Annotated in this window: 53 protein-coding genes and 1 pseudogene (1 of these 54 cut by a window edge); 12 read left to right on the top strand and 42 right to left on the bottom strand. The window is 54.9% G+C overall.

Translation table 11 applies throughout. The features are described 5' to 3' along the window. Positions 1 to 338: 338 nt before the first annotated feature. The 7 genes from ACG98I_RS07180 to ACG98I_RS07150 form a co-directional block, all read right to left on the bottom strand. Positions 339 to 1,751, bottom strand: coding sequence for a hypothetical protein (locus ACG98I_RS07180; protein ID WP_394719294.1), 1,413 nt, complete (start codon positions 1,749 to 1,751; stop codon positions 339 to 341). 691 nt (positions 1,752 to 2,442) lie between these two features. Beyond that, complete coding sequence (gene gatB / locus ACG98I_RS07175; RefSeq protein ID WP_394719466.1) at positions 2,443 to 3,948, bottom strand: Asp-tRNA(Asn)/Glu-tRNA(Gln) amidotransferase subunit GatB; 1,506 nt, start codon at positions 3,946 to 3,948, stop codon at positions 2,443 to 2,445. Between the two features lie 105 nt (positions 3,949 to 4,053). Further along, positions 4,054 to 5,142, bottom strand: a complete 1,089-nt coding sequence (locus tag ACG98I_RS07170; protein ID WP_394719295.1) for a bile acid:sodium symporter family protein — start codon at positions 5,140 to 5,142, stop codon at positions 4,054 to 4,056. Between the two features lie 130 nt (positions 5,143 to 5,272). Further along, the gene (locus tag ACG98I_RS07165; protein ID WP_394719296.1) at positions 5,273 to 5,485 is read right to left on the bottom strand and encodes an excisionase family DNA-binding protein; all 213 of its coding nucleotides are present in this window, start codon (positions 5,483 to 5,485) and stop codon (positions 5,273 to 5,275) included. Between the two features lie 735 nt (positions 5,486 to 6,220). Beyond that, positions 6,221 to 7,252 carry a 6-phosphofructokinase gene (locus ACG98I_RS07160; RefSeq protein ID WP_394719298.1) on the bottom strand — a complete coding sequence of 344 codons (1,032 nt, stop codon included), beginning with the start codon at positions 7,250 to 7,252 and terminating at the stop codon, positions 6,221 to 6,223. A 76-nt stretch (positions 7,253 to 7,328) separates the two neighbouring features. After that, positions 7,329 to 8,756: a DHA2 family efflux MFS transporter permease subunit gene (locus tag ACG98I_RS07155; protein WP_394719300.1), complete on the bottom strand. Its 1,428-nt coding sequence runs from the start codon at positions 8,754 to 8,756 to the stop codon at positions 7,329 to 7,331. Between the two features lie 56 nt (positions 8,757 to 8,812). Further along, positions 8,813 to 10,078, bottom strand: a complete 1,266-nt coding sequence (locus ACG98I_RS07150; RefSeq protein ID WP_394719302.1) for an MFS transporter — start codon at positions 10,076 to 10,078, stop codon at positions 8,813 to 8,815. 39 nt (positions 10,079 to 10,117) lie between these two features. Between ACG98I_RS07150 and ACG98I_RS07145 the strand changes: the two genes are divergently transcribed. After that, positions 10,118 to 10,441: a hypothetical protein gene (locus ACG98I_RS07145; protein WP_394719304.1), complete on the top strand. Its 324-nt coding sequence runs from the start codon at positions 10,118 to 10,120 to the stop codon at positions 10,439 to 10,441. Positions 10,442 to 10,508: 67 nt separating this feature from the next. On the opposite strand, the gene ACG98I_RS07140 is transcribed toward ACG98I_RS07145, so the two are convergent. The 3 genes from ACG98I_RS07140 to gatC all read right to left on the bottom strand — a co-directional run bounded on the left by ACG98I_RS07140 (position 10,509) and on the right by gatC (position 13,354). After that, a complete protein-coding gene (locus ACG98I_RS07140) occupies positions 10,509 to 11,366 on the bottom strand; it encodes a siderophore-interacting protein (RefSeq protein WP_394719306.1) in 858 nt (285 codons plus the stop codon). 203 nt (positions 11,367 to 11,569) lie between these two features. Further along, a complete protein-coding gene (gene gatA, locus ACG98I_RS07135) occupies positions 11,570 to 13,057 on the bottom strand; it encodes an Asp-tRNA(Asn)/Glu-tRNA(Gln) amidotransferase subunit GatA (protein WP_394719307.1) in 1,488 nt (495 codons plus the stop codon). Further along, positions 13,058 to 13,354, bottom strand: a complete 297-nt coding sequence (gene gatC, locus ACG98I_RS07130; protein ID WP_394719309.1) for an Asp-tRNA(Asn)/Glu-tRNA(Gln) amidotransferase subunit GatC — start codon at positions 13,352 to 13,354, stop codon at positions 13,058 to 13,060. Positions 13,355 to 13,556: 202 nt separating this feature from the next. On the opposite strand from gatC, the gene ACG98I_RS07125 reads away from it, so the two are divergent. From ACG98I_RS07125 to ACG98I_RS07110, 4 genes and pseudogenes are all read left to right on the top strand, one after another. Further along, entirely contained in the window at positions 13,557 to 14,225 is a 669-nt protein-coding gene (locus tag ACG98I_RS07125) for an amino acid-binding ACT domain protein (RefSeq protein ID WP_394719311.1), read from the top strand. A 237-nt stretch (positions 14,226 to 14,462) separates the two neighbouring features. Beyond that, positions 14,463 to 15,830, top strand: a complete 1,368-nt coding sequence (locus tag ACG98I_RS07120; RefSeq protein ID WP_394719467.1) for a DHA2 family efflux MFS transporter permease subunit — start codon at positions 14,463 to 14,465, stop codon at positions 15,828 to 15,830. A 219-nt stretch (positions 15,831 to 16,049) separates the two neighbouring features. Next, positions 16,050 to 16,721, top strand: a complete 672-nt coding sequence (locus tag ACG98I_RS07115; protein ID WP_394719313.1) for a hypothetical protein — start codon at positions 16,050 to 16,052, stop codon at positions 16,719 to 16,721. A 12-nt stretch (positions 16,722 to 16,733) separates the two neighbouring features. Next, a pseudogene (locus ACG98I_RS07110) lies at positions 16,734 to 17,387 on the top strand (lipase family protein); the annotation flags it as partial. A 37-nt stretch (positions 17,388 to 17,424) separates the two neighbouring features. On the opposite strand, the gene ligA reads toward ACG98I_RS07110, so the two are convergent. Continuing rightward, positions 17,425 to 19,506, bottom strand: coding sequence for an NAD-dependent DNA ligase LigA (ligA, locus tag ACG98I_RS07105; RefSeq protein WP_394719315.1), 2,082 nt, complete (start codon positions 19,504 to 19,506; stop codon positions 17,425 to 17,427). A gap of 88 nt (positions 19,507 to 19,594) precedes the next feature. Here ligA and ACG98I_RS07100 point away from each other — a divergent pair, with 88 nt between their 5' ends. From ACG98I_RS07100 to ACG98I_RS07085, 4 genes are all read left to right on the top strand, one after another. After that, a complete protein-coding gene (locus ACG98I_RS07100; RefSeq protein WP_394719317.1) occupies positions 19,595 to 20,266 on the top strand; it encodes a 3'-5' exonuclease in 672 nt (223 codons plus the stop codon). Between the two features lie 115 nt (positions 20,267 to 20,381). Then, entirely contained in the window at positions 20,382 to 20,924 is a 543-nt protein-coding gene (locus tag ACG98I_RS07095; protein ID WP_394719319.1) for an ArsR/SmtB family transcription factor, read from the top strand. A 23-nt stretch (positions 20,925 to 20,947) separates the two neighbouring features. After that, positions 20,948 to 21,940, top strand: a complete 993-nt coding sequence (locus ACG98I_RS07090) for a serine hydrolase domain-containing protein (protein ID WP_394719320.1) — start codon at positions 20,948 to 20,950, stop codon at positions 21,938 to 21,940. After that, positions 21,937 to 22,230, top strand: a complete 294-nt coding sequence (locus tag ACG98I_RS07085) for a hypothetical protein (RefSeq protein ID WP_394719322.1) — start codon at positions 21,937 to 21,939, stop codon at positions 22,228 to 22,230. Before ACG98I_RS07090 ends, ACG98I_RS07085 begins: the two co-directional genes overlap by 4 nt. A 7-nt stretch (positions 22,231 to 22,237) precedes the next feature. On the opposite strand, the gene ACG98I_RS07080 is transcribed toward ACG98I_RS07085, so the two are convergent. Together ACG98I_RS07080 and mnmA are read right to left on the bottom strand one after the other, a co-directional pair. After that, positions 22,238 to 23,188, bottom strand: coding sequence for a methionine synthase (locus ACG98I_RS07080; protein WP_394719324.1), 951 nt, complete (start codon positions 23,186 to 23,188; stop codon positions 22,238 to 22,240). A gap of 8 nt (positions 23,189 to 23,196) precedes the next feature. Then, positions 23,197 to 24,282 (bottom strand): tRNA 2-thiouridine(34) synthase MnmA, encoded by a 1,086-nt coding sequence (gene mnmA, locus ACG98I_RS07075; RefSeq protein ID WP_394719326.1) that lies wholly within the window; start codon positions 24,280 to 24,282, stop codon positions 23,197 to 23,199. Between the two features lie 27 nt (positions 24,283 to 24,309). Between mnmA and ACG98I_RS07070 the strand changes: the two genes are divergently transcribed. Then, entirely contained in the window at positions 24,310 to 25,170 is an 861-nt protein-coding gene (locus ACG98I_RS07070) for a spermidine synthase (protein WP_394719328.1), read from the top strand. Positions 25,171 to 25,183: 13 nt separating this feature from the next. Here the strand turns inward: ACG98I_RS07070 and ACG98I_RS07065 are convergent, their stop codons facing one another. The 10 genes from ACG98I_RS07065 to ACG98I_RS07020 form a co-directional block, all read right to left on the bottom strand. Beyond that, positions 25,184 to 26,329, bottom strand: coding sequence for a glycoside hydrolase family 25 protein (locus ACG98I_RS07065; protein WP_394719330.1), 1,146 nt, complete (start codon positions 26,327 to 26,329; stop codon positions 25,184 to 25,186). 129 nt (positions 26,330 to 26,458) lie between these two features. Then, on the bottom strand, positions 26,459 to 28,195 hold the full coding sequence (locus ACG98I_RS07060; RefSeq protein ID WP_394719331.1) for a hypothetical protein: 1,737 nt from the start codon (positions 28,193 to 28,195) through the stop codon (positions 26,459 to 26,461). Continuing rightward, on the bottom strand, positions 28,176 to 28,868 hold the full coding sequence (locus tag ACG98I_RS07055) for a hypothetical protein (protein WP_394719333.1): 693 nt from the start codon (positions 28,866 to 28,868) through the stop codon (positions 28,176 to 28,178). The genes ACG98I_RS07060 and ACG98I_RS07055 overlap by 20 nt, the downstream gene beginning before the upstream one ends. Before the next feature lie 43 nt (positions 28,869 to 28,911). After that, a complete protein-coding gene (locus tag ACG98I_RS07050; RefSeq protein ID WP_394719334.1) occupies positions 28,912 to 29,655 on the bottom strand; it encodes a hypothetical protein in 744 nt (247 codons plus the stop codon). Between the two features lie 212 nt (positions 29,656 to 29,867). Beyond that, positions 29,868 to 30,995, bottom strand: a complete 1,128-nt coding sequence (locus ACG98I_RS07045; RefSeq protein ID WP_394719336.1) for a cysteine desulfurase family protein — start codon at positions 30,993 to 30,995, stop codon at positions 29,868 to 29,870. After that, a complete protein-coding gene (locus ACG98I_RS07040; protein WP_394719338.1) occupies positions 30,996 to 31,937 on the bottom strand; it encodes an electron transfer flavoprotein subunit alpha/FixB family protein in 942 nt (313 codons plus the stop codon). Between the two features lie 9 nt (positions 31,938 to 31,946). Further along, complete coding sequence (locus tag ACG98I_RS07035; protein WP_394719340.1) at positions 31,947 to 32,750, bottom strand: electron transfer flavoprotein subunit beta/FixA family protein; 804 nt, start codon at positions 32,748 to 32,750, stop codon at positions 31,947 to 31,949. Positions 32,751 to 32,861: 111 nt separating this feature from the next. Next, positions 32,862 to 34,049 (bottom strand): SAM-dependent methyltransferase, encoded by a 1,188-nt coding sequence (locus ACG98I_RS07030; RefSeq protein WP_394719342.1) that lies wholly within the window; start codon positions 34,047 to 34,049, stop codon positions 32,862 to 32,864. After that, entirely contained in the window at positions 34,034 to 34,906 is an 873-nt protein-coding gene (locus ACG98I_RS07025) for an NUDIX hydrolase (RefSeq protein WP_394719344.1), read from the bottom strand. Before ACG98I_RS07025 ends, ACG98I_RS07030 begins: the two co-directional genes overlap by 16 nt. Before the next feature lie 98 nt (positions 34,907 to 35,004). Beyond that, positions 35,005 to 35,841, bottom strand: coding sequence for an ABC transporter ATP-binding protein (locus ACG98I_RS07020; protein ID WP_394719469.1), 837 nt, complete (start codon positions 35,839 to 35,841; stop codon positions 35,005 to 35,007). A gap of 163 nt (positions 35,842 to 36,004) precedes the next feature. Here ACG98I_RS07020 and ACG98I_RS07015 point away from each other — a divergent pair, with 163 nt between their 5' ends. Beyond that, positions 36,005 to 38,017, top strand: coding sequence for a maltotransferase domain-containing protein (locus ACG98I_RS07015; protein ID WP_394719346.1), 2,013 nt, complete (start codon positions 36,005 to 36,007; stop codon positions 38,015 to 38,017). Between the two features lie 59 nt (positions 38,018 to 38,076). Then, positions 38,077 to 40,197, top strand: coding sequence for a 1,4-alpha-glucan branching protein GlgB (glgB, locus tag ACG98I_RS07010; RefSeq protein ID WP_394719348.1), 2,121 nt, complete (start codon positions 38,077 to 38,079; stop codon positions 40,195 to 40,197). 132 nt (positions 40,198 to 40,329) lie between these two features. Here the strand turns inward: glgB and ACG98I_RS07005 are convergent, their stop codons facing one another. The 19 genes from ACG98I_RS07005 to rho form a co-directional block, all read right to left on the bottom strand. Then, the gene (locus ACG98I_RS07005; RefSeq protein ID WP_394719349.1) at positions 40,330 to 41,265 is read right to left on the bottom strand and encodes a co-chaperone YbbN; all 936 of its coding nucleotides are present in this window, start codon (positions 41,263 to 41,265) and stop codon (positions 40,330 to 40,332) included. Between the two features lie 77 nt (positions 41,266 to 41,342). After that, a complete protein-coding gene (locus ACG98I_RS07000) occupies positions 41,343 to 41,666 on the bottom strand; it encodes an MTH1187 family thiamine-binding protein (protein ID WP_394719350.1) in 324 nt (107 codons plus the stop codon). Between the two features lie 43 nt (positions 41,667 to 41,709). After that, positions 41,710 to 41,994 carry a hypothetical protein gene (locus ACG98I_RS06995; RefSeq protein ID WP_394719352.1) on the bottom strand — a complete coding sequence of 95 codons (285 nt, stop codon included), beginning with the start codon at positions 41,992 to 41,994 and terminating at the stop codon, positions 41,710 to 41,712. A gap of 26 nt (positions 41,995 to 42,020) precedes the next feature. After that, entirely contained in the window at positions 42,021 to 42,713 is a 693-nt protein-coding gene (gene nucS / locus ACG98I_RS06990; RefSeq protein ID WP_394719353.1) for an endonuclease NucS, read from the bottom strand. 62 nt (positions 42,714 to 42,775) lie between these two features. After that, entirely contained in the window at positions 42,776 to 43,291 is a 516-nt protein-coding gene (locus tag ACG98I_RS06985; RefSeq protein WP_394719354.1) for a DUF2550 domain-containing protein, read from the bottom strand. A 338-nt stretch (positions 43,292 to 43,629) separates the two neighbouring features. Further along, on the bottom strand, positions 43,630 to 44,001 hold the full coding sequence (locus tag ACG98I_RS06980) for a F0F1 ATP synthase subunit epsilon (protein WP_394719355.1): 372 nt from the start codon (positions 43,999 to 44,001) through the stop codon (positions 43,630 to 43,632). Positions 44,002 to 44,011: 10 nt separating this feature from the next. Beyond that, positions 44,012 to 45,457, bottom strand: a complete 1,446-nt coding sequence (gene atpD / locus ACG98I_RS06975) for a F0F1 ATP synthase subunit beta (RefSeq protein ID WP_394719356.1) — start codon at positions 45,455 to 45,457, stop codon at positions 44,012 to 44,014. 3 nt (positions 45,458 to 45,460) lie between these two features. After that, a complete protein-coding gene (locus ACG98I_RS06970; RefSeq protein ID WP_394719358.1) occupies positions 45,461 to 46,447 on the bottom strand; it encodes a F0F1 ATP synthase subunit gamma in 987 nt (328 codons plus the stop codon). Positions 46,448 to 46,508: 61 nt separating this feature from the next. Continuing rightward, positions 46,509 to 48,149 carry a F0F1 ATP synthase subunit alpha gene (gene atpA / locus ACG98I_RS06965; protein WP_394719360.1) on the bottom strand — a complete coding sequence of 547 codons (1,641 nt, stop codon included), beginning with the start codon at positions 48,147 to 48,149 and terminating at the stop codon, positions 46,509 to 46,511. 64 nt (positions 48,150 to 48,213) lie between these two features. Beyond that, entirely contained in the window at positions 48,214 to 49,029 is an 816-nt protein-coding gene (locus ACG98I_RS06960; RefSeq protein WP_394719362.1) for a F0F1 ATP synthase subunit delta, read from the bottom strand. A gap of 6 nt (positions 49,030 to 49,035) precedes the next feature. After that, entirely contained in the window at positions 49,036 to 49,608 is a 573-nt protein-coding gene (locus tag ACG98I_RS06955; protein ID WP_394719363.1) for a F0F1 ATP synthase subunit B, read from the bottom strand. A 46-nt stretch (positions 49,609 to 49,654) separates the two neighbouring features. After that, on the bottom strand, positions 49,655 to 49,894 hold the full coding sequence (locus ACG98I_RS06950; protein ID WP_394719365.1) for an ATP synthase F0 subunit C: 240 nt from the start codon (positions 49,892 to 49,894) through the stop codon (positions 49,655 to 49,657). 105 nt (positions 49,895 to 49,999) lie between these two features. Further along, entirely contained in the window at positions 50,000 to 50,797 is a 798-nt protein-coding gene (gene atpB, locus ACG98I_RS06945; RefSeq protein WP_394719367.1) for a F0F1 ATP synthase subunit A, read from the bottom strand. Positions 50,798 to 51,519: 722 nt separating this feature from the next. Continuing rightward, complete coding sequence (locus tag ACG98I_RS06940) at positions 51,520 to 51,990, bottom strand: hypothetical protein (RefSeq protein WP_394719369.1); 471 nt, start codon at positions 51,988 to 51,990, stop codon at positions 51,520 to 51,522. Between the two features lie 64 nt (positions 51,991 to 52,054). Further along, positions 52,055 to 53,230 carry an MraY family glycosyltransferase gene (locus tag ACG98I_RS06935; protein WP_394719371.1) on the bottom strand — a complete coding sequence of 392 codons (1,176 nt, stop codon included), beginning with the start codon at positions 53,228 to 53,230 and terminating at the stop codon, positions 52,055 to 52,057. A gap of 3 nt (positions 53,231 to 53,233) precedes the next feature. Further along, positions 53,234 to 54,001: an L-threonylcarbamoyladenylate synthase gene (locus ACG98I_RS06930; RefSeq protein ID WP_394719373.1), complete on the bottom strand. Its 768-nt coding sequence runs from the start codon at positions 53,999 to 54,001 to the stop codon at positions 53,234 to 53,236. Between the two features lie 161 nt (positions 54,002 to 54,162). Beyond that, complete coding sequence (prmC, locus tag ACG98I_RS06925) at positions 54,163 to 55,020, bottom strand: peptide chain release factor N(5)-glutamine methyltransferase (protein ID WP_394719375.1); 858 nt, start codon at positions 55,018 to 55,020, stop codon at positions 54,163 to 54,165. A gap of 9 nt (positions 55,021 to 55,029) precedes the next feature. Continuing rightward, positions 55,030 to 56,106 (bottom strand): peptide chain release factor 1, encoded by a 1,077-nt coding sequence (gene prfA, locus ACG98I_RS06920; RefSeq protein ID WP_394719377.1) that lies wholly within the window; start codon positions 56,104 to 56,106, stop codon positions 55,030 to 55,032. Then, positions 56,106 to 57,671 carry the 3' portion of a transcription termination factor Rho gene (rho, locus tag ACG98I_RS06915; protein WP_394719470.1) on the bottom strand. 597 nt of this gene lie beyond the right edge of the window, so the window shows 1,566 of its 2,163 coding nt (coding positions 598–2,163); the start codon falls outside the window, past its right edge; its stop codon occupies positions 56,106 to 56,108. Before rho ends, prfA begins: the two co-directional genes overlap by 1 nt.

Here is a 57,671-nt window from a genome sequence, read left to right as displayed (position 1 = left end):
ACTCACCCGGGCGTTACTGGATACTCACCACGGTGTTACTAAATCCGTGGTCCTAACAGTTTGATGTTGTACGTATTGCACGTGTGTGCAATTGTGCCCTTAATCACCAGGGTTTGCAGCTTCCCTCCCCCAAACCTTTAAGGCCATGAGGTGCACTTTTAGCCAAAACCCCCATTTTCCCACGCCAACCCCCACGGGATCGTGTTCACTTTCCGCACGTTCGTACCCCCGTCGAACGAGAAAACTCCCCAGTCCGGGAAGTTCTGGAAGCATATCTTCCAGCCCTCGGACAAGGGAGTTGTCATTAGCGGATATTAATTGTGGCCTATTAGCCCCAATTAATCCGCGGTGCTTGGCGCTTTATTGCCGTGGCCTTTGCCATCACTTGAATCAGTGTCACTTCCAGACTCCAGGTTAGACTCATTTTCTGGGTCTGGAACACCGTCGCGTTCGATATAGTACTGAACGTCATCGATATCATCTTGAGCTTGTTCAGCGATGAATTCGACTTCCTCATCAGAATCCAGTTCCTCGGTCACTCCACCGAGGACTTCGTCATAAAGAATTTCATGGTCCAGGTTTGATTCCACAAGTTCACGACCGATGACGTCATCATGACGTTCATCGTATTCCTCATCTGGGTGCAGCTTCAGACGCAGCATCGCTTTGATGCGATCGCGACGGGTGGATTCATCGCGAATCTTGGACAAGCTGCTAAACCATGCAAAGACCAAGACGGCAATCATGAACATGCCCAAGTAGCCCAGGATTGGGTAAACATAGTTCATCAAAGTCTTGAATCCGACAAAAGACATGGCAAAGCCTGCCAAGGTACCTGCTGCGAAAATTGGGTAAGTCTTCTTCTCATGACCCGCAGACAGGCGCTTACCCAGCGCGTAGAACATGCCGATAGCGGTGTTGTAGATCATCAGGAAGATGACAATCGCCATGAGGAAGCCAGCGACTGGTCCCATCTCATTGACCAATACGAGCATTGGAATATCGGAGCCCTGGACCTTATCCGCGCCCATCAGCAACGCAAAGCCCGCGATGAACAGCATGATGGAATAAGTCAGACCACCAACAATGCCGCCCCAGCCAGCTTCGCGCGGACTAATGTTGTCGCCGCCGATAACCAGCGACATAGATACCGCAAGGATCAAAGCCAAGCCGTTGTAATTAACTGCAGATAGCAGCCAATTCGAAATTGGCGCTTCTTGGGAAGCGGAAATCTCAGCTACTGCCCCGATATCAGCAGGGATATTCATCAAGGTATAGATGAACACTGCAATCACTGCGATGATGATGGTTGGAGTTAGCATGCCAATAACATTGGACACCTTGTCCACGTCCAAGAGGCCAGTAACTAGGACGATGGCCGTCATCAGAGTGGAGCCGAGCCACTCTGGCCAACCGAACTGCTGCGCCATATTCGAGCCAGCACCAGCCAACATCACAAAGCCCACAGCAAAGAGCGTAAAGATAACCGCAACATCTAAGAACTTCGAGATCAGAGGGTGCGAGACTTTGCGGAACACGGAGTTGTGTTCCTGCGCATGAAAGTAGGAACCCAGCTGCAAAAAGACGGTTCCGGCCAACGTCATGATGACCCCGGCGATGACAATTCCCCAGATGCCGTTAAACCCAAATGAGGTGAAGTATTGAACGACCTCTTGGCCGGTGGCAAAACCTGCACCGACCAACAGACCAACAAAGGCTAGAGCTATTCCGACTATGTTTCGGTAAGACACGATTTCCTTGGATTGTTCGACAATAAAATAGGCGTGAAGCAATACTTCACGCGGACAATAATCCAGGTTAATGGCTGACCTGCACCGATGCTAGACAAAAGCCATCCCCAACCGACACCAGAACACGCAAAAATTGCACCTAGGCTGGGTTTATATAGTTTTGATTACCATGAGGCAACTCACACGTCTTGTCAGCGTGAGATCTATGTACTGCTGCGCGCTGCTCGGCACCGTTTAAAAGAGTCCACACTGGGTTCATCTATACCCCTACCAGCCATTTTCTTGCCGAGGTGCAACTCATCCTATCGATAGTTGAGAAGTTGAAATAGATGTCGGCACAACGACCACACCAATGTTTCGGTTACGGTGGACCCCTGTGTTCAACATTCAATTTGTCGTCCTAGCAATTATCGCCAGTTGTATAGCAGCAGCTTTTGGGTTTCCATTCTTATTCCCGGTTACAGCTTTCGCTGCTTTTTACTCATACCGTCAAGGTCGCAGAGAAGGCACTGATCTAAAGACACGTTGCATGATTCTCTTTGTGGTTTCCGCGATCACCACCATCGTCTTAATCGCGGATACCCTTTTACTGTTCCCCGTAGGATAAAGAAATCCCGGCTCGAGCACACGCTCTGCCGGGATTTCCCATATGTGTTGTTCCTAAGCCCAGGAAGAACACCCAATTGAAGAACTAGCTCAGCTTCTTCGCAATCAGCTGGTTGACCTGACCAGGGTCTGCTTTGCCCTGGGTGGCTTTCATGACGGCACCGACAATGGCGCCGGTGACCTTCTTATTTCCAGCGCGGTACTTCTCCACGATATCTGGGTTGGCAGCCAAGGCATCATCGACAGCCTTTTCAATTGCTGCGTCATCGCGAACAACTTCCAGACCGCGAGCCTTCACGACCTCGTCGACATCGCCTTCGCCAGCCAAAACGCCATCGACCGCCTGACGTGCCAGCTTGGTGGTCAGCTTGCCTTCCTTGACCAGAACAATCACGCGAGCCACCTGTGCCGGAGTAATCTCCAGCGCAGCGAGGTCTACGCCCTGCTCATTAGCCTTAGCAGACAGATAAGAAACCCACCAGGAACGAGCCTCATCGGCGGTTGCGCCCTCTTCGGTGGTGGCGATGATCAAATCCAATGCACCAGCGTTGACCAAGTCGCGCATCTCAGCGTCCTTCAGGCCCCACTCTTCCTGGATGCGTGCACGGCGAATCCATGGCATCTCTGGCAAGGTCTGGCGGATTTCCTCAACCCACTCACGTGGTGCGAGTACTGGTGGCAGGTCTGGGTCATTGAAGTAGCGGTAATCATCCGCGGTTTCCTTTGGACGACCCTTTGAGGTCGAACCGTCGGTCTCCTGGTAGTGGCGGGTTTCCTGCTCGATTGTGCCGCCATCGTCAAGCACCTGCGCCTGACGCATCATCTCAAAACGCACTGCCTGCTCTACAGAACGCAAAGAGTTAATATTCTTGGTCTCGGTACGGGTGCCAAACTCGGTAGTGCCGACTGGACGCAGCGACAGGTTGGAGTCCACGCGCATGGAACCCTGGTCCATACGAGCATCAGAGACACCCAAAGCTGCGACGAGCTCACGCAGTGCAGTCACGTATGCGCGTGCGACCTCTGGTGCGCGCTCCCCTGCGCCTTCAATAGGCTTGGTAACAATCTCAATCAAAGGAATGCCCGCACGGTTGCAGTCAACCAAAGACGCGGTTGCGCCATGGATACGGCCCGAGGTGCCACCCAGGTGGGTGAGCTTGCCGGTGTCTTCCTCCATGTGCGCGCGCTCAATCTCCACGCGCCACTCGGTGCCATCATCCAGGACAACATCCAGGTAGCCGTCGTATGCGATTGGCTCATCATACTGGGAGATCTGGTAGTTCTTTGGCTGATCCGGGTAGAAGTAATTCTTGCGGGCAAAGCGCGATGATTCCGCGATGGAGCAATTCAATGCCAAACCGATCTTGATGGCCCACTCCACGCCCTTGGCATTAACCACCGGCAATGCACCTGGCAGGCCCAAAGATACTGGGTCTACGTTGGAGTTTGCCGGGGCATCAAAGTTGGTTGCCGAGGCGGAAAACATCTTGGTTTCCGTGGCTAATTCGACGTGGACTTCCATACCCATTACTGGGTCATACTTTTCTAGGACTTCATCAAAATCCATCAGGTCATACATCGCAGCAGTCATGCGTGCCATCTTAATACTTCTGCCCTTAACAGTCAGTCACCACCCAGCATCTGCACGCAATCGCAGAAGGGGTGGTGAGAAAAAGAGCTTATGCTTGCCGATGCCCTACTTCGCAGCCTGTACTTCCAGCTCGGCCTTCTTCTTGGCGCGACCATCAATAGAGCGGCAGATGGCTGCCAAGATAGCGCCGGAGAGGTTATGCCAGACGGAGAATACTGCACCCGGCAGTGCGGACATCGGGCTGAAGTAGGTCGCAGCCAGGGTGGTGGCCATGCCGGAGTTTTGCATGCCGACCTCAACGGCCATGGTGCGTGAGACCGGCTCGGTCTGGCGGGTGAGCTTACCGGTGAGGTAGCCCAGCAGGTAGCCCAGACCATTGTGGATGATGACGGCAACCAAGACGATGCCGCCGGCGGTGATGATGTTGTCGCGGTTGCCGCCGACCACGATGCAGACAATCGCCGAGATGGCAAACACAGAAATCCATGGCAACGCCGGAGTGATGGCCGCAACCACCTTGGGCAGGAATACGCGAACAATGAGACCTGCGACGACTGGAATGAGGACGACCTTGACGATGTCCCATGCCATCGCACCCGCATCCAGCGGCATGTACTGACCAGCCAGCCACAGGGTGAGCATTGGGGTGAAGATTGGCGCCAGCAGTGTGGATACAGAAGTCATGGTGACGGACAGGGCCACGTCACCGCGTGCCAGATAGCTGACCACGTTGGAGGAGGTACCACCTGGTGCACAGCCGACCAGGATGACGCCAACAGCGATTTCTGGCGGCAGTTGCAAGATCCAGACCGTGGCCACCGCGATCAGCGGCATGATGACATACTGCGCGACAACGCCAATGAGCACGGGCAGCGGACGACGCGCCACCAGCGCGAAGTCAATCGGGCGCAGGGTGAGGCCCATGCCGAACATGATGATGCCCAATAGTGGCGTCACCTGACCGGCAAAGCCAGACGCGGTATCCGGGAAGAAGAATCCCAGCAGGCCGCCAATAATAACCAGGACAGGGAATCCTAGTGCCGCAATGAGCGCGGCGCGGTCTGCTTTCGCTTCTGCTGCTTTAGCTTCATCATTCTTGCTCTCGGTCACTGATGCACTCGCGTCAGTGACCGGCGAAGCATGCTTATTCTCAGCCTCTTCGGGCGGGTTTTGAGGGGTATGGGAATCGGTCATACACCTACCCTAGTCCACCTACTGGAATTCTCATACCACCAGTTGGGAAAATGGGACGCCGGCCAACCACCGTGGGGCGAAGTTCCGCGGTAATAGGCCGACCGAAAGTAGTTGCTGGAGCTTTGGCTACCTAACGTTGGCGTGCGATAGCCTCTTCCAGCTGAAGCCGGTAGGCATTACGGTGTTGTTCAAAGGAAATGAGGTCACAGGCAGCGATGCGTCGCTCTCTGCCGGCCCGGTAAGACGGAATCTGGCCGTATTCCAATAGCTTGAGCAAGTGTGAACGCCTTATTCCGATTACTTCGGCGGCCTCAGATGGGCTATATGTATTCGAAGTATTCACAGTTCTCACCATATCTTCGTTTTGCACCAGAAACAAGAGGCGTTTGTCACCATTTACCACCGCTGACCACTGCAAACAATGGAATCGTTTGCAATTCTCTCCCGGCTACCAAAGCGCTGATTTAACTAAGGTTTTGTCCGAGTTAAGAGCGTAACCGCTCACCTATTGACTCGAGCTCAACAATACGTAGAATCTCTACTAACACGACATGCCTGCCTCTACGTAGAGTAGACGCAGGCATTGTTCTTTTCGGGACAAGCTGAGCAATCGGCACGGTTGCTACTCGCAGTAATTAGTTCCTTTGCCAGAGCCGGTCTTTTTGCGTGCAAACATCACCAGAAGGGATCCGATCTTGGGCCTTGGCGGAGCTTTATTCAAATCTGAAGACGATGGAAAGCCGTGGATCCCACCATGGTGGTTTTCCTTTGTGGTGCTCCCACTGATGGTTATCGCGAGCTTCTATATCAGCCAGGTAACTGGCTGGCGCGGGGTCGCTTCGTCCAATGCCGCGGGTGTTCCATGGAGCGAGGTTCGCTCCATGGCATTGTCTCCTATGCGTTGCCCTATCTCGGGTTCTATTTCGTGATGGTCTTACCGTTCTTTCTGATTCGCCGATATCTGTGGCAGAAGAATCAGAAGGAAAATTTCGCTTAAAGAAGCATCGAAATTATGGTGCAGGTGAGTATGACATTGACGGCCTCCTCTACTACTGAGGAAGCCGTCTTTTCTTATTCTCTAGCCAAACAACGCTTGCGCATTTTCGTAGCGGTGGGTTGGTACCGTCTTTAATTCGCCGACGGCATCAGCCAGGTCTACGAGCTTGATGTCTTCGCCGCGCAGCGCCACGCACTTATTGGACAGGCCTTCGTGGGCAGCCCGTGCTGCTTGCACGCCATAGCGGGTCGCCAGCACGCGGTCATATGCGGTTGGGGTGCCACCACGCTGGATGTGGCCTAGCACTGTGGTGCGCACGTCATAGCCGGTGCGTTCTTTAATCTCATCACCGATGACTTGGCCAATGCCATTGAAGGTCTGGTGGCCAAATTCATCCTCATCACCAGCACCAAAGTCCATGGTGCCTTCCTTTGGCAACGCGCCCTCAGCCACGCAAATGATGCCGTACTTCTCCCCCATCTGAAAACGGCGTTCCATGGCTTTGCAAATATGCGCGATATCGAAAGGAACTTCTGGAATCACCGTGTAGTGGGCACCGCCGGCCATACCCGCATGTAGCGCAATCCATCCGACGTGGCGGCCCATGACCTCCACGATCAGGATGCGGTTATGGGACTCGGCGGTGGTGTGGAGGCGATCGATGGCATCGGTAGCCACGGACACCGCGGTATCAAAACCGAAGGTGTAATCGGTGGCGTTGACGTCATTGTCAATGGTCTTAGGAACACCAATGACCGGAATGCCATTATCAGCCAGCCACTTTGCGCCCTTGAGTGTGCCCTCACCACCGATGGCAATCAGTGCATCAACCCCGGCGTCAGCAATATTGGCTTTGATGGTCTCAAGTCCTGCTTTGAACTTATCCGGGTGCAAACGGCCGGTACCTAGAATGGTGCCGCCGCGGAGCAGAATCCGGTCGATGGACGCATCATCATAAAGGTCACGGCGGCGGTCTTCCATGAGACCCACCCAGCCGTCCTCATATCCCACAACGGTGTCACCGAACTCATTCGACGCGGTGCGCACAATTGCGCGGATCACTGCATTAAGGCCGGGGCAATCGCCGCCGGAAGTTAAGGTGGCTAAACGCATAACCACCACACTAGTAAGGAATTGAAAAAGGTGCTTGGCAAATTCTCTTTACTCATCAAACCCTGCACCGCAGCGGCTATTTCTGTGGGTTCAGCGAATTTTCAAAGCAAGCCACAGCGATAAGACCAGCGACCAATACAACTGCAGGGAAAAGCAGCGCCAGCGCCAGTCCCCCGTTGAGTCCAAGGCTTGCGGTTCCCACCTGCATGGCTGCGCCGACAGCCGCTGCACCGACCACTGCACCCACCTGACGGGTGGTGTTGTATACGCCGGATGCCGCACCCATGTGTTTGATGTCAACGGTGCGCATGGTGGTCACGGAATTCGGTGCCCACACCAGCGCATTGCCAATGCCCAGGAATGCTAATGCACCGACCATCCAATAAAGCTGCGCGTCGGTGTACATGATTCCAGCAATCCAGATGAGCGATAGCGCTGTCGCGCCAAAACCGGCAACTGAGAGAATGCGTGGTTTCACGCGGTCGGCCAAAGGCCCCACCAGAGGTGAGCCAAGACCTGCCACCACAGCCATTGGCACCATCATCAAACCTGCTTCAGCACTGGTGAGGCCACGGCCGGTTTGCAGCCACATCATAATCGGCAGCATCTGCGATGCCACTGCAAAGCCCATGGTCGAAATGGAAAAAGCACCAAGGGAGTAGTTCCGGTTCTTAAAGAGCACCAGCGGGACCAGGGGCTCCGTTCCGCGCACTGCGGCAGTCGCCTGCAGGCGAATAAACCAGCCAATCAGCGCTAGACCTGCGACGAGCAGCACGATGGTCCACCACGGCCAGCTCAGGCCGGGGCCTTGTTGAATGGAGATAATCGTTGCGGTCATACCCAATAGAGTGACTGCGACGCTGAGCTTATCGATGCTGCGGGCATACGTCGGCAGCTTCGGCACCCACACCGCAGAAAGAATGAGCGCTGCAATACCCAGCGGCAGGTGCATCACAAAGATGCCTCGCCAGCCAAAGGAACTGATGATAAACCCACCCAGGACTGGCCCCACCAGGGATGCGACGGAACCTACTGCTCCCCATACGCCGAGCGCAGGGCCGCGGGCATCTTGCGGAAAAACGCGATTGATCACGGCCATGGTCTGCGGCGTAAGAATCGCCGCACCCAGTCCCTGAACAGCACGGGCTATGAGCAAGACAGTCAGATTTGGCGCCAAGGACGCAGCCAGTGCCGCGAGCACGAAGACCGTGATGCCCAACTGGAACATCCGCCCCTGCCCGAAGCGATCACCCAAACGCCCCGTAAAAAGCAAAGGCACCACCATGCACAGCAAATAGATGGAGGTCACCCAAACAACTTGGTCAAACTCTGTATCGAAGTTGGCCATGATGTCCGGTGTTGCCACCGCCACGATGGTTTGGTCCATCAAAACCATGAAAAAGCCCAGACACAGCGCGGCTAATGCGCGCCATGCTTCAGGCTTGGTTAATTCCGGCATCGCAGCCGCCGAGTGAGGAGCACCAGATGAATTTTCATGAGACACCCGATCAATCCTAAACAATCCCACTAGGAAGCGATATCCCCTATCGCACTTCCTTTTTAGTCTTGTTTACCGTCAGACTCAGCAGGTATCACTTCCGCCACCTTGGTGGTAGCTTCACTGGCAACATAGGTCGGCAGGATTTGGATTCCTCGATAGATGGCCCACAATGCGACAAGCGCATAGGCTGCCACCAAGGCCACCGCGAGCTGATAAATAGACATCACCGTCAGCAGCGCAGAAGCAATCACCAGTCCAATTGGGCCAGCAAATTGCATGATTGCGGTAAATAGGGAGAATGCTCGACCGCGCATGTACTCCGGAGTATCTTCTGTCACGAATACCATCTGCAAAGGCGACATGAGACCGCCAGCGATACCAGCGATGCCGCAGCCAATAACCACCAGCCAAGACACACCGAGGGCGGCCATCATAATAAAGCCGATGACCTCAATGGAGGTGGCAACCACCCACACCAATCGGCGTCGGGAAGTGCCCACTTTGGCAATGAAGCCGCCGGCGAGCATCATTCCGATGGCATAGAAAGAAAAGGACAATCCGAGCAAGAATGGCTGATCCACACTTTGGAAATGCGCGGGCATAAGCACGCCCAAAAATGGGCTGACCAAGGCGGCACCAACGAAAATTAAGATAGCGAGCATCTGAATTGTTGGAGGGCGAACAATCTGAGCCCAGCCCTTTAGCGCCTGCAGATTCAACGCATTAGCTTCTGCAGCCGCGGCTATCTCTTCATCAGTCATCACCGTCTTGCCCAAGCGCAAGAAGGTAGTCAGAATCGCTGCGAGAAAAGAACAGCATGCGGTAATGACCAGCACCCAGCTGGATTCCAAGGAAGCCAAGAGCACACCGGCTAATGCAGGACCAACGAGGAAAGACACTCCCATGATCGCTTGGTTAAGCCCCGCGATGTAGTCAACGGTCTTTCCTGAGGACTTAGCAATATCGCCCACCAGCGCTGAACGCGCAGCCATGCCCGGGATATCGCCCACACCACCGATGATGCCCAGTGCAATAAACCATGCAATGCTCAGGCCCAGTGTTTGATCAACAAGGACCACACCAGCAACTGAGAGACCGGAGATGATGTCAGAGATAATCGACATCGGCTTGCGTCCGACGGTGTCAATTAAGTAGCCGCCAAGAAGAGCAAAAATGATCGATGGCACAGCGACGGCAGCCGCGACCAAACCCGCAGCGGCCGGGTCGCCGGTGCGTTCCAAAACAATCCACGGCCAGACGATGCCTGCAACCGAGTTGCCCAGCGCAGACATGCCCGCTGAGCTGAGATAAACCCATACATTCACCGGAGAGACAGTACTGCAAAAAGGTCTATGATGGGAATCATGTCTGCAATCGATATTAAGTCACCAAAGAAAGTCAGCACCGCTACCGTCGTAGGCGCAGGCCTACTCGGCGGCTGGCTCACCGCCCGCGAGACCGGGATCCGCCCACTCGGCGGCGTCATTTTGGCCGCTGCAGGCGGCTGGGCAGCACGTTCATGGCTCGCTAAGACTGATGTACCAACCACTGTGGGCTTGAGCGCGCTCTATGTTGGTGCCTTTGGCGCATCACATCCACTTGCGAAGAAGATCGGCTCCTGGCCAGCGGTGATTTCAGTCACCGGTGTCGCAGCAGGCGCCGCTTATGTTCTTTCTGACAGCAAGTAAGAGTTAGAAAAATCTAAGAAAACCTGCGTTCCACATACTGGGAACGCAGGCTTTCTATTGCCCTACTTTACTTTGCCGCTTGGCTTTCTTCGGTTTCCAATTCAGCAACGAAGTCACGCTTGCTGGCTTGCCACTGGTCTTCGGTCATACCGATGCGCCAGTAGCCGGAGATAGACACATCATCCTTGGCGATTTCAGATTCGACAAAGAGGAAGCGGCGCATTTCCTTAATCATTTCGGCAACGCCGTGAATGAACCAGCTAGTCTTCTTTGCTGGAACACCAGCTTCACGGACTGCTCGGGACAGCTCGGTGCCGTGGGTTGCACCATGGCGGTATACCCATTTCACCTCGGCAGTCTCAGGGGTCGCGATGTCGAAAACGCTGTCCTCAGATTCCACCTCAATGTATGCGGTGGCGGTGGCGCCTTCTGGCAAATTCGCGATACCAGCGGAGATTGCTGGTGCTGCTGACTCATCACCAGCCAGGACAAAGTGCTCATAGGTCTCTTCCGGACGCCATGCGCCACCAGGACCTGCGAAGCCAAAGACCTCACCTACCTGCGCATCACGCGCCCAAGGGCCGGCCAAGCCGGAATCACCGTGGGTCACGAAGTCAACGTCAAAGTTGCCGGTCTCTTTCTCAAAGTTGATCAGCGTGTACGTGCGCAGCTGTGGCTGCTTAGCGCGAGGCTGGTTTTCACGAACCTCAGCCAAATCAAATGGCCATGCATAATCGGCATCTTCCGGCACGAAAAGAATCTTGATGTAGTGATCGGTAAATTCCAGATCCCTGCCGGCCAATTCCGGAGCGCTCATGCTCAGGCGAACCAAGTCTGGGGAAATCTGCTGGCGCGCGGTGACAGTCGCTTCTGTCGCCTTACGGCCCTTCTTCTTTTTGTCCCCACCCTGTGCTGGTTCAGCCATGTGTATCACTGTCCTTTATTTTTATTAGTTTTCAATGTGCGTATCAACGCTCGAAACACCATCGACGTACGCTTAGGCAAGCCTAACACAATATAAATGCCGGGGGTAGGATTCAGCAGAATCGCAAAGACCCCGCACGTAGATAGGCATTTCTATCTTCGTGCGGGGCCAGAGCAACGCTTCATGCTTGAAGCATTTAATCTTTAAGCCTTGTTGCGGCCTGCTTCGTAAGCAGCGCCCACCTTGTACAGGCGGTCATCCTGGAAAGCAGGGGCCATAATTTGAAGGCCGGTTGGTAAGCCAGAATCAGATGCCATTCCGGAAGGAACAGACATACCGCACAGACCAGCCAAGTTCAGTGGCAAAGTGCACAGGTCGAAGTTGTACATCTCCATTGGATCTTCGGTCTTCTCCCCCAGCTTGAACGCAGTGGTTGGGGTGGTTGGAGAAACCAGAACATCTACCTGCTCGAATGCACGAGCAAAGTCCTGCGCAATCAGCGTACGAACGCGCTGCGCCTGCAGGTAGTACGCGTCATAGTAACCAACGGACAGAGCATAAGTACCCAGCATGATGCGTCGCTTAACCTCAGGGCCTAAGCCCTCCGCACGCGTGATGCTCATGACGTCATCAGCAGAGTGCGAACCATCATCACCTGCACGGGAGCCATAACGCATGCCATCGAAACGAGCGAGGTTAGAAGAAACCTCAGAAGGCATGATCAAGTAGTACGCAGCCAGTGCATCATCAAAGTGCGGGCAATCTACCTCAACAGTCTCAGCGCCCTGAGCAACCAACTGGTCAACGGCAGCGCGGTACGCTTCCATGACACCTGGCTGCCAGCCATCGCGCTCGAATTGCTTAATCAGACCAACCTTGACGCCAGTCAGGTCGCCATTAGCACCCTCGCGAGCAGCCTCAACAACTGGCGCGACCGGACGGTTTACCGAAGTTGCATCAAACTCGTCGAAACCTGCAATGACCTCGTGCAGCAGTGCCGTATCCAGCACGGTGCGTGCGGAAGGACCAGCCTGATCCAATGAGGAAGCCGCGGCAACAAGGCCATAGCGTGACACGGTGCCATAGGTTGGCTTCACGCCCACAGTGTTGGTCAACGCTGCTGGCTGACGGATGGATCCGCCGGTATCTGTACCAATGCCCAGCGGCGCCTGACCGGAAGCTAGTGCCGCGGAGGTACCGCCACCGGAACCACCTGGGGTGCGGTCCAGATCATGTGGGTTGTGCACTGGACCGAAAGCGGAGTTCTCATTTGAAGAACCCATGGCAAACTCATCCAGGTTGGTCTTACCCAGGATTGGAATACCTGCCTCGCGCAGCTTCTTGGTCACCGTTGCGTCATAAGGTGATACCCAGCCCTCCAACATCTTGGATGCTGCAGTCGTTGGGGCATCGGTAGTAGTCAGCAAGTCCTTCAATGCCAGTGGAACACCGGCCAAGGCGGAGGCTGGCTTCTCACCGGCATCGAGCGCCGCATCGACGGCATCGGCAGCAGCCAATGCCTCTTCTGCACCCACGTGCAAGAAGGAATTCAACGCATCATTGGTCTCAGCGATGCGATCCAGGTGTGCCTGCACAACCTCGCGGGATGTGACCTCGCGGGAGTGAATCTTTTCTGCCAGCTCAGCAGCAGACAGTGAAGTCAAGCCCTCAGATGGGACAGCGTAGCTCATTTATTCGCCTCCCAGAATCTGTGGAACAACAAAGCGATCATCTTCAACGGCTGGAGCCTGGTCCAAAGCCTGCTCCGCATTCAGCGTGCGAACAATGACATCCTCACGCATAGTGGTGGTGATGGAGTGCGGGTGGCTCATGGGCTCAACACCCTCAGTATTGACCTTGCCAACTGCGGACACGGAGTCCACAATCTCGTCGATCTGGCTAGCAAATTGGCTTAGTTCTTCTTCGCTCAAAGCCAAACGTGACAGCTTAGCTAGGTGGCTGACTTCTTCCCGCGAAATCTCAGACACGCGTTATCCATCCTTTTCCACGACGTTAATTAATTTCCTGCCCACTCATGTTACTGCAATGCAGTTGGTGAGTGATTATCTACCCGCATCGTAGATATTGGCAGGTAAGTTTGATGCGAACCATGCAAACGAAGTTGTAGCATGGAACACAATAGTATTGCCTTACTTAGTTAATTATTTAGAGAAAGTTCACCGACCAACCATGTCTTTTTTGATCCGCGTCCAATTACCCGATACTCCCGGCAGCTTAGGCGAGCTTGCTGAAGCCATCGGCGCAGTCGACGGCAATATCCAATCCGTGGATATCGTCGAAAATACTCCAGATGGAACGGTGACTGACGATATCGTTGTCGAGCTTCCCGTGGAGACGCTGGCCGATGCGCTTATTACTGCTTGCGGCACGGTCAAGGGCGTGGAAGTTGATTCCATTAGGCCGTTTTCTGGCCGCGTTGATAGGCGCGGACAGATCCAGTTACTGGCGTCGATCGCGCGAAAGGCACACAATGTCACCGCTGCAATGGAGCAGCTTGTGCAAGCCATGCCGCAGGCTTTGACCTCCGGCTGGGCAATCGTTGCTGATACGAAGGGCGATATCAAGCGCGTAGCAGGTTCGAGCGCTGCGCCAGAAGACGATGGCACTGTGCCGGCCGATTTGCAGGTATCCGCTGCACGTCAGCTCAACCCTGAAACCGAAGACTGGATTCCAGCGTCGTGGGCGCTTTTGGACTCTTCCATCGCGGCTACTCCTCTGGGCTCCACCGGTTTAGTACTCATCATCGGCCGCGTCGGTGGCCCCGATTACCTGGCATCTGAGGTTGATCACCTGGGTAACCTCGGCACCATTTTGGGCGCGCTCCTGCACAACAAATAAGGACGACAAACGACATCTAGTTTCCTTCGGGAATTAATTTCGCACCCGATGTGTTGAATCTCATCGGTTCGCTCATACTAAGCCACAGCCTTCGCTGTGGCTTAAACTTTTGCGGCGGACAATAACCATTTGCAAAGCGTAGAAAAGGTGGCTGTGTCCTCTTCCTCATCCAACCCCGCTCAGACAGCAGGGGCAACCGGTGCTGCTGCACCAGAGATCTCGAAGCGCCAAGCATGGATGGCTCTTTGTGCGTTATGCACCGGGCTCTTTGTCACCATGATGGACCAGACCCTGGTGGCTGTGGCTATCCCGCGTATCCGCGAGAACCTAGACGCCAGCATCAACCAAGCAGTGTGGGTCTCCTCCATCTACCTGCTGACATTCGCGGTGCCGCTATTGATTGCAGGCCGTCTCGGCGACCGCTTCGGGCAGCGCAACGTATACCTGGTGGGCATTTTCATTTTCACCACCGGTGCAGTGTTGTGCTCCATTGCGCCAACAATTGAAGTACTCATCGCTCTACGCGCGATGCAAGGTCTTGGTGCGTCGCTAGCCAATCCTCAGCCGATGGCCGTGATTAATAGGATCTTCCCGCGCAGTCGACGCGGTGCTGCCATGGGCACATGGGGTGCCGTCGGTGGTTCAGCAGGACTCTTCGGCCCCGTCGCAGGCGGAATCATGGTTGGTCTTGTCGACTGGCGCTGGACCTTCTTCCTCTACTTACCGCTGGGCATTTTGTGCATGGTGTTGGTTTTCCTGTGGGTTCCAAAGCTGCCAACCGCCACCAGCCGCATCGACTTCCTAAGCGCCGCTATCTCACTCGTCGCTGTTCTCGCAGTGGTCTTTTCCGTGCAGCAGGGTCCAGATATGGGCTGGCCGCTCTGGCTGTGGCTCACGCTTATCGCTGGCATCATCGCATTCTATGTCTTCATCCGTTTACAGAAATCGGCGTCCTCACGCGGCACGGTCGCACTCGTTCCCCTGGAGCTCTTTACCTACCGCAACTTCTCCCTGGGTGTCTTCGCTGTGGCCACTCTGGGTTTCACTGTCTATTCAGTCAACCTTCCGATCATGTTGTATCTCCAGGACGGCGCCGGTTTAAGCTCTCAAGCTGCAGGCTTATTGCTGATTCCGATGGCGGTAGTGTCCATGGTGCTCGCACCTTTAGTGGGGCGTATTGCTGACCGTGTCGCCCCAGGGCGTATCTCCATCATCGGCTTTACTGCTCTTGCCACATCCATGGCGCTGTTTGGGATCTTCATGTTCATAGAAGCGCCAGCAGCTTGGATGCTCATTCCCATCACGCTGCTGGGTATCGCTAATGGCATGTGTTGGTCACCGAACTCAACTATCTCCATGCGCGATCTTCCTCCGCACTTGGTGGGTGCGGCTTCCGGGGTCTACAACACCTCCCGCCAAGTTGGCGCAGTGCTGGGTGCTGCTTCTTTGGGCGCGGTCATGCAGATCGCTGGTCAGCTCACCGATTTCAACAACGCTATGGGCTCGGCGTTGCTATTTCCGATCATCTTCTTGAGCCTGGGTCTCATTGCCGTTTCTAACTTCCGCGATGAACCTGCGGTGACCACGGTGGAAAGCAAATCCTAATTCAGCATATGAATCCAATTGACGCCGAAAGGGTGCCGATTGGCCAGTTGTAGCCAGAGAATACTGCGCTTCCGTTACGCTGATTGCCATGCTTAATTCAGCCAGAAAACAATTCACGCGATCGAATCCGTATCCAAGATCCACGCGTAATGTCCGCACTTTAACCTCAATAATGGTGTCAATAAGTGTCGGCTAGGCATTGGAACTGCGCCTCAAGCCGTGGCTGAACCTTTGAGTATTCCGCAGCTCGATGGCACGACCGCCAACCCTTTGGCGGACTCTCCTAGTGCCACGGAACTGCTCACCCCCGAGCAGCGCTCAGCGGGAATCGAGGCGCTGGACAAGCTACCTGAAACCTTCGACGATGACGATCCCTTCTATGTCCCTCCGGCGGATATCCCACAAGAAGCTGGATCGCTCATACGTCAGGCTGAGACGCAGGATCTATTGGGCGAGGCCACTGGTGACTGGCCGGCTACAGCGCAACGGATCTTGTTCACCTCAACCACCAGTAATGGAGACAAGGTAGCAACGTCTGGTCTGGTCATGGAACCAAAGTCGGCGTGGATTGGTGAGGGTGAGCGTCCTACCGTTGTGATTGCGCCTGGTACTCGTGGAGCTGCCGATGCCTGTGCTCCCTCGCGTGGTCTCATGCTGGCTGGCGGGATGAACGCGGAGACGATGGCACTGGGCGTCAACTATGAATTGCCGATAGCATATCTCGCGGCTGCTTCTGGCGCACGCGTCATTCTTTCTGATTACATCGGGCTAGGCACGCCTGGTCCGCATACTTATGTCAATCATGAGGAGGAAGGCAATGCGGTATTAGATGCTGCCCGAGCAGGGCTGGCAGCAGCTGGCGTACCTAGCGATTCCCCCATCGGCTTATAGGGTTATTCCCAAGGCGGCGGAGCGACCGCAGCAGCTGCCGAACGTTCCACGGAGTATGCCCCGGAACTTAATATCCGCGGAGTTTACTCTGGAGCTCCACCGGCTGATCTCATGGAAGTCATGGATGCGGTAGATGGAAACGCTATCGTTGGTGTGCTGGGCATGGCGTTGGGCGGTCTGTCCGCCAGGTTCCCCGAGATTCAAACGGACGTAATCGATCCCTATCTCAACGAAGAGGGTAAGCGATTTGTCCGCGAAACCTCTGAAATGTGCATTCCCGATGCAATAGCAGCGTGGGGTGCACGGTCAACGCGGAATCTCACCACAACCGGTGAATCTTTATCCGAGGTGGCACAGCGCGTTCCCGCTGCGCGCGATTATCTCAATTCCCAGAAGCTCGGCCAGCGGCCGCTGCCAGCTCCCATGTTGGTGCAATCAGGCATCAACGATGACACGGTTCCGTACCCACAAGCCCACCAGATGGCCTTGGACTATTGCCAGCAGGGAGAAAACATCACCTTCTGGACGGATCCATATCCCGAGACAGTCCCGGGAACGGTGGTAAACCACGCCGTGACACTTTTTGGTGGGATGCCGCAGAGCCTCAAATTCCTCTACGATCGTTTTAACGATGCGCCAGCCAGTGGCAACTGCGGCCAGTTCTAGGAAGAACTGGCCCTAATCAAACCTCAGAAACTACCGCCTAGGCTTCTGAGGGTGGTGCTGCTTCAGCAGCACCGGTATCCAGAAGCGTCTGGAATCCTTCTTCATTCAGCACAGTGACGCCCAAATCACGGGCCTTAGTTTCCTTGGAGCCAGCATTCTCACCGGCAACAACGTAGTCAGTCTTCTTGGATACCGAACCTGAAGCCTTGCCACCACGGGAGATAATGGCTTCCTTGGCGCTATCGCGGGAGAAATTCTCTAGCGTGCCAGTGACCACGATTGTGAGCCCCTCAAGAGTTTGTTCTGGTTTATCGGACTCATCCACCGCCATCGTCACTCCCGCAGCAGACCACTTATCCACGATGTTGCGGTGCCAATCCACTTCAAACCATTCCTTGAAGCTTTCAGCGATGATCTGCCCAACGCCATCGGTCTCAGCGATATCAGCCACGTCTGCCGCGCGCGCATTATCGAGGGAGCCATAGCGCGTAGCGATTGCTCGCGCCGCGGTTGGTCCGACGTGACGAATAGACAATGCGACCAGCACGCGCCATAGGTCAGTTTGGCGTGCTGTCTCAAGATTGGACAGCAACTTCTTACCCGAAGCGTTTACCTTGCCAGCTTTGGTGGTGTAAACGTCGGACTTTTCCAAAAGCTCCTCGGTGAGATCGAAGAGATCCGACTCATCTTCTAGAACGCCACGAGTAATCAGGTCGATTGCGCCCTTCTCACCCAACGCCTCAATATCGAAAGCACCACGACCAGCCAGGTATTCCAGGCGCGCAGACAACTGCGCGGGGCAGGTACGGGTATTTGGGCAACGCCAATCGGCGTCACCTTCCTTTTGTGGCGCAAGCTTCTCACCACATGAAGGACAGTTTTCCGGGAAGACCCATTCAACTTCCGTGCCATCGCGCTTTTCCAACACTGGGCCCAGCACCTCAGGGATGATCTCACCGGCTTTGCGAATGATGACCGTATCCCCGATCAACACGCCTTTACGCTTGACCTCGGACTGATTGTGCAGCGTTGCCATGGACACGGTGGAACCGGAAACAAAGACAGGATCCATCACCGCATAAGGAGTAACGCGTCCGGTACGACCCACGCCAACTTCAATATTGACAAGCTTCGTGGTGACTTCTTCCGGTGGATACTTATACGCAATCGCCCAACGCGGCGCGCGAGAGGTCGCGCCCAGGCTGCGCTGCGAGCCCAAGTCATCGACCTTGATGACCACACCATCCATCTCAAATTCTGCATCGTGGCGGTGGTCGGCCCAGTACTTCACTTTGTCCTGAACAGCCTTCGAGGACGTGACCTTTTCTGTATATGGCGAAACTGGCAAGCCCCATTCGGCGATAGCTTCATAAGCTGCGTGCTGGCTCGTCGGCGTGAAGCCCTCGCGAGCACCAATACCGTGCGCGACCAGGCGCAGACGACGCCTTTTCACATCATCTGGATTCTTCATGCGCAGACCACCCGCCGCGGAGTTACGCGGATTGGCAAAAGCCTGCTTGCCCTCGGCAGCACGCTCTTCGTTCAGCGTCTCGAAGTCTTCAGGACGCATGTAAATCTCGCCACGGATTTCTACCAAAGACGGCACTGGGTACTTTTCAGATGCTTTGAGCTCATGCGGGATTGATTCAATGACCTTGGCATTAGCGGTGATGTCTTCGCCCACGCGGCCATCACCACGAGTCGCTGCGGTCACAAGCTTGCCATCGCGATAAACCAAGTCGATAGAGGCACCATCAATTTTCAGCTCCGACAGATAAGCCTCAGCAGGGGTTCTATCCAACCAGTCTTGCAGCTCATCTGCGTTGAACACGTTGTCCAAGCTCATCAGACGCTCGAGGTGCTCAATATCTGCGAATGCGGAATCAACTGCCGGCGCCGAGCCAACTTCCTGAGTTGGTGACTCAGGAACCACTAATTGTGGGTGCGCGGATTCAAGTGCAATCAGTTGCTGAAAAAGCGCGTCAAAATCAGCGTCCGGAATGGCAGGCTGTTCGTTGTAATAAAGCTCGCGATGGCGGCGGACTTCCTGGGCTAGTTCAGCCCACCGCTTCTGTGCTTCTTCCGGGGTTAGCTGGTCAAAAGATTCAGTATTCGTCACGGTTGCCAATTCTAGTTGTGTTAGCTGTTCGATGGTCGCTATCCCCCGCCGACGCAGAATGTCTGAGGCTAGATATAGAGTAAAAGGCATGAACTTCGATGCGTCCAAGATGTTGTCTTTCGACTTAGAAACCACCTCCGTCAATACTCGCGAAGCCCGTATTGTCACTTCCGCCGTTATCCGTATCGCCGGCCGCGATGTGGTCAAGAAAGAAACCTTGGCCGACCCAGGTGTAGAAATCCCTGAGGCAGCAGCAAATATTCACGGCATCACTACTGAAAAGGCACGCGCCGAGGGCCGTCCTCATGATGAGGTGCTGCGCGAAACTGTCGACGCCATCAAGTCAGCATGGGATGAGGGTTATACCCTCATTGTTTATAACGCCCCTTATGACCTCTCCGTACTGCGCAACCTCACCGGTGACTTCACCGTGACCGGCCCTGTCTTTGACCCTTATCTCATTGACCGCGTCAAAGACCGCTACCGCAAGGGCAAGCGCACGCTCGGTGACCTGTGCAATGAGTACAAGGTCGAATTGGGCAATGCCCACGAAGCTACGGCCGATGCGCTGGCAGCCGCCCGCATCGCCTGGAAGCAGGTCAACCAACGCTGGCCAGAGTTCAAAGAGATGGACTCTGCTGAGCTCATGGAATTCCAAGCCGTCAACTTCTACGATCTGGCCGTATCCCAAAAGAAGTACTTCGAAGGCATCGGACGCGACGTCTCCGATTTCAACATGTCTTGGCCCCTTCAGGGCTAAACTTCACCCCTTTCTATCTTTTTCTGCCTTTCTTAGAAGTTTTATATTTCATAAAATTTCTACCCGTTTTTACAAATCTCTTGTAAATGTTCCATAAATTATGGAAGATGGGTTTATGTCATCGACCCCAGATTCTGAAGCACACAACTCCGCTTCCAATACTCCGATGAGCGTCGAGGAACGCTTGGCTGCATTGGAAGCTCGTGTTGAAGTTTTAGAAAGTGCCGCGCCCGCCTCTGGTGAGCAAAGTACATTCTGGGTTATAGAGACGCTCCAGCAGCAGAATGAGGAGAATACTTCCGGCTCTGTCATCTTTGGCGGGGATGTGGATGTAGCGGGTGGCCACTTTGCTTACCAATGGCACCGGCCCACCGAAGTTTTAACCTCCGATGAGATCTGGACCGCTGGCTTTGAACGCCTGTCTGCTCTGGCGCATCCAATTCGCGGAGTTATTCTTCGCCGGCTCATGCAATCTCCTGCACAAGTAGCTGACTTTATTGAAGAAGAACTTATTACCTCTCAATCGACGACATATCACCATCTATCTGCCCTTACTTCAGCCGGCTGGATTCAAAAATCTGGTGGCGGCACCTATGAAATTACGCCTCAGCGGGTTGTACCGCTGTTGACCATCATTGCAGCTAGTGAGAACCACTAGCAGGAACCAAGAGGAGAAAAGCCGTGAAAACTCCAATAATTTCCGGCGTCATTGTCTTTATCATCATCTCATCTGCCCTACTGATCCTTGGCCCGCAACGTATTGCTTTGGCGAATACTGAACATGGCGATGAATACCTCAACCAAGTACTCGAAGAGTCATCACAAAGCGGCCATAACGAACTTTCCGCTTTCACCCTCATCGGTGATGACCTCACATTTGCTGGCATCGGAGCTGATGAAAACACAGAGTTTGAAATCGGTTCAGTGACCAAGACCTTCACCACGGAGATTCTTCGCCAGCAGGTGGAATCTGGTGACATTGCATTAGACACGACTGTCGGCGAGATTATCGATGCCGAGGGCACTGATGTCGCCGATGTGACCATGCTGGAACTGGCAGAACACACTTCCGGTCTCCCACGCTTGGACAGCGACAATCTCGGCATCATGAAAGCCCTTTTCCAAAAGAATCCTTATGCTGGCATCTCCCAAGAAGATGTCTTTGATGCTGCGCGCAATGCCAGCACTGACGGCCGCGGTGAGGAAGAGTATTCCAACTTCGGCGCAGCACTCCTTGGTCAATTACTCGCCGTCAATGTAAATAGCGACTATGCCACGCTCATTGAGGGCAACATCCTGGCTCCCGCTGGAATGAGCGACACCTACGTTGCCACTCTGGGCTCCGTGGATGAGAACGCACCACGAGGCCTGGCTGCCAACGGACGGCAGACATCTGAGTGGGAGATGGGTGGATATGCCCCAGCTGGTGCTATCCGATCCACAGCAGCTGATATGGCTAAGTACGCGCAATTCATCATGGATAACAGCCAGTTTGAATATGGCTGGGAGCCAGAAGAATCGGGTGGAATCTGGCATAACGGCGGCACCGGTGGCTACTCCACCATGTTGATTGTGGATCCCGAAACTGATGAATCCTACTTCGTTAACGGCAACACCCCGCAAGGCGTGGAAGACATCGCACGTTCCCTACGCTCGGCAGGAGCAAACTCATGATTGCATCAATTATCTTTTACGTTGTCTTGGCAGTACTTGCTGTTGAGGCACTTGGTACTGCATGGAAGCTGTATCGCAATAAGCAAGAGCCTGTGAAGCCCGCCAAAGTTCTAGGCTCTCTCATCTTCCACATCGTGCTCGTCGCCTTCTTCGGCGTGATGGCGCCGTGGGGTATTTCAGTCTCGATCATCATGTGGTGGATACTGGTGCTCACCACCGGCATCTACGCAGGCGTCGTCACTTGGCGGCTAATGCTGAACAAGGAAACCCAGGCCCTACAGCCGGCCTAAGCTACGCCTAAAGGTCGCCGGCGTCGCGCTCTAAGATGCCGGCGATTTCGGCTACAAAGGCATAAGCCTGCGCCATTTCCTTCAGGCTGTCGCCGGTATTGGCCGGCACGATATCAATATCGGTAGTGAGCTTAATGCGTGAATGCCCGATACGGTCCCACGCTTTGGCGATATTGATTGAGACCTGCCGTGCATCTTTCACCGTCCCATCTTCTGCAAAGGGATTCAGCGCGAAAGCCAGGCGGTAGCCCTCTTCGATGTGTTCACCGATGCCATCCTGATCAGTGGCCAACCGCTCCGCATCAATGATGGTGGTCTTAGCAGCTCGTGCAGCTTCCCAATTGGGCTGCTGCCCCGTGAGATTGAGCAAGTCAGCATTGAAAGCAGTGAGACTATCGACTGCGACTTCAGAAGGTACAGGGCGAACAGGATCGAAAGAGGTTGTGCCGCGAAGTCCTGCAAGCACGCCCTTATAGACTGGCTCGTCCAGCTGCAAAGTGACATCACAGTGAAAGCGACTTTTCAGATCAGCAACGTGGGCCTCAACTCCTGCGTGCAGCGCCGCAGTGAGATCCCTCAGAGCACCGGAATCCGTAATTGCGCGGTGGCCATTCGCCAGCTCCAAAGACGCGGCCAGACTCCATGGCCCAACAACCTGAATTTTGAGCCTATCCAGATCATCGCCCCAGAGTTCCTGCAGGATGTCGAGGTCACGATCCATACGATCCCACATTGCACGAGTGGCCAACTGCGGGCGGTCAGTCAGGCGCCAACTACGTGGACCGCGGTCGACGGTGACGGCGTCCAGCAAACTAGCAGTGCGGCCGATAGCATCCGAGCCAAGTCCACGCGCAGGAAGTTGCGGAAGGTGCAGGCTATCGCCGGTCTCCCCCGCGATAATTTCGGCGGCAAGCGCAATGTCCGTGCCGGGGACCGGACCTAATCCGAAAGCGGTCATGAATCGATTTATGCGGTAGTAGTGATGGTGCCGGAGCCGATCACGATGTCACCAAGCTCATCGGGCGATGGGAAGTACAGAACTGCGGCCTGCCCCGGGGCGACACCAGAAAGTGGCTCATTGAGAGTCAAAATCATCATGTCTGAATTGCGATCAACACGTGCGTGGCACGACACCACCGATCCATGGGCACGGACCTGTACGTCACAGTCGAATTCGCCATCCATTGCTGGGTGGAGGTACTTCAAACGATCAGCGGTAATCTCAGTGACCTTGAGGTCCTCACGGGAGCCAACGGTCACGGTGCCGGTCTGAGCATCGATACCCGTAACGTAACGCGGCCGGCCATCGGCAGCCGGTGCCTTAATGTCCAAGCCCTTGCGCTGGCCGATGGTGTAATTCCACGCGCCATCATGCTCACGCAGCTCAGTACCATCCTGGTCCACGATCATGCCTGGACGCATACCGATACGCGCGCCCAAGAATGCCTGGGTATTGCCATCTGGAATGAAGCAGATGTCATAAGAGTCAGGCTTAGACGCCGTGGAGAACCCATGGCGCTTTGCTTCTTCACGAATCTGTGGCTTTGGCGTATCACCAATTGGGAAGTAGCAGTAGTTGAGCTCTTCCGCGGTGATCACGCCGAGAACATAGGACTGGTCCTTATTCTCATCCAGAGAACGGCGCATGTAGCCATCCTTGTCCAAGGTGGCGTAGTGACCGGTGGCAACAGCATCAAAGCCGAGTGCCATGCCCTTGCGCAACAGTGCTGCGAACTTAATCTTCTCATTGCAGCGCAGGCACGGGTTGGGAGTTTCGCCGCGCTCATAGGAGTCGACGAAGTCAGTGATGACGGCTTCTTTGAATTCTTCAGAGAAGTCCCACACATAAAATGGGATCCCGAGTTTATCGCAGATGCGCCGAGCATCAGCGGAATCTTCCAGGGAGCAGCAGCCGCGAGCCTTCTCGCGGGTCTGTTGGGCATCTTTGTGTAGGGCAAGGTGGACGCCGACCACCTCGTGTCCTGCTTCGACCGCACGGGCCGCAGCAACGGATGAGTCGACGCCTCCTGACATGGCAACCAAAACTCGCATGTTAAGGCAGTGTACTCTCTTAGCGCTATGGGTAGAAAGCGCAGCCAAAGGGGTCACAATTCCGCAGTCTCAGGCACTGCGGCACAGAGCAATCCAGTGGGTACGTATGACATCTCCACGGGTACTGCTGAAATTGAAGCGGACCCATTCCGCGATGGTGCGTTTATCCTGCACGTCAATGGTGTTCCCAGCTCCCATATCGTGCCGGGCGAACCGCGTGAGCTGGAATTTGAGTACATGCGTTGGATTGCTGCCGGCGTAGAAGTATTCGCGTCAGGCCACCGCATTACGCATCTTGGTGGCGGCGCTTGTTCCCTAGCCCGCTACTTTGCGGACCTCTGGGATGACTCGAAGAACACCGTGGTGGAATTCGACGCCAAACTTGGTGAACTCGTGCGCGAGAAATTCGATATTCCACGCGCGCCCAAGGTCAAGATTCGCGCGGGTGAAGCACGCGAGGAAACGGAGAAGTTTCTACCCGCTAGTCGCGACATCATCATCCGTGACGTCTTCGCTGGGGCGGTCACACCAACGCCGTTGACCACCGTCGAATTTTTCCAAGCGGCCCATCGCTCATTGATTGCAGGCGGGCTCTATGCAGCAAATTGTGGTGACCACTCTGATCTGCGCGGTGCCAAAGCAGAAATCGCGGGTCTCTTAGAGGTCTTTAACAATGTCGCGGTGATCGCAGATCCCCCGATGCTTAGAGGCCGCCGCTACGGAAATATCATTCTCATCGCTTCTGATGACGAGCTTCCCGCAGCCAACCAAGCGCTTAACTCGCGGCTACTGAGTGGCGCAGTACCTGCTCAATACAAGGGACCAGCCTGGACTGAGAAGTTTGCTTCCGGTGCCCAGCCCAATCGCGATCCTGCTTCGGAAAACTAGAACCAAAGACTCTTTAGCGGCCAGCGACTCCGTTGAGTGCGCCCATCACAGCCTGGTACTCAGCAGTGTTATTGGTGCCCGTTGCCTCAGCAACATGGTTAGCGTTATCCAGCAATATGACCAAGTCACCAAGGGTGTAGTTGCCATCTTGCATGGTCTGCAGCTGATCAGTTGGAAGGCTATTAGTTGCGATGAGGTTATTGACTACATCTGGCAGTCCATCCAAGTTGGCTTGTTGGGCTGCATCCGCCAATGCAGGAGCTGCAATCAATCCTGCTGCCAACGCGAGAATTACTCCGATGACAACAGTTGCATCTCCACCCAAGTCGATACCGTCATCAACAGTCAAGCCCTCGAGCTTGCCGCCCGAAGCCTGTAGCTGTCCTGATGCAAACATATCCAGCTGCGCCTGATTGCCATTGAATAGGTTCAGGTCAACATCACCAGCGATACCGTTAACGCGACCGGAGTCGGAACGTTGCCACATATCCATCTTTTGCCAACCGCCAACAGGTTCTGGCGCGGTGGACTGATAGGCCGCAAGCCACAGTGGGTAATTCGCAAACTCTTGGGTATTACCCATCTGCTCTATCCAGAAGTAGCGGTAGGTGTACATCATTGGTGTGCGACCGGTCTGGATTTCAATCTCATCCATAAAGTCACGAGTCCACTGTGCAAGCTGCTCCGGACTCTTCCCTTCCGACACTTCCAAGTCAAGGACCGGCGGCAGAGAATGGTTAGCAACCTGGTTGTAATGGGATGCATAGTGTCGCGCCTGTTCACGCGCATCACCCGCTGGACGAGCGTAGTGATAAGTACCCACCTTCAGGCCATTAGCCGCTGCATCAGTGGTGTCTTGGACCAGGTGCTCATTGGTCCACGTCGTGCCTTCCGATGCCTTCACAACCGCAAAGGATTGACCATCCGTCTTAACCTGGTCCCAGGCAATGGCCTGGCCATCCGGATGCTGCCACCGTGAAACGTCAACGCCTGACGCGATACCCGGCACGGTCGATGCAGTCTGCACCATATCGTCTGGGAGAAGCCCCGAAGGCAAATTAGCAGGCAGGCCTGGAATTGCCGTTGCAGGGAGAATCAAAAGAGATCCCGCAACGGCGGCAGTAGCGGTCACGGCTGTCAGCAAGCGGAATTTTCGCATGCACAAGAGCATAACTTATTTCACTCTAGCAACACAGGCATCACACGTAACTTTTCAATGATGGTTCGCTCTATACAACTCACAATCAACCATGACCAGTAGTTTCCGAACTGAAGAAGATTTCTGTTCTTAATGCCTCGCCCAATCTCCGATCGGCCCGGGAAGCGCCGGTTTCGGATCTCCTAAAAGGTCACGTCGGTTCTTATCCAATTCGACCCGTGACATCACTGACTTCACCGGCCCGCGCTTTTTCCTGTCTTGACCTTGACCCGCTGCGCCAGGTGTCATCATCGGGCCTGTGCCACGCCCATTGTTCTGCGCATTATTGGCGTTTGGACCCGCGTCTGGTGTGGCTTGGGCTGTGCCCGCGCCTGCCCCACCACCGGTGCGCTCATTTACCCGGTCACCGCCCACACCGCGGCCAGTACTCTCTGCTCCACCAGAAGCAGCACGCCCGCCTCCAGCAGCGCTCCCGCGTGCGGCACCTGCGTGTTCACGGGGCCCATCAGCGCTCGTTCCTGATCCCAGTCCACCGAATGCGTTCATAACGCCTTGCCCAGGAGTAAATCCCGAGTTCCTACCTTGACCGCTAAAACCCGATACTGCACCAGTCCCCGTTCCAGCTCCGACTCCGCTACCAGCGTTTAAACCATCATTCGGAGTAAAGCCACCACGGCTTCCTCCTGCAGTACCCGAGTAATTGGCTGCTTGCGTCGATGTCTCTTCCAACGACCTCATGCCATTGTTGATGTACTCCTGCAAACGTCCCCCGCCGTAGAGCTCCTCCGTGCGCTGATCTAGGAAGCGATTGACTTCATCAACCAAGCCTTGGTCAACCCGCTCCAAAGCACGAAGCTCCCCATCGACCATCTCAAACGAACCTGGCACGAGTACCCCTTCTTCAAACGCCTGTTGAATCTCTCGCGGCAACGTCTCATCCTCAGTTGTATATCTCTCCCCGAGCCCCGCAATCTGACCCAAACCGATATTGAATTGCCCGCCTCCGCCGCTCGCTATAGGCGCGTCCATCAACTTCTGTTGTTCAGGAAGACTTCCGGTTAACTGGCCATTGATCGTCTGCTGCCATTTCGCCAAAGTGACAGTCTCAAATGCTTTCTGCGCAGCTACATCCGGAATCAGGCGCATACTCTTTACATCACCCATTATTCCTAGATTGTTTACCGGTATAGGCTGAGCCAGTCTGAATGCCTTCTGACTCATCAATTCCGCATTCGCTGCAAATTGCTGCCCATGCCCGGCCATCTCTCGAACCTTGCGCGCTGCACTGAACGTGAAATCACTATCGTGTTCCGATTCCAGTGAACCAGCAATCGAATTCAATGACTCAACCTGGCTAAGCATTCGACTCTTCAGTTCACTCCAGTTGCCTGCAAGCGCAACAGCTTGGTCAAACTTCGTCTGCGAATACTGGCCGCTAAATAAATCCAAGGACGGCCCCAGCATCACAACTGGCTGCACGAAAGAGAACGGCGAGTATCCCGGCTCTGGCTGATTAATGATTGGCATAGCCGTCTCACCCACGGTGCCTCCCATGTCCGATATATCTAAACCTTGTGCATTACCAGAGTCTTGCGCTCGGACCGCGTCAACCTGCTGCTCCAAAAGCTCGCGTACCCAAGGAAGCTGACCGGAGAACTTTTCCAATGATGCCTTCGCTGAGGCAGGATCCCGGGAAATTGCTTGTCCATGAATTTCACCAGCTTCCGAGAGTCCCGCAACCGGTGAGAAGTCACGTCCAATATTGGAATCTGCATAGCGAATTGCTCTATTAGTATCTTCGTCAAGAAACCGAAGTCTTTCGAGCGAATCAAGTATCCTCAGTTTATTAATGCGCAATTTTTCCATCCAATCTAAGAATTTCAGTGAGCCAGAACGCTGCTTGGTCGCAACTGTCCAATACAGGCCGCTCAACGAAGTACATCTGATAGCTCGCCGATAGAGAACCTCCTGATGTATCGACAGATGCTGTACAACCAGTTCCATCGAGCCCCTCTGACCGATTGGTAATTAATGGAATGTTGTCGCCACCGGCTGACCAACCAGTCTCACCTGGTACTGCATCAAAACTCTCACTGTTATAGGGGGCGGCGCGAACATTTAGCGTTGCTTCCCCCACCTCAACTGGAACGTAGAAGAGGCAATAGTCCTCCAACTCTTCCTGCGTTGCATCCTTCAACGCCACCTCAAGCCCGAGCTCTTCAAAGAACTCCATCGGAATCTCCAGGCAAGGATAAAAATCAAATTCAGCGTCAGAAAGACCATCAATGGTCATTAGTTCCGGAATAAATGGAGCTCCTGGATATGTCTCACCAGATTTTGAGAGACCAATCTCGTCATCGGAAATTGCGGCACCTTGAGAAACTGATTCTGATGGCCTACCGGCAATGGAGTTGGTGGTCTCAGTTGATTCAGCGCGTGCATCGGCTTCAGTGGAATCTGACCAGGCATTACAACCACTCATGAGCACGCCAGCAGTCACCGCAGCAACGGCAGCATGGCTGACCCGTCTATTAAACATTCTTCCCCCGAAAAATTTCAATCGATATTCTAAGTTGTATGAGTTAGATCTGCCCGTCAGCACGAAAGATGTCTATCATCAGTCCTTCGGCTTCCGCGCAGGCGTCAAAATCTGGGTCTGTGGTAAGCAGGTCCCCCACAAACAAGGAAAAGTTGCCGCCGACAGTTTCCACACCAGCCAAGCAGACATAGTCATCACCGGGCAGAAAATTAAACAGCTGAATTTGGTCTCCCCCAAGAGCTTTCGACCAGCTTAATCCCTCAATCTCCGCAGAATCTACGAGCATCTTAAATTCGTCGTTCGTTCCGTCATGACTGGAGACTCCAACCGAATACCCTATGCCCATCTCGCGCCCCGTATCAATGCTGCATACACCCTCATCATAGTCCTCAGGAAATTCACCTCGACCAGAATCGCTAAATGAACCAATGTCATTCTCAATCAGCAATGACTCGAATTCATCGGTGCAAGGATCAAAGAGTTCGAAATCTGCAGCGTTTGGGTCGAATCTTCCCAGGGCAGGTAGAACTCCCTTTTGCTGAGCATTACTACGGTTCCCACCGATGGGAAGACTGATACCACCTTCGCCGATGCCACTGCTTCCAGTGCTTCCGTTTCCTCCGCTGCTTTTGTCCTCATCGTCAATGCCCTGGTCCCCGGAACCGCTGTCAAACATAGGCCCGCCGACGCCGATGCCGTCATCGTGAAGTTGGACGGTGCATGCGCTTAGAGCGGATGCTGTGGCTGCAGCAATAAACAGGCTGATAACGATATTCTTCTTAAGCACTCTTCCCCCGGGATGGATATCCAAACTCATAAAAATATGGCGCTGATAAGGCGCTATCTTCTTAGACTCAATGTGGTTGAGAAAGGTTCCCCGGGTCTTGGAAACAGTTATTCGAGGGGATTGAGGAAATACGAAGAGTGTGGAGAAATGCGAAACCCTACCGCGATGAGCTGGGATTGCTCAGCGGTAGGGATTCGAGTCTGTTTTGTGTCTTAGACGGAACGGGCCAAGGTAATGACTTCCGGTAGGACGGCGAGTAGCTGTTTGACGTCGTCCTCAGTGGAGAGACGGCCCAAAGTAAAACGCAGCGAGCCGCGGCCTTGGTCATCGGTCACTCCCATGGCTTCCAGCACATGCGACATGCGGTTAACGCCCGCGTGGCAGGCAGAGCCAGTGGCGGCTTCAATGCCGCGCTGGTCCAAAAGCATGATGAGGCTATCACCATCAGTGCCGGGGAAAGACACATGCAGGTGCGAATCTAAGGAAGGCTCGGTGGTGTTGACCACGACGTCATCGATGGTATCGATGATCCCGGCCTTGAGCCGATCGCGCAGGCTGCGAATGTGGGCAGATTCTTCATCCAACTGCGCCAGAGATTCTTTCAGCGCGGCAGCGAGACCCGATGCGCCGGCAACATCATTGGTGCCAGGGCGAATACCGCGTTCCTGACCGCCGCCGAACATCAACGGGCGTGGTGCCGGGGTGCGCTTGGCCAATAGCAGGCCAATACCGCGCGGGCCACCAAATTTATGGGCGCTCGCTGCCAAGGTGGCAGCGCCAAGCTCATGGAAGTTGATAGGCAGCTTGCCCACGACCTGCACCGCATCAACGTGTACGGGAGTATTCACGGCAGCAGCGCGGGCAACGATGTCTTCAACCGGCTGAATAGCGCCGGTCTCATTATTGGCCCACATGCTGGTTGCCACCGCTGCCGGAGTATCCAGCGCAGACAGATCGGAAATGTGACCATCGCGGCCAACTGGCATCATATCCACGGTGGCACCATGTTGTTCTTCCAAACGCGCGACCGTATCGCGGACAGCTGAATGCTCAATCGGGCTGGAGATAATCCGGCCAGCGCCCGCCTCATTCGTGGAAGCATGGAATAGGCCTTGAATAGCAATATTGTCTGCTTCAGTGCCAGAGGCGGTAAAGACTACTTCAATTGGCTCGCAACCGAGCAGCTCCGCCACGGTTTCACGGGCATCATCCAGCACAGAGCGGGACTTGCGGCCCGAGGTGTACTGAGCGCCAGCATTGAGCATGCCGGAAGCTGCCACCCACGCATCAATCGCAGACTGACGCATAGGTTGGGTTGCTGCGTAATCGAAATAAGACATTTAAGCGCGCTTCTTCAATTCCTCAACCAGAGCTGGGGCAAATTCATGCAGGTCAGCAACAACGCCCAAATCAGCGATCTGGAAGAAAGGTTCATCCTGGTCCTGGTTAACAATCACAATCGTACCGGCGGTCTGCATGCCGGAGGTGTGCTGAATCGCACCGGAGATTCCCAGGCCAATGTAGAGGTCCGGAGAAACAGTGACACCGGTCTGACCAATCTGCAGGGCAGGGTCGTACCAGCCTTCATCCACGGCATCACGGGTGGCGCCAACGGCGGCCGAGAGGGCATCGGCAAGCGGCTCCACAACGCCGGCAAATTCATTACCCACGCCGCGGCCACCAGCCACAACCACCTTGGCGGTGCCCAGCTCAGGACGAGCGGACTTCACAGCCGGGGTAAAGCCGGTAACCTGCACGTCGCGCTCAGTCGCTGCTGGCAGAGGCATTGGCGCCAGCTGGGTTTCCACGGCCTGCTCAACTGGTGCCACGGCACCTGGCTGCAGGGTGTAAATCGGGCAATTGCCATGCGCCTGCGCGGTGGTGTCGATGGCGCCACCAAAGATGGACAAGGTCGCAGACTTATCCGCATTGATAGCGGACACATTCGACAGCACGCCAGAAGCCAGTCGTGCAGCCAAACGGCCAGCAATCTCATTGCCCTTCGGCGTTGCAGCGATGAGAATCGGCGCGGGGTTCGCCTGACCAAGTGCCTGAAGGGCATCTACCTCAGGGGTAATCAAACGCGCGTCATAATCAGCGGCGGTGGCATTAACCACCTGGACAGCACCGAACTTCGCCAGCTCAGGAGCCAGCTCCTCAGCGTGGCCGCCAACAACTACGGCCGAGACCGCGCCCAAAGGGCGTGCGGCGGTCAGCAGCTCGGCGCTCACTGGGTTGAGCTGGCCGGCATCGTGCTCAATAAGTACGTATACGTGTGACACTTCTATCTCCTAAATAAGGTTCTTCGATGCCAAGTAGTCAGCGACCTTCGCCGCCATCTCCTCAGGGCTGCCAGAGTCAATAACTTCACCCGCGGTGCGCGCCGGGCGCTCCTGCGCGGCGGTCACAGCGGTAGTCGATGCCGCCAGGCCAACATTGGCTGCATCCACATTGATATCTGCGATAGACCAGACGGTGACGTCATGCTTCTTCGCGGCCATGAGTCCCTTGAAGTTCGGGAAACGGGGCTGGTCAGCCTTATCGGTAACAGACACAATCGCAGGCAGGGTCGCAGAAAGTTCCCACTGGCCAGCGGCGTCTTCGCGCTTGCCGTTGACCTTATCGCCATCCAGGCTCACGCCGGTGACATTGGTCAAAGCTGGCGTCTGACGGTATTCCGCCAGCATGCCAGCGAGCAAGCCGGTGCCTGCATCCGATGCGGAATTACCCATGACCACTAGGTCAACGCTGCCGAACTTAGCTGCAATGGCATTGAGAGCATTGTGAATAGCCCAGGTGGTGGCCAAAGCATCAGAGCCAGCGAGTGCATCATCTTGCACGTGCACTGCATCATCAGCACCCATGGCCAACGCCTTGCGCAATGCTTCATCAGCTGATGCCGGTCCCACGGTCAGCGCGATGACTTGGTTCGCAGAATCATCGCCCTTAATACGCAGGGCCTGTTCGACGGAGAATTCGTTGATCTCATCGAGCATATTGTCAACGGATTCACGGTCTAGGGTGTGGTCAGCTTCCAGGGTCTTAGTCGACCACGTATCAGGAACGTGTTTAACCAGTGCCACGATGGTGGGCATTAGGCGTTCACCTTTCTCTATTAGCTCATAAAATCATTGCGAAATTCATTCAACTGTCCATAGTAATAGGCTTTACTACTTTAGAACTAGTTTGGTTTCACGTATCACGCTTTATCCCCATTGCCGTGCGCCACAAATCAGCGCGACGCCACGCTTGCCGATGCGCGTGATCACCACCGCCATCGACCTCGCCCCGCGCAGTTTCAGCTTCTTTCGCAGCTGGTCAGGGTCCATATCAACCCCGCGCACGAGGATTTCTAGGCTGCCGCAATCATGGCTTGCCAGTGCCGCTTTCAGCTTTTTGATTGGTACTTCTTCAATGAATTCAAACCCAGACTGCCCTGCCGGAATCTGCGGGCCGGTCAGATAAGCGATGCGGTCATCGATCTGCCACAGGCCCTCACGCGCGGCGTAGTCTTTGACCAGCCCGGCGCGCACGACCGCACCATCGGGGTCGATGATGAAGGTGGATAACTCCCCTGCTTCGGGTAGCTCCGCGCGCTCGCCGTCATACTCGTCAAGGACATCCACCTCGCCCTGGGCGGTGAGTATCACCGCGCGGCGACGGTTAAGGATCTCCGGGCTAAAGAGACAGGCTTCTTTCACTCCACCATCCAGGGACGTCACCATGACCCCGCCTTCCCAGGAGGAATAGTCCAACCCCGGCGCGCATTTAATAACCATCTGCTTACCGTGGTGCGTATCCATCAAATCCGGCAGCGGTGGCAATAGGTCCTCGGGCGCTGCGATCCTTCTTCCTCCAGCACGGCGCGCGGGATCCGCCAGAATGACCTCTGCGGTGGAGGTCTGCGTCAGGGCATCAGCGCGGATGAAGAAGGCGCGGGGGACGTTGCGGCGTGCCATCGACAAGCGTGCGACATCAATGTCACTGCCCAAATACTCAATCCCTTTGCGCGTGATGGCGGCACCCTCAAATCCGACGGAGCAGGTCACATCATGCACCAACGTCACCCCCGCTGCCTGCAGCATGCTCGCGCGATAATTCGCCACCGGCGCCGCGGTGGCCTGCTGCACGGAGTCAGTATCCACCAACCAGCGTCCAGACTCCTCTGGGTGTTCAGCTTTTATGCTGACACCCCGGAACTTGTGGGTGCGCTGCCCTGCTCGGCGCGCGGTGACGAGCTCGGCGACGGCACGGGAGTGCTCGCCGAAGTGTGCGCGAAGAGTCTCCATGTCGCTCAGGGTCGAGGCCTTGGTTAATTCCAAAGATGCGGAGGTGCGCGCGATATCTTCCTGTTGGGTAGCCAGGAACTCAATGTCGTTTAAGGTGTACGCCATGAAATCCGATCAATCGGTGTAGTGCTGAAAAAGTCATAGTAGCGGGGATCATCTCGCGGGTCGCCAATTACCGGGCGGGTATCAGATAGTGATGCTGCATCTTGGACTTCGGCAACGGAGTTGTATTGGGCGAGGCGCTTAATCTGCGCCCAGGTCGGCACGACGAGGCGCACGAGGCCAGCTTTCCAACCATCGAGGAGCAATTGCGGCGGAAACCAGTTCGCATCATCGGCCTCACCGGTATTGCCATCGGGGTTTTGGCCCTCAGGCAATAGCGCGAGGAAGAAGAATGTATCAAACCAGTTCTTGGCACCGGATGAGCCAACCCACCTGGCCCATGGGATGAGCAAGTCTGAATCCACGCGCATGGAATGCTCCGCGAGAAAGTCTGTAAAAGAGACTTCATGAGACTCGAGCTTCTCGCGGAAATCGTGGTACGGAGTGGCATCATCAATGTGATTATCGTCTTTGATGGCTAAGAGCGTGCCAGCTTCTTCAAAAAGCTCACGGGCTGCTGCAAATACCAGAGCGTGCGCTTTATATTTAGTCACGCCCATGCGCCTTGCCATCGCGACCACCGAACGGCCCGCCCACAGCTCACCGGAATCCCAGGAACGGGGTGGGAAGTCACGCTTATCCACGCCGCCGCCAGGAAAGACCACGTGACCGGGATAGTTCACCATGGTGGACACTCGTTCTTGGACCCAGACCTCTAGTCCGTTTTTACCGTCACGAATCAGCAGGACGGTCGCTGCCATCCTGCCGCCGTTAAACCCCGTGGTTTCGGCAGCATCAATCGCATCGATCTGAGCTGGGTCTATGTGAGCTCTACTCAGATCTTTATCTGTTTCGCTCATTTGCCTTTAATCGTACGTCCTTGCACCAACCCACACCGACTGAAGACACGTTCTAGCCCCTTTTACGGAGGATATAACCCCCTTTGTGGAGGGAGCTATTACTTGCGGTGGCTGGTTCGTGCGGAACGATTCCGGCGGGCAAAGTAGCGGTCCCCAATGCGGTCCACTTGGATTGGCTGGTGGAAAGCCTTGGAGAGATTGTCAGAAGTCATCACCGAATTAATCAGTCCCTTGGCAATGACCTCACCTTCATCCAAAATCATGGCGTGGGTAAAGCCATAAGGGATTTCTTCCACGTGGTGGGTAATCATCACGATAGCTGGGGCATCCGGGTCCATGGCCAAATCACCTAAGTAGCCCACCAGATCCTCGCGTCCACCTAAGTCCATACCGGCGGTCGGCTCATCCAAAATGAGCAATTCTGGGTCAGACATCAGGGCGCGCGCGAGGATAACGCGCTTGCGTTCACCCTCAGACAGGGTCCCCCAGGTGCGCTCAGCCAGGTGGGCTGCGCCTACCTGCTCCAAGATGACATCAGCACGATCGAAGTCCATATTTTCATATTCTTCGCGCCACCTACCGAGCACCGCATAACCGGCGGAAATAACCAAGTCATTAACAACCTCATTATCCGGAATCCGGTGCTGCACTGCTGCCGAGGACATACCGATAACTGCGCGCAGGTCACGCATATCGGTCTTACCAATGCGCTCACCCATCAAAAAGGCCGTGCCCTTTGAAGGAAACTCTTCTGCTGCCGCCATGCGCACCAATGAGGTCTTACCAGCACCATTAGGGCCAATCACGACCCAGCGCTCATCTAATTCCACCTGCCAGTCCACCGGTCCCACCAGCGTGTTGCCGCCGCGGCGAAGTTCGACGCCACGGAAATCAATCAGCAAGTCATCGTGGGTCTCTAAAGGCTGCTCCGGCATACCTGCCTGCGGGCTCACGCCCTGGCCACGTGCAGCCGATGAGGCAGCAGCGGAAGAAGAGTTCGATCCTGGGGTCTGAGAAATAGGTGCGTTCACATCTTCCATTGTGTCCTAATTTCACGTTGCCCGGTGAAACTGACACAGCTCGACTAATCTGAGTTTCATGACTCAGCGCCTTGGGATAGATGACGTTCGGCCCCGCATTGACAATGGGGCATTGCCGGTCAAAGCAGTTGTTGGAGAAGTAGTGCCCGTGACCGCCCTGGTGTGGCGCGAAGGCCATGATGCCATCGCAGCAACACTGACAGTGTGGTCCACTGCCAACCCACAAATGGTTTCCAGCACCACCATGAGCGTCGATCCTTTCAATCCTGACCGCGTGCATGGTGTCTTCACGCCGGGCACTGAAGGCACCTGGGCTTATCGCGTTGACGCCTGGTCGGATCCACTGTCCACCTGGCGCAATGCCGTAGAAAAGAAGATGGCTGCTGGCCAAGATGCAGATGAATTAGCTAATGACTTAGCACATGGTTCGAATCTTTATGCACGCGCAGGCTTAGCGATTGATGGACCAGAGAGCCGGACATTGCTGCGCGCGGGCGTCAATCTGGATGACCGCACGGCCACTGTGGAAGAGCGCGTCGAGCTGGCATTAGCTGATTCCACCTTAGATATCCTGCGCCGCCATCCCTTCCGTGAAATGCTGACTGAAGGCCCTACTCAGGAAGTACTCGTGGAGCGCCCACAGGCACTATTTAATTCTTGGTATGAGCTTTTCCCACGCTCCACAGGTGGACGCGATGAGGACGGCAACCCAGTGCATGGCACCTTTGCTACCACCGCAGAAGCATTAGAGCGCGTAGCAGCCATGGGCTTTGACACCGTCTACTTTCCACCAATCCACCCCATTGGTGAGGTTCACCGCAAGGGCAAAAATAATACGCTGACCCCCGAAGAAGGCGATGTCGGCTCCCCGTGGGCTATTCAAGACCACACCAAGACCCATCCGGAGCTGGGCACCTTGGAGGAGTTCAAGGAACTGGTGATCCGCGCTAATGATCTGAGACTTGAAATCGCCCTGGACTTGGCGCTGCAGGCCTCCCCTGATCATCCGTGGGCCAAGAGCAATCCGGAGTACTTCACTGTGTTGGCAGATGGCACCATCGCCTATGCTGAAAACCCACCGAAGAAGTACCAGGACATCTACCCCATTAACTTTGATAACGCGCCTGAGAAGATCTATGAAGAGATCTACCAGGTGGTCATGCACTGGGTAGAGGCAGGCGTAAGTACTTTCCGCGTGGATAACCCACACACGAAACCGACCAATTTCTGGTCATGGTTGATCTCTAAGGTGCATGCCACTCACCCGGGCGTCATCTTCTTGGCGGAAGCCTTTACCCGCCAAGCCCGTCTCTACGGCTTGGCAAAGAATGGGTTCTCGCAATCTTATTCCTATTTCACGTGGAAAACCACCAAGGATGAGCTCATCGAGTTCGCTACGGAACACGCATTGCAGGCTGATTTCTGCCGCCCGAACCTCTTTGTCAATACCCCGGATATTTTGCATGAGTCATTGCAGACCGGTGGCCGCGCAATGTTCGCGATTCGTGCAGTACTTGCTTCCACCATGTCCCCGTTGTGGGGTGTGTACTCGGGCTTTGAGCTCTACGAGCACGTACCGGTCAAACCTGGCAGCGAAGAATACATGGACTCAGAAAAGTATGAGCTGCGCCCACGCGATTTCCAGGCTGCCGTCAACTCCGGGGACTCTTTAGAGGCCTTCATTCGCAGCCTAAACATGATTCGCCGGGATAACCCTGCCCTGCAGCAGCTGCGCAACCTGCACTTCCATAATGCAGATAACCCGAATGTGCTGGCATATTCCAAGGCAGATTCCACCACAGGCAACGTTGTTTTGACCGTTGTAAATTTGGATCCTCGCAACGCCCAAGAAGCAACCGTCACCATTGATTATGAGGCAATCGGTATGGAACCTGGTGAGTCCTATGTCGTCCATGACCAGATTTCCGGTGCCAGCTATGAATGGTCCGAGCGAAACTTCGTACGCCTCGAACCCCTGCGCGATGTTGCGCACATCTTTGTGCTGCCAGAGGTTGAAGCTTCCCGTCGCGAGCGCCTGTCATGGCGCAAGGTCAATGACTACCGCGCTTAAGCACATGCAATTTCCCTCTCGCCAATTCCATACCCCTGTATAAAGGTAACGTTTAAAACATGAGCATTCCTGCAGATGACCTCCGTCTCCTCAACCAGTGCCGCCACTATGATCCGCATGGTTTCTATGGCTGGCATGACGGCACCGTTCATACCCGCCGCCCTGGTGCTGAGCGCGTGGAGTTGGTGACAGCTTCAGAGGTTCTCCCGATGCGCAACATCGGTGATGATATCTTCTTCGCCGAATTGGAAGACAACGTGGATTACCGCCTGCGGATTACCTATCCTGCGCAGCCGCCACGTGATGTCGCTGATGGATACCGATTCCTGCCCACCCTGGGCTCTTTAGACCTGCACCTGATTTCTGAAGGCCGGCATGAGCGCCTGTGGGATGTCATGGGCGCGAACATTAAAACCTATGACTCTGAACTAGGTGAGATTACCGGTACGGCCTTTTCGGTGTGGGCACCGAATGCGGAAGGTGTCTCAGTTGTCGGTGACTTCTGTGGATGGAATGCTTCGCAGTACCCTATGCGCTCGCTGGGCTCAACAGGCATCTGGGAAGTATTCATCCCGGGAATCGGTGCGGGCGAGCGCTATAAATTCGCTATTCAAACCAAGGAAGGCCACCGGATTGATAAAGCCGACCCGATGGCCCGCAAAACCCTAGCTCCACCAGAGACCGCCTCGGTGATCGAAGAATCATCCTATGAATGGCAGGACACCGAGTGGATGAACAATCGCACGAGCGATCTCAACGTGCCGATGAGCGTGTACGAAGTCCACGTGGGTTCCTGGAAGCAGGGCTCTAACTACGCCACTCTGCGTGAAGAGCTCATTCCTTACCTGTTGGAGCACGGCTATACCCACGTAGAGCTCATGCCCGTCGCTGAGCATCCTTTTGGCGGTTCCTGGGGTTATCAGGTTTCTGGCTACTACGCGCCGAGTGCGCGTTGGGGCGACCCAGATGACTTACGCTCCCTGATTGATGCGCTCCACGCTGCGGGCATTGGTGTCATCGTGGACTGGGTCCCCGCACACTTTCCTAAGGATTCTTTCTCACTGGGTAAATTCGATGGCCAGGCCTGCTATGAGCACCCGGATCCACGCCGCGGCGAGCAAAGCGACTGGGGCACGTATGTCTTTGATTTCGGACGCCATGAGGTTCGCAACTTCCTCGTCGCAAATGCCTTGTACTGGGCCGAAGAGTTCCACATCGATGGCCTGCGCGTTGATGCTGTCGCATCTATGCTGTACCTGGACTACTCGCGTGAGGATTGGTTGCCGAACCAATATGGCGGGCGTGAGAACCTGGAGGCCGTACAATTCCTGCAGGAAACCAACGCTACCCTGCACCGCCACCACCCAGGTGTACTCACCATCGCTGAAGAATCCACCTCCTGGCCAGGCGTTACTAAGTCCACCGAAGACGGCGGGCTGGGCTTTAACCTGAAGTGGAATATGGGTTGGATGAATGACACTCTCGAGTACTTCGGCCATGACCCCATCCACCGCAGCTACCACCACAATGAGCTGACCTTCTCTATGGTCTATGCCTATTCTGAGCGCTACATGCTGCCCTTTAGCCATGACGAGGTCGTTCATGGCAAGGGCACGTTGTGGACGCGTATGCCCGGTGATGACTGGAATAAGGCCGCCGGCGTACGTGCGCTCTTCGGCTATATGTTCAGCCACCCGGGCAAAAAGCTCATGTTTATGGGTTGTGAATTCGGTCAGACCACCGAATGGTCTGAAGGATACTCCGTAGATTGGTCCAACCTGGACGGCTGGGGCTCTGAGTACCACCACGGCATCAAGCGCTTAGTGCGCGATTTAAACCTCACTTACCGCGCGCATCCAGCACTCTGGTCCCAGGACTTCAGCCAGGACGGATTCCAATGGGTCAAGGCTGATGACCACAGTAACTCTATCCTCGGCTATGTCCGCTACGGCACCAACGGCGACGCAATTTTGGCCGCGTGCAACTTTTCGGGTTCTTCGCAGCCGGCCTACCAATTGTGGGTACCGGAAGACGGCACTTGGGAGCTCATCCTCAACACCGATGATGGCATCTATGAAGGCGCCAGCAACCCATTAGCCAAGGAAGTCACCTCCACAGACAATCACGTGAATCTACACATCCCAGCCAATTCCGTGCAGTGGTACCAGCTCAAGAAATAGGGCTTGGTTGAGATAAGTAACGTCTCCACAGAAAAACCCTGTGTCAGCTGACCATGAAGGTCACGCTGACACAGGGTTCATTTCATATCGCACCCAATCCTTTACTAGTGAAGGGACGCTTCTGAATGCTCCTTAGTAGAGCGAGCTTGCGAGCTTGGTGCGCGCAGTGAGAACACGCGGATCGCCGGCGTCGAAAAGCTGGAAAAGCTCCAACAGCCTATCGCGAACTTTCTCCTTCTCACCCGCCACATTGCCAGCAATCAAAGTTATGAGACGGTCGAATGCGGAATCTGGGCTGCCGGCGACGATCTCGGCATCGGCAGCAGTGAATTGCTTCTCGATATCTTCTGGCGCCTGCTGCGCCGCGGCAATGGGATCCTCAGTACGGTTTGCTGGGTCGAGACGCTTCAGCAACATCGTGGTATTACGTGCCTGCTTGATATCAGCGTTATTCGGGTCATCGGCCAGAATCTGGTCATAGACGGCCATCGCGCCATCGAAATCACCGGCGTTGAGCTTAGCCTCAGCATCACTCAGGCGTGGATCCTCGACTTCTTCTGCTGCTTCCTCAGTAGGCATATCCTCGGCATCCAAACCTTTGAGCTTGGGGCCAATCTGCTCAACGAGTGCATCAACCCACTGCTGCAGTGCTTCCTTAGGCTGCCCGCCTTCAAAATTAGTCAGCGGTTGGCCAGCACCAATGGCAACTACGGTAGGAAGCTGCTGGACGCCGAAAACCTGCACAATTTGCGGGAAAGTATCGGCATCGATGTAGCCAACGATGAACTTCAAACCGCCCTGGGCTGCAAGCTCCTGGAAATCCGTCTTCAGTTGTTCCGAAGCCTGCGAACGCGAGGTACCGATAACCGCGATGACTGGTACCTGCGTGGAACGGCGCACCACCTCATTTTCGAAATTGGCATCGGTTACCTCGAAAAATGGCGCAATACCACCAACCTGACCAGGTGCAGATGCTTGATTCTTGGCGGCCTCTCGCGCCTCAGCTTGCGCCTTGACCTTGCTCAGATCTAGCGCGCCACCGACATATCCAGAATTCGGGTTAGTCATTGAACTCGATTGCTCCTTCTTAAGTATTTCTACTGGATTTTTATCTAAACCGCGTTAATTCGCAGAATGCTTCTTGCTTAGAGCTGGTTCTCAGAAGTATCTGGACCAAGATGCTTATCGATTGCGTCGACCTTGCCACGAATACGGTCTGTGTAGCCGGGGCGAATATCTGCCTTAATCACCAAAGAAGTACGTGGTGACACCTTCTCGACAGCTGCGGTTGCTTCCTTAATAACTGCGAAGACCTCATCCCATTCGCCCTCAATGAGCGTAAACATGGCATTGGTTTCATGTGGGAGACCCGAATTACGGACAACGCGGACGGCTTCAGCAACTGCCTCTGACATCTCTGCGGCAGGATTACTGGTAATGGTGGGCGCAACGGAAAATGCAACAATCATGCAGACCATTCTAGCCCCTCACCCGCAACAGCTGTGGAGCGAACTATCGATGATCCCAGCAACGGGTATGCCAATGACGGCGCTCTTCAACTTGCCCGCCGCCCTCTTTTGGCCATGCCACGATATGTGACATTCCTGGGAAGATCGTTTGATTGCAACCAGGACAGACGTAATTTTTGGTTGCGCCTGCCGCGCCCACCTGACGCACGATGTAGGGCCTACCAAAATCCCAGGAAGGACCATCGACCGTACTAGCGCCGAAGAATACTGCGGCATCCCGTGGCAAGGCACGAGGTTCGGTACGTTGGCGGCGGTTCTTACGCGCCATAAAGCTGTGGCCTTCTCCCCTGGTTCCTAGAAAAGACGCAGCTCGTTGGACTCGATGCCGCGTAGCTCTTGGTAATCCAAGATGACACAGCGAATACCACGGTCTTCTGCCAAAGTACGTGCCTGAGGTTTGATCTCTTGGGCTGCGAAGACACCAGAAACCGGTGCCAAAACATCATCGCGGTTGAGCAATTCCAGGTAGCGGGTCAACTGCTCTACGCCGTCAATCTCACCACGGCGTTTGATTTCAACAGCGACGTAGCCCTTCTTCTCGTCTTGGGCCATGATATCCACTGGGCCGATCGCAGTTGGGTACTCGCGACGTACCAAGGTGTAGCCCTTGCCCAAGGTGGTGATGTGCTCAGCCAGTAGCTCCTGGAGATGGGCTTCGACGCCGTCCTTCACTAAGCCTGGATCCTCGCCCAGTTCGGCAGTGATGTCTTGGTGAATCTCTTCAATGGTGATGCGCAGCTGATCACCCTTCTTATTCTCCACCAGCCACAAGAATTCACCAGTGGCTTCACCATCGATATCGGTGATCTCGGATTCCTCAAAGCTGCACGGTGGAGTCATCCAGTTGAGCGGCTTATACGCCCGATCATCTGCATGCACAGAAATAGAACCGTCTGCTTTCAATAGAAGCAGGCGGTCTGCCATGGGAAGGTGGGCATCCAAACGTCCGACGTAGTCGACGGAGCAACGGGCGATGACTAAACGCATGCCCTCTACATTATGCGGACTAACGCGGTGAGCAAAAATTAGCGCGCACAAAGGGCCGAAAACTAATTGCTGCTATAGCCAGTCCAAGTATTCGGATCATAAGGCATATTCGTTCCGCGTGGACGCTGAGCCCGGTCACGCAGGCGGCGGAAGTCAATTCGCTCCTGACGCTGTGAGGGTGAAGCCTCAACCCAAGCGCCGAAAGCCATGAGTGCGTGTTGAGTCAATGCGATTTCATATTCCACGCCCTTGACCACAAAACGCAGCGCTACGTGGTCATCAGAAATGAAAGCGGCCTCGGCATCATCAACCGGACGGGTGTCCAGCATCTCGATGTCGAGGCGGTTAAAAGTTGAGTCGGCCATGGGAGAAATAGAGCGCAGCTTGAAGTATTCCACGAGTTCGCCCTTGTAGCGGAGCACGCCGTGACGCCAACCGTGGTAATCCTTGGCCGGAAGCTTGCGTAGAAGAACAGAAGTCCCGCGAGAACGCAGAGTGAAAAAGCGCAGTGCTGCCGAGAATATGCACAAAATGGCAATAATAACTAGCGCCCACAGGAGGACTGAACCTACGCTCATTAATCCCGTACTTCCCTTCTCAAACCTCACCACACCACAGCACGCTCAGGAGAAGGACCTAGTTCTGCCATGAACTGCCTCAACCAAACTGCCTGCGAAGCGGTTCAATTAATCTTCCAAGTTGTTTAAACAGTCTACAGAAGCCGCACTGATACTCACAATGAACCATTTGGATGATGACGAGTGGAGGTTCACGCAGGATATGAATGCGCTGGCTTTGTCACAAAGGCAAGTTTTGGGCATAGCAAAAGGCACCCCGCCGAGGCGGGGTGCCTTTCAAGTGAGAGAGGAAGGGCGGTTACTTGCTGCCCTTTATCTCCGAATGCTCATGATGCGAATTAGTTTTCGCGGGAACGAGCCAAGGCGCGAAGTGCTGCCTGTCCACGGGAAGCAACCAATGCATCAGATGACGCGGCGTCGTCTTGAGCCTGAGATTCATCAACCTCATCTGCCCAAACAGCCCAGTCAGCCAATACGGTGATCTTCTCGGTGGAAACGGAGAGGAAGCCACCCTGTACAGCGGCAACCTTGCGGTCGCCGTCGACTGGGCGGAAGGTAACTACACAATTCTCAGCCAGTTGGCCAAGCATTGGTTCGTGACCCGGAAGCACGCCGATCTCACCCTCGGTGGTTTCTGCGGAAATGATGGTGGCCTTACCAGACCACAGCATGCGCTCTACAGCTACCAGTTCCACGGTGATGTCAGCCATGTGCCTCTCCCTACTTCTCAGTCAGCTTCTTGTACGCTGCTTCGACGTCGTCCAAGCCACCCAGGCCGTTGAATGCCTGCTCTGGGTAGTGGTCGAATTCGCCGTCGCAAATGCGCTCGAAAGCATCGATGGTGTCGGTCAAAGGAACGTAAGAACCTGGCAGACCGGTGAACTTTTCTGCAACGAAGAAGTTCTGGCCCAAGAAACGCTCGAGGCGACGTGCGCGCTGAACGGTAATCTTGTCCTCTTCAGAAAGCTCGTCCATACCAAGGATGGCGATGATGTCCTGGAGTTCCTTGTTCTTCTGCAGAATGTTGATCACGCGCTGTGCAACAGCGTAGTGACGCTCACCAACGATCGAAGGCTCGAGAATACGAGAAGTCGAGGTCAGAGGGTTCACTGCTGGGTAGATACCCTTAGAAGCAATTGCACGGTCAAGCTCGGTGGTTGCATCCAAGTGAGCGAAGGTGGTCGCTGGAGCTGGGTCGGTGTAGTCATCCGCAGGAACGTAAACGGCCTGCAGAGAGGTAATCGACTTGCCCTTGGTCGAGGTAATGCGCTCCTGAAGAACACCCATCTCATCAGCCAGGGTTGGCTGGTAGCCCACAGCGGAAGGCATACGACCCAGAAGGGTCGAGACCTCGGAACCTGCCTGGGTGAAACGGAAGATGTTATCGATGAACAGCAGCACGTCCTGGTTCTGAACATCGCGGAAGTACTCCGCCATGGTCAGGCCGGACAGAGCCACGCGCATACGAACTCCTGGTGGTTCGTCCATCTGGCCGAACACGAGGGCGGTGTCCTGCAGTACGCCCATTTCTTCCATTTCCAGGAACAGGTCGGTGCCCTCACGGGTACGCTCACCAACACCTGCGAAGACGGAGGTACCGGAGAACTCGCGTGCGATACGAGTAATCATCTCCTGGATAAGAACGGTCTTACCCACACCTGCGCCGCCGAAGAGGCCAATCTTGCCGCCCTTAACGTAAGGGGTCAGCAGGTCAATAACCTTAATGCCGGTTTCGAGGATTTCGGTCTTGCCTTCGAGCTGGTCGAATGCTGGTGGTTCGCGGTGGATACCCCACTGCTCGCCATCGCGACCCAGGCCTGGCTCATCCAAGCAGTCGCCCAATGCGTTAAAGACGTGGCCCTTAACAACATCGCCGACTGGCACGGAGATTGGCTTCTGAGTGTCGTTGACAGCTGCGCCACGAACGAGGCCGTCGGTAGGTGCCATGGAAACGGCACGAACCAAGTTGTCGCCGAGGTGCTGTGCAACCTCAAGGGTAATAGTACGTGCAACAGCCTCGAGGTTAATCTCGACGGTCAGTGCGTTGTACAGTGCCGGTAGTCCGCCACGCGGGAACTCCACGTCGACGACCGGACCGATGACACGCACCACACGGCCGGCAACTGCCGACGACTGTGTGTTCTGCTCTTGCAGAGCTGAAGTCATAATCTAGTCACTTTCTGCGCTTTCGGCGAGCGCGCCAGCGCCACCGACGATTTCTGTGATTTCCTGGGTAATCTGCGCCTGACGAGCCTGGTTGGCAACACGGGACAAGTCCTTAACCAACTCATTAGCGTTATCAGTAGCAGATTTCATTGCAGTTCGACGAGCTGCGGACTCGGAAGCGGAAGCCTCCAAGAACATGGAGAAAAGGATACGGGACACGTACTGAGGCATCAGAGCCTCCAGCAGGGTGTCTGCATCCGGTTCAAACTCATAATCAGCCGATAGTTGCTCATCAGCACTATCGCCCAATGCAGAGTCGCCCAGGTGAAGTTCCTCTTCCTTAATTACCGGTTCAATCGGCAACAACTGGTGCGCACGTGGGGTCTGAACCAACATGGATTCAAACTCGGTGTAGACAACATGTACCTGGTCGAAACCACGTACAGGCTGGCCTTCACCTTCCGCGTGCAAGCCCTCACGAGCTGCAGTGGTGCCTTCGGAGCCGGCAATAAAGCCATCGATCAAGTGGTGACGAACGTCGTGGGTAGCTTCCCAGTTTGGATCCTGAGAGAAACCAGTCCAGCTGCCAACAATTTCCTTTTCACGGAAGCTGTAGTAGCCGACGCCCTTACCACCAGTTACGTAGCGAACAACATCAAAGCCCTGGCCACGAAGAAGTTCTTCGAGTTCAGCTGCCTTCTTAAAGACGTTGTTGTTGTAACCACCACACATACCGCGGTCTGAGGTGACCACGAGAATGGCAGCAACGTTACCGTTCTCACGGTGACGCAGCATTGGGTGATCCAACGAGCTTGCAGACGCGAGACGATTCATCATACTGGTCATCTCGTTTGCATACGGCTGTGCCGCTTCTACCTTGCCTTGGGCTTTGGTAATGCGTGAAGTCGCAATGAGCTCCTGAGCCTTGGTGATCTTCTTAGTCGAGTTTACGGACCGGATACGGTCGCGTAGTTCGCGAAGATTAGCCATGTTTTTCGCTCCTCCCTTCTATTCTTCTAGTTAAACGGTGTCAGCTAAGACCAATTGGTCTTTACTTAGCCGTCTTACGGGAGACAGTGAGCTCAGTCTTCTTAACTTCGCCTTCGTCCAGAGGATCAACTGGAGCTTCGGTGCCCAAGTTGTGGCCCTCGGTGGTACGGAAGGTCGGAGTGAAGTCCTTAGCAGCAGCCAACAATGCGTCCTTGGACTCATCGGAGAATGGCTTGCCGCCAGCAATCTGCTCGTAGACCTGAGGAGTGTTCTGCTCGAGGTACTCCTGCAGATCTGCTTCGAAGCGACGTACGTCTTCAACGGGAACGACGTCGAAGACGCCAGAGTCAGCCAAGAAGATGGAAACCATCTGGTACTCGACTGGCTGAGGAGAAGACTCAGACTGCTTCAGCAGCTCGACCAGACGCTCGCCGCGCTCAAGTTGAGCCTTGGACACTGGGTCCAGGTCAGAAGCGAAGGCAGCGAAGCCCTGGAGATCACGGTAGGAAGCGAGGTCAAGACGCAGGTTACCTGCAACCTTCTTCATACCCTTAGTCTGTGCGGCACCACCAACACGGGAGACGGAAACACCGACGTTAATTGCCGGACGGACGCCCTGGTTGAACAGGTCGGACTCCAGGAAGACCTGGCCGTCGGTAATGGAAATAACGTTGGTAGGAATGAACGCAGAAACGTCATTCGCCTTGGTCTCAATGATTGGCAGAGCGGTCAAGGAACCAGCGCCCATGTCGTCGGAGAGCTTTGCAGCACGCTCCAGCAGACGGGAGTGCAGGTAGAAGACGTCACCTGGGTAAGCTTCGCGGCCCGGTGGGCGACGCAGCAGCAGGGAAATCGCACGGTAAGCCTCAGCCTGCTTGGTCAAGTCATCATAGATGACCAAGACGTGGTTGCCCTGGTACATCCAGTGCTGACCAAGGGCAGCACCGGAGAATGGCGCCAGCCACTTGAAGCCTGCGGAGTCGGATGCAGGAGCAGCCACGATGGTGGTGTACTCCAGAGCGCCCTGCTCCTCAAGGGTCTTGCGGACACCAGCAATGGTGGAGCCCTTCTGACCAATAGCGACGTAGATACAGCGAACCTGCTTATCCTTGTCGCCAGATTCCCAGTTAGCCTTCTGGTTAAGGATGGTGTCGATGCAGACTGCGGTCTTACCAGTCTTACGGTCACCAATGATGAGCTGACGCTGACCGCGACCGATTGGGGTCATAGCATCAATAGCCTTGATGCCGGTCTGCATTGGCTCTTCAACTGGCTGACGCTGAAGCACGGAAGGTGCCTGCAGCTCGAGGACGCGGTCCTCTTCACCAGCGATTGGGCCCAAGCCATCAATTGGCTGACCCAATGGGTTAATAACGCGGCCGAGGAATTCCTCGCCCACTGGAATGGAGAGAACCTCTCCAGTTCGCTTTACTTGGTCGCCTTCTTTGAGGGACTCGTAGTTACCAAGAACAACAACACCAATGGAGTTGGTTTCAAGGTTCTGCGCGACGCCGATTACGCCGCCTGGGAACTCGAGCAGCTCATTCGCCATAGCTGAAGGCAAGCCAGAAACCTGTGCAATACCATCAGCTGCCGAAATGACCACGCCGACCTCCTCACGGGAGGCCTCCGCGGAGTAGCTCGAGGTGTAGTTCGCTATCGCGCTACGGATCTCATCGGAGGAGATCGTCAGCTCCGCCATGTTCTTCCTACTCTCGGTAGATTCGTCCAGCACTTACTTAAATCAATTCTGTCGTTGTAGTCGTTTACTTCATTGCGGTACGCAGGCGGGCAATCTTGCCTGCCGTGGAACCATCAATCAATTCATCGCCTACGCGGATTGTCATACCACCGAGGAGGCTGGTGTCAACCTCAGAGTGGATGGACATCGCACGACCGTAAATCTTGCCCAGCTTCTCGGCGAGTACTGCCTGCTGGCCTTCATTGAGTTCACCCGCAGTGACAACATGTGCCACGGTGCGTCCTTGCAGCTGCGCTGCATCGGATGCCAGTTGGGCAACATCATCAATTGGGTTGCGCTCTGGGCGGTCGATTACCTGAAGCGCGAGCGCCTCGGTAAACTTGGTGACCTTTCCGTAGAGCACATCTGCCAGCAACTTGCGCTTGCGCGCAGGTTCTGCAGCTCGGTCAGAAAGCAGCTGGGTGAGTTCGCCCTCGCGGTCCAGGATGCGGGACAGACGGAAGAGTTCATCTTCAACCTGACCCAACTGGCCTTCACTCTCAGCGCCACGCAATAGTGCGCGACGGGACAGCGATACCAGTCCGGAAACCATTTCCCGAGCGGAAGACCACTTGGAGGATGCAACGTTTTCTACAACCTGAAGGGTTGCAGGTGAAACCTTTGCACCGAAGAGGTCATTAACCAGCTTCTTACGGGAATCGGTTGACGCGGATTCATCAATCAGCGCACCACGGAGTTCGCGGTCATCGCCCAAAATCTGGGCAACCTCGAACAGTTCCATGCCGGTCATAGTGGATACTGCAACACCCGACTGAGCCGCCAGGATGGAATCCATGGACTCAAGAGCGGATGCGAGCGATTCGCGGCTAGCTGCCTTCATAGTTGCCTACTTTCCGGCCGATGCCACAGAGTCGAGCTCAGACAGGAAGTTATCAATGGTGGAAGACTGCTTAGTGGACTCAGAGAGTTCACCGCCGAGCAGCTTCTCAGCCAGGTTGATGGAGTTCTGTCCGATATCGGAGCGCAGTTCGGATACGACCTGTGCACGGGAAGCTTCAAGCTGCTTTTCGCCACCTGCGACGATACGGCGAGCTTCTTCCTCGGCCTGGGCCTTAGCCTCTGCCTCGATCTGCTTGCCGCGCTCACGCGCCTGCTCACGGATCTCAGCTGCCTCTGCGCGAGCATCAGCGAGCTGTGCGTTGTACTTCTCAAGTGCGGCCTTTGCTTCAGCCTGCTGGGCTTCAGCGCGCTTGATGCCGCCCTCAATCCGGTCTTCACGTTCTTGCAGCAATTCCTGGAACTTCGGAATGACAAACATTGCGAAGACGATCAGAATGATGATGAACGGAATCAGAGACCAGACGATGTCATATGTCTTGGGGAGGAGGATAGAGTTTCCGCCTTCCAATGGAAGGGATTCCTCTCCTTCCGCCGCAAGATAGAAAAAGACGTTGTTCATAAGTCTCCAGTCTTAAAAAGGGTGGTTTGGTTTTAACGCGCGCTTTTTAGAACAGGAAGCCTGCAACCAGGCCGATAAGAGCAAGTGCCTCAACGAAGGCGATACCCAGGAACATGGTGGTACGCAGCTGGCCAGCCATCTCAGGCTGACGAGCCATGCCCTCAACGGTCTTACCGACGAGGATACCGATACCCAAGCCAGGGCCAATGGTAGCGATACCGTAGCCGATGGACTGAAGGCCATCGATGGAGGTCTCGGTTGCCTGAGCCAAGATAATGTCGTTCATGAAAGTCGTTCCCTTTCGAAAATTCTCCGCCACACTTTCTTAGTGGCGAAGTCGGTGTTGGTTTGAAGTTGGGGTTTTATTACTGGAACGCCGTGGTGGCGTCCTTTAGTGCGAATCTGCGTGAAGTGACAACTCGATGTACACCGCCGTCAGCAGAGCAAAGATGTATGCCTGCAGGAAGATGATGATGATCTCGTAGACCGTAAACAGAACCGCTGCGAGCAAGGTCACGCCCGACATTAAGGACCAGCCGTTGAGCTGCCAGAAGAAGAAGTTCGTGGCAGAGTACAGCAGAACCAAAATGATGTGGCCGGCAAGGAAGTTCGCCATCAGACGAATAGCCAGCGTGACGGGACGCAAAATGAAAGTCGAGAAAATCTCAATTGGTACGACAAGCAGGTGCAGCGCCGGCGGAAGGTTAGGGATAACCACCGAAGACTTCACATACTTACCAAAGCCATAACGCTTGGAACCGGCGTACACCATTGCGATGTAAGCAGCGGCCGCCAAGACGATTGGCATACCAATACGAGCGTTCGCGGAGATATTCAGGCCCGGAATAATCGTCGAAACATTCCAGAAGAGGATTCCGAAGAACATGGCCGCCAGCAACGGCAAGAAGCGACGACCCTCCTTCTTCCCCAAAATGTCCTCGGCGATATGAATACGGACGAAATCTAACGCGTATTCTGCGACGTTTTGTAGTCCCTTAGGAACCAGCTTTGGGTTCCTAAATGCTGCAATAAATAAAAGCACCAAGATGGCCGCCATAAGCAGACGTACCAACATGATGCGATCAAGTGCGAACCATCCGCCCAACACATCGTCAAACAGGATGTCGCCGTAATATTGCCCCGGGAAAAATTCTGGGTCCAGTTCGGGCGCGTGGAAGCTGCCCTTCATGGCCAATGTTGTAACGCTCAGCGTTCTCTCCCGTGTTCGGGCCGTACGAGTGTCGAATTCGTACGGTGCGATGGACGTCTCAAACTCTCTGTCACAACTACGGACTCCGTCGCACATCAGCGAAGTTGTAACAGGGATTCACCGTAAATGGGATACGGCATAACTATTTCGCAGGACACGAATATAACTTTTGCCGCTTCCGCGGTAACCCGCAGGAAATAATATCAGTTCAGATGGGCTTCTTCCGATCCCGAATGAAGCGAATCCCCAACCTTCGATGCACCTTTTCCACTTTCATCCCAATTTCGAGACGTTTGCGCAGTCCATTGCCGTTTCCCAGGTTCAAGTAAGGTTCATCACAGTTATTTTGGAATCTCCGATTTTCCAGACTTTTACCCCCGACGATCACCCCCGCTTCCAAATCGATCCATGGGTCGCATTTATGCACCAAAACGTGCATAAACGCTGCTAAGTGACATTCTTCCCACGGACAAAAATATGAGTCGGATGTCACTTTTACTCCAATTGGTTATCGGGTTTGTGGAAATTCCCTCCGAGATTAATGTCCGCTCCCCTACACCCGAAAGTTGACCCCGCAAATCTACTTATTCGGCCGCGCTCAGAACATCGTCTGGGACATCAAAAGCGGGGACGGCGTCCAAGATTGAACGCTATCCCCGCCTCCCTGAGCCCGCCCTTGAGACGCGCACCTTGTGACAGAACTACTGCACTTCAGACACGTAAGTAACTCGCGCCGTGATGATGCCCCACACTTCAGTCCCCAGTACAACAACCAAGGCAAGCACGACAGTGACAAAGAGTGCCATCGTGTCATAGAAATCCATGCCCTGGATGATCATAAGGGCCACAATCAAGAGTACAACCTTGAGCAGCCAGCCACCGAGGACCACAGCCATCGTGGTGGACGGCGTTGACTTCGAGGTTATGAGCACTGAAGCGGCGGTAATCAAAACGAAGCCACCGCCAATTGCTGCGCCAATGAGCACACCCCAGATTCCTGGCAGTTCACGCATACCGCCCCATACAGCCAATGAGACGACGGTGATAATGGCTAGTGCGATAGAGCCAAAGCGCAGTGCGCGTTGCAGCGGGACACGTGGGTCATCGAAGCTGCTGGTCGCATTTCCGGCATCATCATCGCCGCTATTTGGGGTTATTGAAGTTTCACTCACGCTGGCACATCCTACTACAGGCTGGTCGTATACTTTCGCCCCGATTCCGCTGGATTGATGCGGTTTATTCAGGGTCTATTTGTTGGACAACTCTAGCGGGCTTGGCCTGAGTCCCCAACTTCCCCGCCCGCAGTGGAATGAGCGTCACACCGAAGGCCACAAGCAGTGCAACAATCGTCGCGATGGTAGCAGCTATTGGCGGCACGATGGAGAAACTAACCGCGCCAAAAGCCACGGCTGAGACCCACAGGTAAAGCACCAAGACCGTTCGGCGGTGAGTATGCCCCAAAGACAGCAGCCGGTGGTGAATATGAGCCTTATCGGCGGCGAATGGAGACTTGCCCTGAGACAGACGTCGAATGACAGCCCAGACGAGGTCGAGCACTGGGATGAAAACAGCTGCAGTAACCACGATGAATGGTGAGACCAGCGCGACCATATCGGCAGTGCCATAGAGCGATTGCGTAATCTTGCCCGACGCCGAAGTAGAGGCCGCCGCGAGCAGCAGACCAATCAACATGGCGCCCGAGTCGCCCATAAAAATACGTGAGGGCTCAAAATTATGCGGCAAAAATCCTAAGCACATTCCCACGAGTGCCGCGGAAATAATCGCCGGTGGGTAGGCAGACACTGCCCCACCCTGGTCATAAAGAACCGTCAACGAGAAGATGAGAATTGCGCAACCTGCAATCAACCCCAGCCCCGCGGCTAGTCCATCCAAACCATCCACGAAGTTGATCGCGTTGATCAAAAGCACTGCTACGAATGTAGTCAAGAGTGAGGACTGGAATTGATCCAGTAGTACCGTTGTACCGCCGCCAAAAGGTATAAAAAGCAGCGTCCATGACAAACCGAGGATGCTCAGCAAAGCGGCCGCCACCAATTGCCCCGCTAGTTTCACAAGTGCGCTGAGCTCATAGAGGTCATCGATGACGCCAACAATCACGATGGCAAATGCTGCCCAGATTACGGCGGAAATCTCCGGGGTAACGGGCATGAACCCGCGGGTAAGCGCGGGGAGCTGCAGCGCCAAGAAGATCGCGGCGATAAATCCCGTAAACATCGCAACTCCGCCCAATTGCGGGGTGGGTTGCGAGTGACTATCGCGGAGACGAATCTCAGCAACACGACCCGTACGCACCAAATAGGTCCGCACAAAGCCGGTTGCTAAATATGTCAGGGCTGCTGCGACGAGGATGACCAATCCAAGTTCGCGCAGCGGTACACCAGCACCAGTCATGAATTATTGAACTCCAGGCTGCGTTCCGTCCGGACGTTGTGACTGTGGTGGCTGAACATTCTGAGGCACATGGTTTGCGCCATTGCTCTGGCTTGCCTGCCCAGGCTGACCTGGACGGGTGCGCAAACGCTCTGCGTCCATGCCCAAAACTTCACCAATGCGCTCTGCAGAGATTGCGCCTTCGCGCAGCAAGTATGGCCATGGGCCGGAAAGATCCACAATGGTAGATGGCTCACCGATGGGCGCTTCGCCACCATCCAGATACACAGCTACAGACTTTCCAAGCTGCTGCTTCGCCGCGATCGCGGTGGTTGGAGCGCCGTGACCAGAAATATTGGCAGAAGATACAGCCATTGGGCCTACTTCGCGCAGTAGCTCAATCGCAATCGGGTGCAAAGGCATACGTAGCATCACCGTGCCGCGAGTATCCCCCAGATTCCATGGCAAAGAAGGTGCCTGCGGAACTACAATTGACAGCCCGCCTGGCCAAAAAGCCTCAGTCAGAGTTCTCATCTGGTCACTGAAGGTCTGGACTAGGCCCTTCGCCGTATCCCAGGAGCCGATGAGCACTGGCACCGGCATGTCTGGCCCACGGTGTTTCGCCGCCAATAAGCTTGCTACCGCATCATTGTCAAAGGCGTCACAGCCCAAGCCATAAACAGTGTCCGTTGGGGTAACAATGAGTCGCCCCGACTTAGCTGCCTTGACGGCAAGGTCAAGGCCCTCCGCACGCTGCTGCTCATCTGAGCAATCGTAAATCTTTCCTTGCATGTGGTGCTCCCAACTAAATTGACGTACTTAAATTTTTTGTGCAGATTCTTCTTGTGCAGATTTAAGGCCGTTATATGGTCTCTCATCCTACTACCCTGTCCCCGGTTCGCTCGGTATATACCGCTATAGCGGCATCGTTTACCCGGTCTAGGTGTCTCGGCCTAGACCGGCTTGGCCGCAAGCACGAAACGAGCCGCACCGGCCAAATCTCTCAAGGGCTGAACATTGACTAATCCGGCATCTAATGCCGCCTGCTGGACGGCATCTGAAGTGCTGTCATCATGCTCAATGCCAACCATCCCACCGGGTTTCAGCAGCGTCACTATATTCGGGAGCATGGCATCAATGGTTTGCATGCCATCATCACCCGAAAATACTGCCTCATGCGGGTCGAAATAGACCTCGGGTGCCAGGTTCGGGTCTTCTGGCACATAAGGCGGATTGGTGACAATAAGGTCTACATCGCCTGTGACATCGGCAAGCACGTCAAGAAGCTCCGGTGCTGTCACATCCGCTTGGACGACGTTGACATTGGACCCTGCTAGATTGCTGCGGGTGAAAGGCAGGGCGGAATCGGAAAGCTCTGCTGCAAACACCGTGGCATCAGGCCGGTAATGCGCAATATATGCAGCCAATGCACCGGATCCGGAACATAAATCCACCACTATGGGTGCATGCTTAGCTCCTTTTGGGTGCTGCTTATTGAGGAAATTCACTGCCCAATCCGCGAGAGTTTCAGTCTCTGGGCGCGGAATGAACACACCTGGACCAACGCTTAAGTCCAAAGGCCCAAAGGGCGCCGTGCCCATGATGTGCTGCAAAGGCTCACGATTCATGCGTCGGGCAATCAACGCATCGATCTCCTCAAGGTGTGTGGCATCAGCATGAAGAGGAATGTCCATGTGGCCGAGGCCTAAGACGTGCGCCATAAGCATGCGGGCATCCCACTCAGCAGAATCAATACCGGAAGAGCGAAGGCGCTCCGCGAAAGTGCGAAGCGCCTTATCAAAAGTAACCATTATGGCGAATTAGCCTTCAGATTCCATACGCTCAGCGCGCTCTTGCGCCTGCAAAGCCTCAATCAGCCCCGTCATGTCACCATCCAGCACTGAATCCAGGTTATTGGCCTTGTAACCAATGCGGTGGTCCGTGATGCGGTTCTCGGGCCAGTTATAGGTGCGGATGCGCTCAGATCGATCCATCGTGCGGACCTGGGACGCACGCTGCTCGCCTGCCTCAGCCTCACGAGCCTCGCGCTCCATCTGCTCTAGGCGAGCCTGAAGAACAACCATCGCGCGCGCCTTGTTCTGAATCTGCGAACGCTCACGCTGACAGGTCACAACCAAACCGGTTGGAAGGTGGGTCAAACGAACTGCGGAGTCCGTGGTGTTAACACCCTGACCGCCCTTACCGGAGGAACGGTACACGTCAACGCGCAGGTCTTTTTCATCGATGTTGACGGACTCAACCTCATCAGGTTCTGGGTACACCAGGACACCAGCAGCAGAAGTCTGGATGCGGCCCTGGGACTCAGTCACCGGCACACGCTGGACGCGGTGCACGCCGCCTTCGAACTTAAAGACAGACCATGCGCCATCACGGGACGGAGTCTTGGACTTGAACGTAATGGTCATGTCCTTGACACCACCCAGATCCGATTCATTCAGACCCAGAACTTCCCAATTAAAACCAGCCTTATCGGCATAACGCTCATACATGCGGGCGAGGTCCGCAGCGAACAGTGCCGCCTCTTCACCGCCAGCACCGGCTTTAATTTCCATGATGATGTCTTCAGAATCATGCTCATCACGTGGTGCCAATAGGTCAGCGAGCTTTTCTTCCAAATCCACAACAACGCCTTCGAGACGCTCTGCTTCATCCTGGAACTCATGGTCCTCATAAGCCATTTCTTGCGCATCAGAAAGATCTTCGCGCGCCTGAGTCAGCTCATTATTAACCACGATGATGGGACGCAGCTCCGCATAGCGCTTGGACAGCTTACGGAACTGGTTCTGATCAGAAGCCACCTCCGGATCAGCCATCTGCATCTCAATACCCTGGTACTCAGAGACAATGTCATCAACGAGTGATACTTGATTAGCCATTAGGAGTATTCCTCTTCATCCATGCTTGCCACCATCGGCGCAGACGTAGCAATGCCCATGAGCAGCTCACCATTGGACTTGGTCTTCTTCAGCTGCTTAATCAGTAGATCAATAGCCTGGTGTGAGTCCATGCCAGACAGGATACGGCGAAGCTTGGTCATGATCTTCGCTTCTTCCGGAACCAGCAACAGCTCATCCTTACGGGTGCCCGAAGGATTAACGTCAACGGCTGGGAATACGCGGCGCTCAGAGATCGAACGATCCAGCTTGAGCTCTGCGTTGCCGGTGCCCTTGAATTCCTCGAAGATGACCGTGTCACCAGTGGAACCGGTCTCAACCATCGCGGTTGCAATGATGGTCAAAGAACCACCGTCTTCGATGTTTCGGGCAGCACCCAAGAAACGCTTTGGTGGGTAGAGCGCATTCGAATCCACACCACCGGACAGGATACGGCCGGATGCTGGTGAGGAGTTATTGTATGCACGGCCCAGACGGGTGATGGAGTCCAGCAGAACCACAACATCCTTGCCTTGCTCAACCAGACGCTTTGCGCGCTCAATAGCCAATTCAGCTACTGCGGTGTGCTCTGATGGCGGGCGGTCGAAGGTAGACGCGATGACCTCGCCCTTGACGGAGCGCTGCATATCGGTGACTTCTTCCGGACGCTCATCAACCAGAACAACCATGAGGTAGCACTCAGGGTTATTGGTGGCGATAGCATTCGCGATGTTCTGCAAGATTGTGGTCTTACCCGCCTTTGGTGGGGACACAATCAGTGCACGCTGACCTTTACCAATCGGCATAATCAGGTCAATAACACGAGTGGTCAAAACATTTGGAGTGGTCTCCAGACGCAGACGCTGATTTGGATACAGCGGGGTCAGCTTGTTGAACTCCGGACGGTTCTTTGCCTGCTCCGGTTCCAAACCATTGACGGTGTCAACGCGGACCAGTTGGTTGTACTTACGGCGGTTGCGGCCATTGCCGTGGGAGTGCGTTGCACCGCCAACCTTGACCTGACCTGTCACCGCGTCACCAGAGCGCAAGCCCAAACGACGCACGAGGTTATTATTCACAAAGACGTCATGGCCCATCGCACGGTAACCAGAGGTACGCAAGAATGCGACGTTATTATCAACGACCTCAAGGATGCCGCCAACGGCCTGTAGCTCATCGCCCTCGCGAATCTGCATGTCGTTGTTGTTGTGGCCACCCTGACCATCATTGCCACCACGGTTGCGGCGATTGCGACGTCCACGACGACCGCGACGACCATTGTCATCATCGTCATTATTACGGTTATCGCGGTTGTCATTGCGATCATTGTGGCGGTTGTTATTCCGGCCGCTACGATCGTTATTACGATCATTGTTGCGGTTGTTGTTGCGACCACCGCGGTTATCATCGCCATCATTATCGCTGTCATCACGGTTGTCGCGATTATCGTTGCGATCATTATTGCGGTTATTGTTCCGGCCGCCACGATCGTTATTGCGATCGTTATTACGGCCGCCGCGGTTATTACGATCATTGCGGTCGCTACGGTCATTGCGATCGTTATTATC

It is taken from the genome of Corynebacterium sp. L4757, assembly GCF_043673995.1.
Lineage (GTDB): Bacteria > Actinomycetota > Actinomycetes > Mycobacteriales > Mycobacteriaceae > Corynebacterium.
The sequence above is the reverse complement of the archived record's forward strand: the minus strand, read 5'-3'. Positions and strand labels throughout refer to the sequence as shown.

What these genes read in the sequence shown, in the direction of transcription:
- gatB (WP_394719466.1), bottom strand. Translation starts at nt 3,948, where the DNA reads ATGACTGCTGCGATGTATGACCTGATGGATTTTGATGAAGTCCTAGAA.
- ACG98I_RS07170 (WP_394719295.1), bottom strand. Translation starts at nt 5,142, where the DNA reads ATGACCGATTCCCATACCCCTCAAAACCCGCCCGAAGAGGCTGAGAAT.
- ACG98I_RS07160 (WP_394719298.1), bottom strand. Translation starts at nt 7,252, where the DNA reads ATGCGTTTAGCCACCTTAACTTCCGGCGGCGATTGCCCCGGCCTTAAT.
- ACG98I_RS07145 (WP_394719304.1), top strand. Translation starts at nt 10,118, where the DNA reads ATGTCTGCAATCGATATTAAGTCACCAAAGAAAGTCAGCACCGCTACC.
- ACG98I_RS07140 (WP_394719306.1), bottom strand. Translation starts at nt 11,366, where the DNA reads ATGGCTGAACCAGCACAGGGTGGGGACAAAAAGAAGAAGGGCCGTAAG.
- gatA (WP_394719307.1), bottom strand. Translation starts at nt 13,057, where the DNA reads ATGAGCTACGCTGTCCCATCTGAGGGCTTGACTTCACTGTCTGCTGCT.
- ACG98I_RS07125 (WP_394719311.1), top strand. Translation starts at nt 13,557, where the DNA reads ATGTCTTTTTTGATCCGCGTCCAATTACCCGATACTCCCGGCAGCTTA.
- ACG98I_RS07120 (WP_394719467.1), top strand. Translation starts at nt 14,463, where the DNA reads ATGGCTCTTTGTGCGTTATGCACCGGGCTCTTTGTCACCATGATGGAC.
- ACG98I_RS07100 (WP_394719317.1), top strand. Translation starts at nt 19,595, where the DNA reads ATGAACTTCGATGCGTCCAAGATGTTGTCTTTCGACTTAGAAACCACC.
- ACG98I_RS07095 (WP_394719319.1), top strand. Translation starts at nt 20,382, where the DNA reads ATGTCATCGACCCCAGATTCTGAAGCACACAACTCCGCTTCCAATACT.
- ACG98I_RS07085 (WP_394719322.1), top strand. Translation starts at nt 21,937, where the DNA reads ATGATTGCATCAATTATCTTTTACGTTGTCTTGGCAGTACTTGCTGTT.
- ACG98I_RS07080 (WP_394719324.1), bottom strand. Translation starts at nt 23,188, where the DNA reads ATGACCGCTTTCGGATTAGGTCCGGTCCCCGGCACGGACATTGCGCTT.
- mnmA (WP_394719326.1), bottom strand. Translation starts at nt 24,282, where the DNA reads ATGCGAGTTTTGGTTGCCATGTCAGGAGGCGTCGACTCATCCGTTGCT.
- ACG98I_RS07070 (WP_394719328.1), top strand. Translation starts at nt 24,310, where the DNA reads ATGGGTAGAAAGCGCAGCCAAAGGGGTCACAATTCCGCAGTCTCAGGC.
- ACG98I_RS07065 (WP_394719330.1), bottom strand. Translation starts at nt 26,329, where the DNA reads ATGCGAAAATTCCGCTTGCTGACAGCCGTGACCGCTACTGCCGCCGTT.
- ACG98I_RS07060 (WP_394719331.1), bottom strand. Translation starts at nt 28,195, where the DNA reads ATGGAAAAATTGCGCATTAATAAACTGAGGATACTTGATTCGCTCGAA.
- ACG98I_RS07055 (WP_394719333.1), bottom strand. Translation starts at nt 28,868, where the DNA reads ATGTTTAATAGACGGGTCAGCCATGCTGCCGTTGCTGCGGTGACTGCT.
- ACG98I_RS07045 (WP_394719336.1), bottom strand. Translation starts at nt 30,995, where the DNA reads ATGTCTTATTTCGATTACGCAGCAACCCAACCTATGCGTCAGTCTGCG.
- ACG98I_RS07035 (WP_394719340.1), bottom strand. Translation starts at nt 32,750, where the DNA reads ATGCCCACCATCGTGGCACTGGTTAAACACGTTCCTGATACGTGGTCG.
- ACG98I_RS07030 (WP_394719342.1), bottom strand. Translation starts at nt 34,049, where the DNA reads ATGGCGTACACCTTAAACGACATTGAGTTCCTGGCTACCCAACAGGAA.
- ACG98I_RS07025 (WP_394719344.1), bottom strand. Translation starts at nt 34,906, where the DNA reads ATGAGCGAAACAGATAAAGATCTGAGTAGAGCTCACATAGACCCAGCT.
- ACG98I_RS07020 (WP_394719469.1), bottom strand. Translation starts at nt 35,841, where the DNA reads ATGCCGGAGCAGCCTTTAGAGACCCACGATGACTTGCTGATTGATTTC.
- ACG98I_RS07015 (WP_394719346.1), top strand. Translation starts at nt 36,005, where the DNA reads ATGACTCAGCGCCTTGGGATAGATGACGTTCGGCCCCGCATTGACAAT.
- glgB (WP_394719348.1), top strand. Translation starts at nt 38,077, where the DNA reads ATGAGCATTCCTGCAGATGACCTCCGTCTCCTCAACCAGTGCCGCCAC.
- ACG98I_RS07005 (WP_394719349.1), bottom strand. Translation starts at nt 41,265, where the DNA reads ATGACTAACCCGAATTCTGGATATGTCGGTGGCGCGCTAGATCTGAGC.
- ACG98I_RS07000 (WP_394719350.1), bottom strand. Translation starts at nt 41,666, where the DNA reads ATGATTGTTGCATTTTCCGTTGCGCCCACCATTACCAGTAATCCTGCC.
- ACG98I_RS06995 (WP_394719352.1), bottom strand. Translation starts at nt 41,994, where the DNA reads ATGGCGCGTAAGAACCGCCGCCAACGTACCGAACCTCGTGCCTTGCCA.
- nucS (WP_394719353.1), bottom strand. Translation starts at nt 42,713, where the DNA reads ATGCGTTTAGTCATCGCCCGTTGCTCCGTCGACTACGTCGGACGTTTG.
- ACG98I_RS06985 (WP_394719354.1), bottom strand. Translation starts at nt 43,291, where the DNA reads ATGAGCGTAGGTTCAGTCCTCCTGTGGGCGCTAGTTATTATTGCCATT.
- ACG98I_RS06980 (WP_394719355.1), bottom strand. Translation starts at nt 44,001, where the DNA reads ATGGCTGACATCACCGTGGAACTGGTAGCTGTAGAGCGCATGCTGTGG.
- atpD (WP_394719356.1), bottom strand. Translation starts at nt 45,457, where the DNA reads ATGACTTCAGCTCTGCAAGAGCAGAACACACAGTCGTCGGCAGTTGCC.
- ACG98I_RS06970 (WP_394719358.1), bottom strand. Translation starts at nt 46,447, where the DNA reads ATGGCTAATCTTCGCGAACTACGCGACCGTATCCGGTCCGTAAACTCG.
- atpA (WP_394719360.1), bottom strand. Translation starts at nt 48,149, where the DNA reads ATGGCGGAGCTGACGATCTCCTCCGATGAGATCCGTAGCGCGATAGCG.
- ACG98I_RS06960 (WP_394719362.1), bottom strand. Translation starts at nt 49,029, where the DNA reads ATGAAGGCAGCTAGCCGCGAATCGCTCGCATCCGCTCTTGAGTCCATG.
- ACG98I_RS06955 (WP_394719363.1), bottom strand. Translation starts at nt 49,608, where the DNA reads ATGAACAACGTCTTTTTCTATCTTGCGGCGGAAGGAGAGGAATCCCTT.
- ACG98I_RS06950 (WP_394719365.1), bottom strand. Translation starts at nt 49,894, where the DNA reads ATGAACGACATTATCTTGGCTCAGGCAACCGAGACCTCCATCGATGGC.
- atpB (WP_394719367.1), bottom strand. Translation starts at nt 50,797, where the DNA reads ATGAAGGGCAGCTTCCACGCGCCCGAACTGGACCCAGAATTTTTCCCG.
- ACG98I_RS06935 (WP_394719371.1), bottom strand. Translation starts at nt 53,230, where the DNA reads ATGACTGGTGCTGGTGTACCGCTGCGCGAACTTGGATTGGTCATCCTC.
- ACG98I_RS06930 (WP_394719373.1), bottom strand. Translation starts at nt 54,001, where the DNA reads ATGCAAGGAAAGATTTACGATTGCTCAGATGAGCAGCAGCGTGCGGAG.
- prmC (WP_394719375.1), bottom strand. Translation starts at nt 55,020, where the DNA reads ATGGTTACTTTTGATAAGGCGCTTCGCACTTTCGCGGAGCGCCTTCGC.
- prfA (WP_394719377.1), bottom strand. Translation starts at nt 56,106, where the DNA reads ATGGCTAATCAAGTATCACTCGTTGATGACATTGTCTCTGAGTACCAG.